This is a genomic window from Sphingobium sp. BS19, assembly GCF_027925545.1.
In the GTDB taxonomy this organism is placed as follows: Bacteria; Pseudomonadota; Alphaproteobacteria; order Sphingomonadales; family Sphingomonadaceae; genus Sphingobium.
In genome coordinates, this window is the sequence record NZ_BSEF01000011.1 from 1 (window position 1) to 57,319 (window position 57,319).

Annotated in this window: 54 protein-coding genes and 1 tRNA gene; 28 read left to right on the forward strand and 27 right to left on the reverse strand. The window is 59.8% G+C overall.

Going from position 1 to position 57,319, the window contains the following annotated elements:
* The first annotated feature begins 318 nt into the window (after window positions 1-318).
* A complete protein-coding gene (locus QMG56_RS13775; RefSeq protein WP_281822891.1) occupies window positions 319-1,647 on the forward strand; it encodes a hypothetical protein in 1,329 nt (442 codons plus the stop codon).
* A gap of 126 nt (window positions 1,648-1,773) precedes the next feature.
* Here QMG56_RS13775 and QMG56_RS13780 read toward each other — a convergent pair whose 3' ends face one another.
* From QMG56_RS13780 to QMG56_RS13815, 8 genes are all read right to left on the reverse strand, one after another.
* Window positions 1,774-2,079 (reverse strand): hypothetical protein, encoded by a 306-nt coding sequence (locus QMG56_RS13780; RefSeq protein ID WP_281822892.1) that lies wholly within the window; start codon window positions 2,077-2,079, stop codon window positions 1,774-1,776.
* Window positions 2,080-2,185: 106 nt separating this feature from the next.
* Window positions 2,186-3,346 (reverse strand): site-specific integrase, encoded by a 1,161-nt coding sequence (locus tag QMG56_RS13785; protein WP_281822893.1) that lies wholly within the window; start codon window positions 3,344-3,346, stop codon window positions 2,186-2,188.
* A gap of 271 nt (window positions 3,347-3,617) precedes the next feature.
* Complete coding sequence (locus QMG56_RS13790; RefSeq protein WP_281822894.1) at window positions 3,618-5,156, reverse strand: AAA family ATPase; 1,539 nt, start codon at window positions 5,154-5,156, stop codon at window positions 3,618-3,620.
* A gap of 165 nt (window positions 5,157-5,321) precedes the next feature.
* Window positions 5,322-5,663, reverse strand: a complete 342-nt coding sequence (locus QMG56_RS13795; protein WP_281822895.1) for a hypothetical protein — start codon at window positions 5,661-5,663, stop codon at window positions 5,322-5,324.
* A 481-nt stretch (window positions 5,664-6,144) separates the two neighbouring features.
* Window positions 6,145-6,531 carry a hypothetical protein gene (locus tag QMG56_RS13800; protein WP_281822896.1) on the reverse strand — a complete coding sequence of 129 codons (387 nt, stop codon included), beginning with the start codon at window positions 6,529-6,531 and terminating at the stop codon, window positions 6,145-6,147.
* 63 nt (window positions 6,532-6,594) lie between these two features.
* Complete coding sequence (locus QMG56_RS13805; protein ID WP_281822897.1) at window positions 6,595-6,951, reverse strand: hypothetical protein; 357 nt, start codon at window positions 6,949-6,951, stop codon at window positions 6,595-6,597.
* 241 nt (window positions 6,952-7,192) lie between these two features.
* A complete protein-coding gene (locus QMG56_RS13810; RefSeq protein ID WP_281822898.1) occupies window positions 7,193-7,420 on the reverse strand; it encodes a hypothetical protein in 228 nt (75 codons plus the stop codon).
* A 16-nt stretch (window positions 7,421-7,436) separates the two neighbouring features.
* On the reverse strand, window positions 7,437-7,796 hold the full coding sequence (locus QMG56_RS13815) for a hypothetical protein (RefSeq protein WP_281822899.1): 360 nt from the start codon (window positions 7,794-7,796) through the stop codon (window positions 7,437-7,439).
* A gap of 184 nt (window positions 7,797-7,980) precedes the next feature.
* Here QMG56_RS13815 and QMG56_RS13820 point away from each other — a divergent pair, with 184 nt between their 5' ends.
* From QMG56_RS13820 to QMG56_RS13835, 4 genes are all read left to right on the forward strand, one after another.
* The gene (locus tag QMG56_RS13820) at window positions 7,981-8,154 is read left to right on the forward strand and encodes a helix-turn-helix domain-containing protein (RefSeq protein ID WP_281822900.1); all 174 of its coding nucleotides are present in this window, start codon (window positions 7,981-7,983) and stop codon (window positions 8,152-8,154) included.
* A 302-nt stretch (window positions 8,155-8,456) separates the two neighbouring features.
* Complete coding sequence (locus QMG56_RS13825; protein WP_281822901.1) at window positions 8,457-9,092, forward strand: DUF5343 domain-containing protein; 636 nt, start codon at window positions 8,457-8,459, stop codon at window positions 9,090-9,092.
* Window positions 9,085-9,669, forward strand: coding sequence for a Swt1 family HEPN domain-containing protein (locus tag QMG56_RS13830; protein ID WP_281822902.1), 585 nt, complete (start codon window positions 9,085-9,087; stop codon window positions 9,667-9,669). Before QMG56_RS13825 ends, QMG56_RS13830 begins: the two co-directional genes overlap by 8 nt.
* A 297-nt stretch (window positions 9,670-9,966) precedes the next feature.
* Complete coding sequence (locus tag QMG56_RS13835; protein ID WP_281822903.1) at window positions 9,967-10,149, forward strand: hypothetical protein; 183 nt, start codon at window positions 9,967-9,969, stop codon at window positions 10,147-10,149.
* Here QMG56_RS13835 and QMG56_RS13840 read toward each other — a convergent pair.
* Window positions 10,133-10,208: transfer RNA gene (locus tag QMG56_RS13840), tRNA-Thr, on the reverse strand. The two genes, QMG56_RS13835 and QMG56_RS13840, sit on opposite strands and share 17 nt — an antisense overlap.
* 283 nt (window positions 10,209-10,491) lie before the next feature.
* On the opposite strand from QMG56_RS13840, the gene QMG56_RS13845 reads away from it, so the two are divergent.
* Window positions 10,492-11,820: a hypothetical protein gene (locus QMG56_RS13845; RefSeq protein ID WP_281822904.1), complete on the forward strand. Its 1,329-nt coding sequence runs from the start codon at window positions 10,492-10,494 to the stop codon at window positions 11,818-11,820.
* A 133-nt stretch (window positions 11,821-11,953) separates the two neighbouring features.
* Complete coding sequence (locus QMG56_RS13850; protein WP_281822905.1) at window positions 11,954-16,630, forward strand: NAD-glutamate dehydrogenase domain-containing protein; 4,677 nt, start codon at window positions 11,954-11,956, stop codon at window positions 16,628-16,630.
* Between the two features lie 136 nt (window positions 16,631-16,766).
* On the opposite strand, the gene QMG56_RS13855 is transcribed toward QMG56_RS13850, so the two are convergent.
* The 7 genes from QMG56_RS13855 to QMG56_RS13885 form a co-directional block, all read right to left on the reverse strand.
* Complete coding sequence (locus QMG56_RS13855; protein WP_281822906.1) at window positions 16,767-17,882, reverse strand: PepSY domain-containing protein; 1,116 nt, start codon at window positions 17,880-17,882, stop codon at window positions 16,767-16,769.
* Between the two features lie 53 nt (window positions 17,883-17,935).
* Complete coding sequence (locus QMG56_RS13860) at window positions 17,936-18,208, reverse strand: ribbon-helix-helix domain-containing protein (RefSeq protein ID WP_281823037.1); 273 nt, start codon at window positions 18,206-18,208, stop codon at window positions 17,936-17,938.
* 75 nt (window positions 18,209-18,283) lie between these two features.
* Window positions 18,284-19,006 (reverse strand): acetoacetyl-CoA reductase, encoded by a 723-nt coding sequence (gene phbB, locus QMG56_RS13865; RefSeq protein WP_281822907.1) that lies wholly within the window; start codon window positions 19,004-19,006, stop codon window positions 18,284-18,286.
* A 30-nt stretch (window positions 19,007-19,036) separates the two neighbouring features.
* The gene (gene hemH, locus QMG56_RS13870) at window positions 19,037-20,047 is read right to left on the reverse strand and encodes a ferrochelatase (protein ID WP_281823038.1); all 1,011 of its coding nucleotides are present in this window, start codon (window positions 20,045-20,047) and stop codon (window positions 19,037-19,039) included.
* 33 nt (window positions 20,048-20,080) lie between these two features.
* A complete protein-coding gene (locus tag QMG56_RS13875; protein WP_281822908.1) occupies window positions 20,081-22,354 on the reverse strand; it encodes a xanthine dehydrogenase family protein molybdopterin-binding subunit in 2,274 nt (757 codons plus the stop codon).
* A gap of 46 nt (window positions 22,355-22,400) precedes the next feature.
* Window positions 22,401-22,838 carry a CoA-binding protein gene (locus QMG56_RS13880; RefSeq protein ID WP_281822909.1) on the reverse strand — a complete coding sequence of 146 codons (438 nt, stop codon included), beginning with the start codon at window positions 22,836-22,838 and terminating at the stop codon, window positions 22,401-22,403.
* A 110-nt stretch (window positions 22,839-22,948) separates the two neighbouring features.
* Window positions 22,949-23,710, reverse strand: coding sequence for an Mrp/NBP35 family ATP-binding protein (locus tag QMG56_RS13885; RefSeq protein WP_281823039.1), 762 nt, complete (start codon window positions 23,708-23,710; stop codon window positions 22,949-22,951).
* 283 nt (window positions 23,711-23,993) lie between these two features.
* Here QMG56_RS13885 and hflK point away from each other — a divergent pair, with 283 nt between their 5' ends.
* From hflK to QMG56_RS13910, 5 genes are all read left to right on the forward strand, one after another.
* Window positions 23,994-25,142: a protease modulator HflK gene (hflK, locus tag QMG56_RS13890; protein WP_281822910.1), complete on the forward strand. Its 1,149-nt coding sequence runs from the start codon at window positions 23,994-23,996 to the stop codon at window positions 25,140-25,142.
* Window positions 25,142-25,987 carry a protease modulator HflC gene (gene hflC / locus QMG56_RS13895; RefSeq protein WP_230186284.1) on the forward strand — a complete coding sequence of 282 codons (846 nt, stop codon included), beginning with the start codon at window positions 25,142-25,144 and terminating at the stop codon, window positions 25,985-25,987. The genes hflK and hflC overlap by 1 nt, the downstream gene beginning before the upstream one ends.
* Before the next feature lie 129 nt (window positions 25,988-26,116).
* The gene (locus QMG56_RS13900) at window positions 26,117-27,622 is read left to right on the forward strand and encodes a Do family serine endopeptidase (protein WP_230186285.1); all 1,506 of its coding nucleotides are present in this window, start codon (window positions 26,117-26,119) and stop codon (window positions 27,620-27,622) included.
* A 95-nt stretch (window positions 27,623-27,717) separates the two neighbouring features.
* On the forward strand, window positions 27,718-29,346 hold the full coding sequence (locus QMG56_RS13905; protein ID WP_281822911.1) for a helicase HerA-like domain-containing protein: 1,629 nt from the start codon (window positions 27,718-27,720) through the stop codon (window positions 29,344-29,346).
* Between the two features lie 14 nt (window positions 29,347-29,360).
* Window positions 29,361-29,726 (forward strand): hypothetical protein, encoded by a 366-nt coding sequence (locus QMG56_RS13910; protein WP_281822912.1) that lies wholly within the window; start codon window positions 29,361-29,363, stop codon window positions 29,724-29,726.
* 8 nt (window positions 29,727-29,734) lie between these two features.
* Here the strand turns inward: QMG56_RS13910 and QMG56_RS13915 are convergent, their stop codons facing one another.
* On the reverse strand, window positions 29,735-32,473 hold the full coding sequence (locus tag QMG56_RS13915) for a TonB-dependent receptor (RefSeq protein ID WP_281822913.1): 2,739 nt from the start codon (window positions 32,471-32,473) through the stop codon (window positions 29,735-29,737).
* A gap of 239 nt (window positions 32,474-32,712) precedes the next feature.
* Here QMG56_RS13915 and QMG56_RS13920 point away from each other — a divergent pair, with 239 nt between their 5' ends.
* Window positions 32,713-33,765, forward strand: a complete 1,053-nt coding sequence (locus tag QMG56_RS13920; RefSeq protein ID WP_375713704.1) for a phytase — start codon at window positions 32,713-32,715, stop codon at window positions 33,763-33,765.
* Window positions 33,766-33,771: 6 nt separating this feature from the next.
* On the opposite strand, the gene QMG56_RS13925 is transcribed toward QMG56_RS13920, so the two are convergent.
* Complete coding sequence (locus QMG56_RS13925) at window positions 33,772-34,170, reverse strand: thioesterase family protein (RefSeq protein ID WP_230186290.1); 399 nt, start codon at window positions 34,168-34,170, stop codon at window positions 33,772-33,774.
* A gap of 55 nt (window positions 34,171-34,225) precedes the next feature.
* A complete protein-coding gene (gene queF, locus QMG56_RS13930; RefSeq protein WP_230186291.1) occupies window positions 34,226-34,672 on the reverse strand; it encodes a preQ(1) synthase in 447 nt (148 codons plus the stop codon).
* Window positions 34,673-34,773: 101 nt separating this feature from the next.
* Between queF and QMG56_RS13935 the strand changes: the two genes are divergently transcribed.
* From QMG56_RS13935 to QMG56_RS13960, 6 genes are all read left to right on the forward strand, one after another.
* Window positions 34,774-35,925, forward strand: a complete 1,152-nt coding sequence (locus tag QMG56_RS13935; protein WP_281822914.1) for a hypothetical protein — start codon at window positions 34,774-34,776, stop codon at window positions 35,923-35,925.
* A gap of 31 nt (window positions 35,926-35,956) precedes the next feature.
* A complete protein-coding gene (locus QMG56_RS13940; protein WP_281822915.1) occupies window positions 35,957-37,501 on the forward strand; it encodes a cryptochrome/photolyase family protein in 1,545 nt (514 codons plus the stop codon).
* A gap of 27 nt (window positions 37,502-37,528) precedes the next feature.
* Window positions 37,529-38,371, forward strand: a complete 843-nt coding sequence (gene sseA, locus QMG56_RS13945; protein WP_281822916.1) for a 3-mercaptopyruvate sulfurtransferase — start codon at window positions 37,529-37,531, stop codon at window positions 38,369-38,371.
* The gene (gene metC / locus QMG56_RS13950) at window positions 38,368-39,591 is read left to right on the forward strand and encodes a cystathionine beta-lyase (protein ID WP_281822917.1); all 1,224 of its coding nucleotides are present in this window, start codon (window positions 38,368-38,370) and stop codon (window positions 39,589-39,591) included. Before sseA ends, metC begins: the two co-directional genes overlap by 4 nt.
* 211 nt (window positions 39,592-39,802) lie before the next feature.
* Window positions 39,803-40,567, forward strand: a complete 765-nt coding sequence (locus QMG56_RS13955) for a TorF family putative porin (protein WP_281822918.1) — start codon at window positions 39,803-39,805, stop codon at window positions 40,565-40,567.
* A 115-nt stretch (window positions 40,568-40,682) separates the two neighbouring features.
* A complete protein-coding gene (locus QMG56_RS13960) occupies window positions 40,683-41,201 on the forward strand; it encodes a sterol desaturase family protein (RefSeq protein WP_281822919.1) in 519 nt (172 codons plus the stop codon).
* On the opposite strand, the gene QMG56_RS13965 is transcribed toward QMG56_RS13960, so the two are convergent.
* Window positions 41,198-41,650 (reverse strand): hypothetical protein, encoded by a 453-nt coding sequence (locus tag QMG56_RS13965; RefSeq protein ID WP_281822920.1) that lies wholly within the window; start codon window positions 41,648-41,650, stop codon window positions 41,198-41,200. The two genes, QMG56_RS13960 and QMG56_RS13965, sit on opposite strands and share 4 nt — an antisense overlap.
* A 165-nt stretch (window positions 41,651-41,815) precedes the next feature.
* Window positions 41,816-41,977, reverse strand: a complete 162-nt coding sequence (locus QMG56_RS13970; protein ID WP_281822921.1) for a DUF1674 domain-containing protein — start codon at window positions 41,975-41,977, stop codon at window positions 41,816-41,818.
* 115 nt (window positions 41,978-42,092) lie between these two features.
* Between QMG56_RS13970 and QMG56_RS13975 the strand changes: the two genes are divergently transcribed.
* The 8 genes from QMG56_RS13975 (at window position 42,093) to QMG56_RS14010 (ending at window position 51,880) form a co-directional block, all read left to right on the forward strand.
* Window positions 42,093-43,397 carry an RsmB/NOP family class I SAM-dependent RNA methyltransferase gene (locus QMG56_RS13975; RefSeq protein ID WP_281822922.1) on the forward strand — a complete coding sequence of 435 codons (1,305 nt, stop codon included), beginning with the start codon at window positions 42,093-42,095 and terminating at the stop codon, window positions 43,395-43,397.
* A gap of 53 nt (window positions 43,398-43,450) precedes the next feature.
* Entirely contained in the window at window positions 43,451-44,125 is a 675-nt protein-coding gene (gene rpe / locus QMG56_RS13980; RefSeq protein ID WP_281822923.1) for a ribulose-phosphate 3-epimerase, read from the forward strand.
* Window positions 44,126-44,139: 14 nt separating this feature from the next.
* A complete protein-coding gene (locus QMG56_RS13985) occupies window positions 44,140-45,894 on the forward strand; it encodes a heparinase II/III family protein (RefSeq protein ID WP_281823041.1) in 1,755 nt (584 codons plus the stop codon).
* A 73-nt stretch (window positions 45,895-45,967) separates the two neighbouring features.
* On the forward strand, window positions 45,968-47,557 hold the full coding sequence (gene purH / locus QMG56_RS13990) for a bifunctional phosphoribosylaminoimidazolecarboxamide formyltransferase/IMP cyclohydrolase (protein WP_230186302.1): 1,590 nt from the start codon (window positions 45,968-45,970) through the stop codon (window positions 47,555-47,557).
* 113 nt (window positions 47,558-47,670) lie between these two features.
* Window positions 47,671-48,009, forward strand: coding sequence for a UrcA family protein (locus QMG56_RS13995; RefSeq protein ID WP_281822924.1), 339 nt, complete (start codon window positions 47,671-47,673; stop codon window positions 48,007-48,009).
* A 123-nt stretch (window positions 48,010-48,132) separates the two neighbouring features.
* Window positions 48,133-49,665, forward strand: coding sequence for an NAD(P)/FAD-dependent oxidoreductase (locus QMG56_RS14000; protein ID WP_281822925.1), 1,533 nt, complete (start codon window positions 48,133-48,135; stop codon window positions 49,663-49,665).
* Window positions 49,662-50,069 (forward strand): GtrA family protein, encoded by a 408-nt coding sequence (locus tag QMG56_RS14005; protein WP_230186305.1) that lies wholly within the window; start codon window positions 49,662-49,664, stop codon window positions 50,067-50,069. The genes QMG56_RS14000 and QMG56_RS14005 overlap by 4 nt, the downstream gene beginning before the upstream one ends.
* The gene (locus tag QMG56_RS14010) at window positions 50,069-51,880 is read left to right on the forward strand and encodes a hypothetical protein (RefSeq protein ID WP_281822926.1); all 1,812 of its coding nucleotides are present in this window, start codon (window positions 50,069-50,071) and stop codon (window positions 51,878-51,880) included. Before QMG56_RS14005 ends, QMG56_RS14010 begins: the two co-directional genes overlap by 1 nt.
* On the opposite strand, the gene msrB is transcribed toward QMG56_RS14010, so the two are convergent.
* From msrB to QMG56_RS14025, 3 genes are read right to left on the reverse strand one after another with little or no spacing between them, the layout of a single operon-like run.
* Entirely contained in the window at window positions 51,877-52,380 is a 504-nt protein-coding gene (gene msrB, locus QMG56_RS14015; RefSeq protein ID WP_375713699.1) for a peptide-methionine (R)-S-oxide reductase MsrB, read from the reverse strand. The two genes, QMG56_RS14010 and msrB, sit on opposite strands and share 4 nt — an antisense overlap.
* Window positions 52,381-52,410: 30 nt before the next feature.
* Window positions 52,411-53,625 (reverse strand): ABC transporter permease, encoded by a 1,215-nt coding sequence (locus tag QMG56_RS14020; RefSeq protein WP_281822927.1) that lies wholly within the window; start codon window positions 53,623-53,625, stop codon window positions 52,411-52,413.
* The gene (locus QMG56_RS14025; protein ID WP_281823042.1) at window positions 53,622-54,578 is read right to left on the reverse strand and encodes an ABC transporter ATP-binding protein; all 957 of its coding nucleotides are present in this window, start codon (window positions 54,576-54,578) and stop codon (window positions 53,622-53,624) included. The genes QMG56_RS14020 and QMG56_RS14025 overlap by 4 nt, the downstream gene beginning before the upstream one ends.
* A 23-nt stretch (window positions 54,579-54,601) precedes the next feature.
* On the opposite strand from QMG56_RS14025, the gene queG reads away from it, so the two are divergent.
* Window positions 54,602-55,660, forward strand: coding sequence for a tRNA epoxyqueuosine(34) reductase QueG (gene queG, locus QMG56_RS14030; protein ID WP_281822928.1), 1,059 nt, complete (start codon window positions 54,602-54,604; stop codon window positions 55,658-55,660).
* 13 nt (window positions 55,661-55,673) lie between these two features.
* Here queG and QMG56_RS14035 read toward each other — a convergent pair whose 3' ends face one another.
* From QMG56_RS14035 to QMG56_RS14045, 3 genes are all read right to left on the reverse strand, one after another.
* Window positions 55,674-56,141: a hypothetical protein gene (locus tag QMG56_RS14035; protein ID WP_281822929.1), complete on the reverse strand. Its 468-nt coding sequence runs from the start codon at window positions 56,139-56,141 to the stop codon at window positions 55,674-55,676.
* Window positions 56,142-56,220: 79 nt separating this feature from the next.
* A complete protein-coding gene (locus QMG56_RS14040; protein ID WP_281822930.1) occupies window positions 56,221-56,592 on the reverse strand; it encodes a hypothetical protein in 372 nt (123 codons plus the stop codon).
* The gene (locus tag QMG56_RS14045; protein WP_281822931.1) at window positions 56,585-57,262 is read right to left on the reverse strand and encodes an EI24 domain-containing protein; all 678 of its coding nucleotides are present in this window, start codon (window positions 57,260-57,262) and stop codon (window positions 56,585-56,587) included. Before QMG56_RS14045 ends, QMG56_RS14040 begins: the two co-directional genes overlap by 8 nt.
* Window positions 57,263-57,319 lie beyond the last annotated feature (57 nt).

The following is a 57,319-nucleotide window of genomic DNA, read 5'->3' on the forward strand; positions in this document are numbered from 1 at the left end:
GGTGTGGCTTGTGGCATTTTTTGCCTCGTTGCAGGATTGGCTTCGACACCCATTTTCCTACTATAAAGCAACTGCTTAGGCCACTCCCGCCAACCCTTCTAACTAAGCACGGTGAATAAGACGGGCTAAATCGGCCGGTCTCGTTTAAATGTAAGACCATGACTCTCACTGGGACGGTGCAGCGCTCTCCCGCCACAAAGTCTGGATAGCGCTCACGAAAACCTAAAATCCGAAGAATGATCAGCGATAACAATATCTTCACTATCAAATTCAGACTTCCGGATGCAGTAATATCTATCGTTTGGGGGAGATATTGCCATGGTATCAACGAGCATCTGGACCACTTATAGCAAATTCATCAATTGGGATGAGGCACGCGCTCTCGCCCAGAAATGGGGCGGGGATTTAACGAGCAATCTGAATTATGATCACAGTTTTTATACAGACTATGATCGGTTCGACGGCATCGGATGGGTCGGCGTTAAAAAAACCAACGGCGATTTCTATTTCTTGGATGGTACTAAGGTTCGCGATAAATATCCGGAAGATTTTTACATTTCACCTCCCAGGTACGACAATGGATACAGCTTTAACCTGCAAATCGGTGAATTCGAAGGCGCCAAGCCAGAGCGATACGGCCAACTGGCAGAGAACCAACTCTACTTCGCTGAAGGTGCTGACACCAACGGTGTGATTTGGGACGTGGTAGGCACGTCCATCAAAGCAACCTCATTCAATGACGTCATTGAGCCAGCCGATGTGTCTGGACGCAAAATTGACATGGGTGCAGGTAACGATTTCATCCACGTCGAATACGACGCCAAAGCATCATCTCATTTGAAGTTGGGAACGGGCGATGACCGTTTGTACGTTGACGCTATTATCGATGGCGCCGAAAATATCGTCGTCGAGGATGGGGATGGTGAAGACTTTATCGACGCTCTGGGCGTAAAAATTGTGGCAGCGCTGGATGGCGATAACGATACCTATTTTTATGCTAGCAAGCTTGTTTACGAAGGCGCCAAGTCCGCCATTTATGTGGAAAACGGTTTCGCGCGCGGTATCGAAATTGGACTGGACCGCATCGAAGACATTACTGAAATCACGACCGGCAGTGGCAATGATGTCGTTTCAAGCTCTGCCCGCGTCGTATATACGAAGGGTGGCAATGACGTCATCTCGATTAGTGGGTTTGCTTACGGCGACGGAAGTTTCGTTTTGCCAGTAGCCGATGCTGGCGATGGTAACGACATGATAACAGTGTCTGGGGCGGGCGGCCGAGTGATTGCTGGGAAAGGTGATGACAAGATCACGCTCGTTAACTGGGATGGAACAGGCAAAGTCGAATTGACCGGGGGTGCTGGTTCGGATCGCTTTGAATTGGCCGCCAACGAAACAGCCTCTTCCCTTCGTCCGATCATCAATGATTTTGCTGCCAGCGGCAACGTGCAAGATATTCTAGATTTCACGTCTTACAACCTTGATGCGACAACTGTCGGTGACGCGATTGGCAAAGGATTGCTAACCATCTCCAGGACAGGCGGATACACTTACGTCGGCATCGAAGGCTCCGGTGAGTTTGCCGACTTAACCCTGATGCTCAAGGGTTCATTCGGATCGGAAATACAGGATAATATTTGGATATGAATCTGTCGACTGCGGAAGCGTTGAAATAGCAAATACGATTAGTCTTCTTTGTGATAGTTCAGGAATTCAGCGAGATGTAAGCGCCGCCATAGCCCCACCTGTTTGCTCAGGTGGGGCTAATCGTTGTTAGGCGTGTAGGCTGTATTGCCCTTCGTCGTCATGATGCCACATGTAGCCATCCGGATTGCGACCGGTGCCTGCCTTGAGCCTTATCGCAACGTGGGCAGGGTTCAGTCCCAGCTGTTTTGCGATGTCGATGATTTGGGATCGAGTGACATAGCTTTGGGCGATGCAGGCCTGAATGACGACGTCAGCCCGGTCGTGCTTGTTAACGTCAGGGCCAAACCCTTCAAGCATGCTGCGCATGCCGTCAATTGGGTTAGGTGCTGGCTGCTTCGTGAGCTTGATGTGTGCGGCAGAGCGCGTATTCATGATTATATTCCTTTGGTTGACCTTCTTGAAGGCAAAAAAATTGGGGACGGAAGGGCCATCCGCCCACGCACCAGCCGCGAGGCCAGCACATGGACGGATGCAGCTTTTAGTTTCGCAGAGTACCCATCTTCCTCGCCCCGGCCTCGACAGCCGCCAGCAGCGTGTCGTTGGCAAGGTGGCTGTAACGCATGGTCGATTTATGATCCGCGTGGCCCAGTACCCTTCCAACGGCGAACAGGTCGACGCCTGCATTTATCATGAAGCTCGCGGCGCTGTGCCGGAGGTCATGGATGCGAAGGTCAGGAAGCAAAGCTTCATCCCTTGCCGCCTGCCACCCGTGCTTCAGGGTGACGAACGGTTTGAGCGTATCCGGGTTCGGCAACAGGTAAGGGCAGCCGTTGAAGCGAGGAACATGTTCGATCACGTCGATCGCCGCTTGCGACAAAGGGACATGACGTGGCTTTCCCGTTTTCGACGTTGGAATGAGCCACACCCGCCGCTCAACGTCGATGTATTGCCATTGGGCGTGTAGCAGTTCCGATACTCGCGCGCCGGTTAAGAGCAACAGCCGGATAATTGCTCCGAGCTGCGTATTCCGGGACGCATCGACGGCTGCCAACAGCCGCTTTGCTTCCGCTGCGTTCAGATAGCGTTCTCGGGCGTTGTTGACCGGCTTGCGCGGTATGCCCTTCACCGGGTTTTTCGTAACGCCCGGCATGTTCCAGCGAATGGCCAGTTCGAAGCTACGGTTTAATATGACACGAATCTTCTCAACGGTCGCCGGTGCAAGACCCGACGCATTCCTTTCCGCCAGCCATTTTGCGATTGCCGGTTGCGTGATCTCATCAAGTCGAAGCCGCCCCCAGCGTGGAAGTAGATGGAGCCGGATGATGCGTTCGGTGTTCGCAGGCGACTTTTGATACGACCGCGCATAGTCGAGATGCTGCGCAGCAAGGACAGCGTACGTTGTGACTGCCCGTTTTTCTTCCCGGCTGGCGGCTGGATCGCCACCAAGTACGACCTGCGAACGAAGGCGCTGCGCTTCCTTCCGGGCCTTGTCGAAGGTGATGTCGCCGTAGGCTGCAATTTTGTGCTGTCGCTGGCGTCCATGGTCGTCTTGGTAACGAAGATAGTATGTCTTGCCGCCATTGGGCCGTGCCTCGAGCACGAAGCCGGTTGTCGAAGTGTCGTAATAGTCGGTCTTACGCTTACCGGGATCACACTGAGCGATCAGGCAGAACGCGGCATCCAGTTTAATTTTGGGCATGGAGTGGTTCCTTTAAAAGTATCGATTGTTCCAAGCCACCAGCCGCGCGCCGGGGCCGATGGGAGTTGGGTAGCGGGAAGGCCAGCTCGGCCCTCCTGCCTTCGGGGAATTGGCAAACATGGAGCACTCGGGACCTGACCCGGCGTTGAGTGCATGTCGCGGTCAGGGTGTGCGGCAGGCCACGCCAGATTCAGTTCCGCACCGTCCACGCACAGGGCGTGAGCCCGAAAGTCTGGAAACTGGAACCTGGCGCTCCCTTCGGCACTTTGCGTCAGCCGTCGCGAACGACCGCATAGACTTTCGCACCGCGCGCCTGGACGGTGTACGACCAGATGCCGTTACCGTCGTTGCCTTGATATCGCTCTATGACGCGCAAAGCCGAGCGCTTTGATATCTTGGCCGCTTCGGCCACTGCAGCGACCAATGGCATTTTCATGGTGATCCCTTGATCGATGCAGGCGATGACGGCATCTACGATCGTCTGATCATCGACTTCCTTGGCGTGGGACTCCAAGCGTTCGACATCGTCGGGATCGACCAGCCGAACCGAGGCGAGCAACTCGTCATAGCTGACGGCATCCGTGGCGTAAGCGTAAGTCTCTTCGACCCCACCGCCACGCTTTTTGAACGTCTCGAATTTAACGATTTTTTCGCCGGTCGCGGCAGAGTCATACGGGGCGTTAAGGATGAAAACGGCGTCGCTATCTTCTATCAGGTCCGTTGTCCCACCGTATACTGCCCTTCCGTTAGTGCCGGGATTTTTCCTTGTATGTGCCAGACCCAGAAAGGTGCCGCCCTTCTGCGTGAAGCGTCGAACTGAATGAGCGAACCGGGCGCTTTCGCGCTTATCCATCAGATCGGCGCATTTCTTGATCGTATCCAGGACGATTACCACACCCCGACACTGGTCGTTCGCCGCCATGGCATCAAGTTGATCGGCGAATGATGCAGGCTCGAACCCGCCCTCACCCGGGATCAGGGTATGCGCGCCTAGATCATCCAGAAGCCTGAGCTTTTCGGCTATACCCGCTTCATTGTCATCGGCATTGATGAAGTAACAATTTTCAGCGCGGACGTTACTCCCGGATATCGCCTGAAGTAGCAGCGCGAGCATGATCAAGGTTTTCCCGGAATTGGGCGGAGCATACCAGACAGTTGCCTGCCCCATCATCACGACATGGCCCAAAAGCGGCTTCGCCAACAGCGCCCGTTCCTCGAACACCGATGCCGAACCCCTTACGCTCATTGCGGCAAGAGGCGTGTCGACGATATCGTCCACAACCACAGAAGCCGGTTGATCGATGTCGACCTGACCTTCCGGGGTCGCCATATCGAGCGTCGAGACAATCGCAAGATCGTCGATGGTGGTCGCTGGAAAGGCATCACGGTTGAATGCGCTCCCTGTAGGCAGCAACAGTATGTCGTCACTGCCAATGATCTCTACGCCATCCGGAGCGAGAGCATGCCAATCTGTTACCGACTGTCCGGGAGCCATGCGATAGAATGAGCCCTTGCCACTGAGCCACATAAGCGGCGCAGCGTGAAGCGATTGAAGAAAGGCAGTCAGCACGCCCTCGAATTCCACGCGAATAGCGCGGAATCCAATTACGCCTGACGGAAGAAATGCACCGATCCGATCATGCGTATGCTTTTCAAAATGTGCGGCTACGGCATCGACGGAATAACGCCGACGCCATTCATCGAGTTCGACAGCCGGTGTTGTGGACACCGACCCGATGGGAATTAAGGTGAGGCCAAATTCGGCCCAGTAAACGGCATCAGCCGCCTTGGAGTGTAGAAGATTTTGCATGGGCTATACCCTAAAGCGACCCGTATCACGGTCGCGCTACATGGCCGACGCAAAGCATCTGGCCATCAAAGTCGTAGATATGATGTGAGTGGCAGCTGTCATCGGTTAAAGAGCCAGCGCAGCCTACATTCATTGTTCGGGGGGATGCCCCCCCCGAACAATGTCTTATTGTATGGGGAGTTCGATACACTGTAATCCGCCGCTTCCATCGTGGCGCCACAGCGGCTCTTCACATTGCCCTTCGCCGTAAAGATTTACTAGCAGAGATACTATTTCTGTATTCCCGAACCCTTCGTTTTCAAGTCGACGTCGCAGTTCATACTCATCTAAGTTCCATCGGCGTATCATTTGCCAAAGGTATGCAACAATTTGATATATCGAAGCATTGCGCCAATTTGGATATTTAAATACTTCCCCACCATCGGAATAGACAGCTTCAAAGCTATAAACATGATACCGTAATATTTTGTAGTCTAACTTCATAACAACACCGAAATTTTTGCTCATTCGCAAGCGCTAGAATGATGCTTACCCTTCCTCTGGTATTAAACACCACTACACATATCTAAAGATTTTCAGTATTTATCGGACATAATATTAATATAGGTCCTCAATACCTGGACGTTTAAGACATGGTAGACACTATATAAGCCAAGATTAAATACCTGTCAAAGTGCGTATATTGTCACATTATGATGTTTATGAATAATAGTACATTAGAAAGCTAATTTTATGGTTTAAGCTAACGAACGTAACTAGGCTTAAGTTTTCTCATCCTTGCTATGTATCTCTATCAAGGTAGCTGCTGGAGAGCCTGCTTGAGAAACAGGTAGGGGGGGTACCTGAATTCGACGGGCGTAGCGCCGGGATAAAATATTTTTTCACCGCCTGCTTTTTTGGTCGATGCATGTGATTTTCGGCAATCAAGACTGCGTTCGGCGAGTTTGGCGCTCCCGCGCGACGCCAGCGACGCCAGTATGGCAGGTTTTCAGTCAGTTGCAGCCCGGCACATGGCCTGAAGCTCTGGAAATCTGCCGCCGACGGTATCCTCGATAAGTAGCACCACGGCCCATCCCCCATTGCCGATGCAGAACGTGACCTCGAACCATCCGCCATGATTGTGCAAGACGTCCCAGTGCGGCGAGAAGTTGGGCTGGCCGAAGCGAATGCCGTCGGACACCACAGGCGAGAAGGCGACTTCCTCCTCGATCATGGCTTCTGTGTCATCGGCGGCAACGACGAGAAGATGCGTGAAGTCCCCAAGTCCGTCCGCCATAATTTGCGCAACGCGTTTCCGCAGCAACGTCTCAAGATTGGGACACAACGAAATAGATAGCGCCGCTTCCAGTTCGGCGGCTTTGTAAAATGCTAGCATGCATATTCTCCGGATATAAAAAAAGCGCCCCGAAGGACGCTGCGATGGATGTTGATGATGCGGTCAGGCGTGTTCGCGGCAGAGTGCCAAAAGCGTTGGGTCGACGCCTTCCGTGTCCTGGATGATCAGCACATGACCAAAGCCATCGTCGGACAGGATGATTGGCGCTTCGAAGAATGCACCATGTCGCTCTACCCATTCCCAGGTAGGTGCCCCGTCCATGTTGAGCGGGAAGTGCAATGCTGTTTCGATCGCTTCCAGCGTGTCGCCCGGCTGAACAACATTGAACGTGCCTAGTTCGGTAAGGTCGCCATAGTCGGCCAATTGGTCGCGCCGCGTTTCAAGCAAGCATTTGAGGTCAGGATGAATTGGCTCTCGCAGATAGCGGGCCAATTCGGCCCAAGTGGTGATTGTGTGCATGTGTTGACTCCAATAAAAAACCCCCAAGGATTGCTCCGCAGGGGTTGGCATTTAAAGATAATAAAAAGTATTTCTTCTAAAAGAAAATGAACATCAGTATGTCATAACCAAAATACATAAATAAAAGAAAGGCTATAACATAGGCCGCCGCGATAGAGCAAAAATATAATATGAGATAAAGCACATATGCCAGTCTTGACCACATTACTTATTCCATAAGCTTCTTGGACTCGACGAATAGTTATTCGATTCTCTTATCATTTATTTCCCGTTGTTCCTGGCTACATCCTGCAATGCTTTGCTCGAGAAGACGGTCTATTTCGCCTAAGATTTCCCCGTGTTGCTTTGCAAATTGTTCTGCCTCCCGGGTGGCCGACAATGCGTCCGCAAAGATTTTGAATGTTCCGAAGGGAACAAGACCGCTCGTTAAAGAAGCAAAGAAGCCTTGTTTGGCGGGCCTTTTCGTCATGAGTTGCTTCCTCCCATTATTTCCATGTGGCTTCGACAAACGCCCGGCATGAGGTTCGTCCGCTCAGGCCGTTGCGGCCCGTTGAAACGCGCAGCGTCTGTTCATTGATCGGCTGGATTTCCTTGCCCCGGCTTTTAGCTTCTTCGTAGGCGCGGGTGGTGGCAATGGAGCGACACGCGACCAACAATGCGTCCGCTTCGGGCACGAACTGGTAACGGGAATAGCTCAGATCGACGGTAAAGCCGTTGGCCGTATCCTTGATGTCGAACTTGGCATTCTTGTCGCCGCCAGCCGCCAAAGGCGTGGAGACATCGGCAGCCGTGGTGCAGGCCGATAGCAGCGTCAGAGCTGCAAGCATTGATGTAATTTTCTTCATTGGTAATCCCCTTTCGTGGGATGGACCGTCGGGTTGACGGCGCGTTGAGGCATCCACGTCCCGATCTGATTTATCGGAACATGCTGCCAAGGCTAGTAAAAATGAGATTCATAGTCCGTGGTTCTATCAGCCACATTCCAGTTCAAACTGGACGATGGATGTCAGGCAACGATTGGCTGTGAATATGAAGCGGCTGCGCAAGGAACGCGGCTGGTCGCAGGAGGCGCTTGCTGACGAAGCTGGATTGGACCGGACTTACATCAGCGGCATTGAGCGCGTTGTGAAGAACCCAACTGTATCAGTAGTCGAACGGGTGGCGGTGGCTTTGGGTTGTACGTCGGGAGAGTTGTTGGACTGAGGCAAATCTGCACAGTCCCCATATAAGATACCTGCTTTTTCGTATCCGCTTTGCGCCAATCCAAGTCGATTAGAGCAATATTACCGCGTCCAAGCGGACATCTAGATGGCGACTGTTGGTGGGACTTACCCCATATTTTAGCCCAACGAGTATAGCGTCCGGTTCTACGGCAATATCCGACGCACCGCAGTCGCATCGTTTAGGCTCGAGCCGTAGGAATTGGGTCATTCTGCATCGTGATATTTAGGTGACGTGCGGCAACCGCTTGGTTTAGGATGGGGCAACAAGGGGGATCATCCGCTATGGCATTGCCACCGTTCATCAATTCCACAGGCCTGATCGGCAAGATTTTCGAGAAGATTCAGCAAGCCAAGATGCCCGATCGCTACACGCAAGATTTTCAAGAGACTGTCCTTGGATATGGCTCAGGTAGCGCCCGCGCTTTCATCCCCTTCCTGAAACGGATCGGTTTTCTTGAGAACGACGGCAAGCCAACGGACCTGTATCGCCGCTTTCGCAACGCTGACAGCAGCGGAGCCGCTATGGCGGAAGCGATGCGGATTGGATGGGCGGACCTGTTCAAGCGCAATGAGTTTGCGAATGATCTATCTGATGACAAGCTGAAGAATCTCGTGGTCGAAGTAACAGGGAGGGACAGGTCTGATAGCACGGTCACCGCTATTGCCGGGAGTTTCAAAGCCTGTAAGCAACTTGCTGACTTTGATGCTGATCAGACGGACCAGCCAAACGATCAAAAGCTTCCACCTCTTGATATCTCCCGATCTATGGTGAGGCGCGACCCAAGCGTCGACAATCACAAGAAGGCCGACCTCCGGCTAGCTTACACCATCAACGTAAATTTGCCGGAAACAACTAACGTCGAAGTATACAACGCAATCTTCAGTTCGATTAAAGCAAATCTTCTTTCTGATGACTAAATCCATTGATCGCATCAGGCTGTTCGCGCTTAACAACCTCGCAATTGAAGCGGCGGTGCAGCTTGTCGAGCGCGAGAGAGATATCGATTTGGGTCACCGACCGACAGAAGCGGGCGGCATGGATGAAACTTATTATCCGCAATTCGAAGAGAAGATCAGGCGGGAGGCCAGCGATATGGCCGTCCATTATCGAGTCTTCTACTGTCTCGAAAACTCGATGCGATCTTTGATCACGAGCATAATGCTGGAGTGTCACGGCGCTGAATGGTGGAGCAAAGCTCCGCAAAGCGTGCGGGAGAACGTCGAGCGAATCAGACTTAAAGAGATTGAGCACGGTGTCGCCACGCGCTCCGATGAGCCGCTCGATTACACGTCCTTCGGTGAGCTTGGTGAGATCATCAAGCAAAATTGGAACGATTTCGCGGACGTTTTCCAAAATCGCAAAGCTCTAGAGCGAGTTATCGCGACATTGAACGTGCTGCGTGGACCCATCGCTCATTGCAAGCCGCTCGCGGAAGACGAGGTTGTCCGTCTGCATCTATCCGTTCGGGACTGGTTCCGCTCGATGGGCAGTTGATCCGGATTCTGATTCAAATAGGCAAGAAAAAGATTGGTGACGGTCTAGACCATGTGCGCATCTGGCGTGGATGATCTGCCCTTTCTTCGGATCTACGGCTGAGCATGTGCGTCTGAGCGAAAGGTGTCTAAATTCGGCGGTCTTCTCCAAACCAGCCATGCCGGTTTCCGTCAGGTTCGGAGCATGCTGCTGCCGCTGTCGTGCGGTTAGCCGTCATGAGGCGGACGGTCATCCATTAGGGAGCGCCGCCGGGCCAGGAACTGGCGACGATGAACACGCAAAGCTAACGCTCCGTGAATGTCAGCTATTCCCGCGACACGGCTTCAAACCTGCCGTTCCGCAATTCGCCAAACACTGAAGTTAGTCGTCATGCTCAAGGCCAGCGCGCTCCCACAAGAAACCCACGTGGAACCCAAGGTTCACGCGCTTTTGGAAGGCAAAAAAGGCTATCAAAGCTATGGACTGGTGCCGCTTACGTGACTCGAACACGTGACCTCCGCATTACGAATGCGATGCTCTACCAACTGAGCTAAAGCGGCTTAACCTTCATCCCTTCACACCTTACTTATGGAAGTACCTTCCATAAAGACCCTAGTTCTGCTGGCGACCCCATCATTACGAATGATGTGCTCTACCAACTGAGCTAAAGCGGCGTCGAGGCTTGCTCGAAGCGGGCGCTTATCAGCACGGAGGCGATGTTGCAAGCGCGCCGGTGTTGTATGCGCTAACCAGCCTTATCCACATGGTTTACCTCCTGTTTACCATCCCTGTGTCAGAACAGGCGTACACGCCATCAACAGGCTTTATTGGGACAGGTCGGACATGGATACGATGCGGGGGCATGAAGCTGCCAACGACCACGAGGACAGCGCTTACGCTGTCGATGACCATGCCATCGATTCGCCTTCGGCGATCAGCGCCAATGAGCGGCGTATGCATGTGCGCGCCTACAATTACTGGGCATCGCTGCTGGGCGACCGCATGCTGCCGTCCATCGAGGATCTCAATCCGGACCAGATCGAAGATTTCGGGCCGCATAGCGTCCTGCTGGACTTCACGGCTGGCATCGAAAATCCGGCGGTGGTTTATCTCGGCACCGAATTGCGCCGCGAATGTGAGATCGTGGGACAGATCGATACGATCGGCGATGTTCCCAACCGGTCGTTGCTATCGCGTCTGACGGACCATTATCTGCAGATCATCGCCAATGCCGCGCCAATTGGCTTCGAGGCGGAATTCGTCAATCAACGTGGTGCGGAGATTATGTACCGCGGCATCTTGATGCCATTTTCATCCGATGACGACACTATCGACTTTGTCTATGGCGTCATCAACTGGAAGGAAATGGCGAACCGCGATTTGACCGATGCGTTGGCCGAAGAAGTCGACCAGGCCTTGCGCAGTGCGCCGACCAGCGTCTCTGCCGCGCCGATCTGGGCCGATGGGCCATCGCGCGAAGATCACAATAAGTCGATACGCGAAAATCAAAATGAAAGCGTGGACGCTGACGATTTCCTGCCCGAGCTGGAACTGACCGAGGTTTTGGAACTGGGTGCGGAAGCCTCTTTGAACGACTGGTTGGGGATAGCACGCGATTGCGCCGCGGAAGCCGGGCAGAATGACGCGCGCAGCAGGGCCGCATTGTATCGCGCCATTGGGCTGGCTTATGATTTCGCGCTGGCGTCGCAGAATGCACCCCAGGATTATGCCGAAATGCTCAACGTCGCTGGCATCAAGGTGCAGGCGCGCAGTCCGATGACAGCCGTTATCAAGCTGATTTTCGGCATGGAATACGACAAGACGCGCATTACTGAATATGCGACGGCTCTGGATCATGCTTGGGCCAATGGGCTTGAAGCGGGCACGCTGACCGCACATCTGGAACGCTATCCGGGCGGCCTGAAAGGGCTGGTACGTGATGAACGCGCTGCGCGCCGGGCCGAGCGCCCTGCCCCAGTCGACCGGAAAGCCGTTGCCAGAAACCAGTTTAAATCGGCAGGGGCATTGGCAACCGAAACGGTCTTTACCGATGAAGACGGTCTGGCCGTTCTGGTCGCCCGCCGGGAACCCGATGGCACATTATCGATCGTCGGTGCACTTTCGAGTGACAGCAAGTTGGCCAGTCAGGTATTCATCGACGCGGCGCGTTGAACATGCCGCCGTCTTTTGTTATTTCCTTTCAGTTAATCGAAACAATCTTTCGAGAAATCGGTTGAGCCTCGTTGTCGACGACGGCATATAGGTCGCTATAACGGACCATATGGTCCACATGTGAGGTGAGGGAATGACGCAATCCGCGCAGCCGAAATCAGCCGCTGTAGAAGAAGCACTACGCACTGCACTCGCGCAGGGTGCATTGCCTGGAGAACGTGAAGGATTCGACGACCGCGCGATTGCCGGCGCTGCGGCCTTTCTGTCGGCAACGGCGGCGACCCGAATGCCCGGCACCCCTGCCATTGCAATCGACACGACAGGCGGCGAGTCCGGGCCGGACAACAGCGATACCGTCCCCGCCCCCCGCACCATGCGGATTGCCATCGCCAACGACGATATGCCGTTCCTGGTCGATTCGATTGCAAACAGTCTGGCGCAGGCCAATCTCGTTATTCATCGGTTACTGCATCCCGTTCTGTCCGTTTCGCGCGATGCCGATGGTACATTGAAAGCGATCCTGCCCCCAGATGCGCCAGGCGCGCGTCGCGAATCGATGATCTATATCGAGGCGGACCGGGCCGATGCGAAAGTACGCCGCGCACTGGAACAGGAATTGGGGCGTGTACTGGCGCATGTCCGCGCAGCCGTCGCGGACTGGCCAGCGATGCAGCAGGCGCTGCGGCATGACGCGGATACGATTCAGGAAGAGGAAGGCGCGGCTCTATTGCGCTGGTTCCTTTCGCGCAATCTGACCCAGACAGGATATGAACGTCGCACGCGCAGCGGCAAGGCCAGTGGGCAATTGGGCATATGCGCTCTGTCAGGGGAGCAATTGCTTGCGCCCGCCACCATAGAAGCTGCTTTTGCATGGTTCGAGGAAGGCGGTCGCACGCCGCTGATTATCAAATCGAACCGATCTTCCCGCGTTCATCGCAATGTGCTGATCGACGTGATCATCGTGCCAGTGCGCGAAGGTCGTGAAATCGTCGCTCTTTCCATACATGCCGGAATGTGGACCAGTGCGGGCCTGTCCGCCACGCCTGAAAAGGTGCCGATGCTGCGGTCCGCGCTGACGGCGTTGATGGAGAAGTTCGGGTTCGATCCCGGTGGCCATGCGGGCAAGGCGCTATCGCATGCACTGACGACGTTGCCGCACGACATATTGATCGGTTTCGATCGTGAGACGTTGGAACGGCTGGCGCTGACATTCATGTCGCTGTCGGATCGGCCGCGTCCCAAGCTGGCATTGGCGACCAGTGCACTGGCGCGCCATCTTTATGCCTTTGTGTGGTTGCCACGCGACGACTTGTCGACTGCACGACGTATTGCCGTGCAGGACATGCTCGCAAATGCGTCCAACGCTGCGGTGCTAAGCTGGTCGATTGCACTGGAAGAAGGCGGTCTTGCCCTATTGCGGATAACGCTGGATCTGCGCGATGGCGGCATGGCCCCAGACGCCGATGCGCTGGATCGCGAATTGCAGCGGATGGTGCGCGGTTGGTTGCCTGCCGTCGAAGCTTCGCTTGCCGAAACGGGCGAAGCAAGCCGCGCCGCAGCATTGGCACAGCGCTATGCCAATGCCTTTCCCATGAATTATCGCAATGGCGCCGGTCCGATAGAAGCCGCGATCGATATTGGTCAATTGCATCGCTTATCCGATGAAACGGCGCGCAGCGTGCGCCTGTATCGCAACGAGGATGACGCCACGGCAAGGCTGCGGCTGAAATTGTACAGCAACGAGCCCATTGCCTTATCGGAAGCAGTCCCTGCGTTCGAGAACTTCGGATTCCGGGCAATCGAGGAAATGAGCACGCCGGTCGATCGCGGCGCGCTGGGCTATATTCAGCGCTTCGTTCTGGAACTGCCGGGCAGTGACGCCAATAGCGTGCTGGGCCGTGCCGATGTGGTGCAAACGGCCATTGCCACGGTGTTGCAAGGCACTGCGGAGAACGACCGGTTCAATGAACTGGTCGTCACTGCCGGACTCGATCCGCAAGCCGTCATACTGTTCCGGGCGCTTTACCGTTATCTGCGGCAGACGGGCATGGCCTATGGCATGGCGACGGTTGCCGAAACGCTGCGCCGCGAAGCCGACATCGCGCGTGCGCTCGTTCGCCTGTTCTTCGCGTTGCACGATCCCGCGCAACGTTCCGATGGCGAAGCACTGGCAGCGGCGGCACAGGCCGACATTGACGCCGCGCTCGAGAAGGTTTCCGCAATCGACGAAGATCGCATCCTGCGCTTGTTCCGCGCAGTGATCGTCGCGACGCTTCGCACCAATTTCTTTGCGCCCGCCGCCAAGGAAGCGCTGGCGTTCAAACTGGACAGCGCAAAAGTCCCCGGATTGCCTGCGCCGCTCCCCTGGCGCGAAGTGTGGGTGTATTCACCAAGGGTCGAGGGCATCCACCTGCGCGCCGGTCCGGTCGCACGCGGCGGCCTACGCTGGTCGGACCGTCGAGACGACTTCCGCACAGAGATTCTGGGTCTGATGAAGGCACAGCGCGTCAAGAATGCGGTGATCGTGCCGACAGGCGCCAAGGGCGGCTTCTATCCCAAGCATTTGCCTAACCCGGCAACGGATCGCGATGCGTGGCTGTCCGAAGGTACGGAAAGCTATCGCATCTTCATCCGGACCTTGCTGTCGATTACCGACAATCTGGTGAGCGGGAAGGTCAAGCATCCTTCCGGTGTCGTTATCCGGGATGGGGACGATCCCTATTTCGTGGTTGCCGCCGACAAGGGTACGGCAACGTTCTCCGACGTGGCGAACAGTATCGCGCAGGATCGCAAGTTCTGGCTGGGCGATGCCTTCGCCAGCGGCGGATCGAACGGATACGACCACAAAGCAATGGGCATCACCGCGCGCGGTGCATGGCTTTCGGTGCAACGGCACTTTGCCGAAATGGGCACCGATGTCCAAAGCGAATCGGTGCATGTTATCGGCTGTGGCGATATGTCCGGAGACGTATTTGGCAACGGCATGTTGCTGAGCAAGGCGATCAAGCTGGTTGCGGCGTTCGACCATCGCCATATCTTCCTCGATCCGAATCCCGATGCTGCCAAGAGCTGGGACGAGCGCGCACGCCTGTTTGCATTGCCGCGGTCGAGTTGGGACGATTACGACAAGGCGTTGATTTCAGCAGGTGGCGGCGTTTTCCCGCGGTCGATGAAGAGCATCCCCCTTACCCCCGAAGTGCAGGCAGTGCTGGGCGTGACGGACAGCGAGATGGAACCGACGGCGCTCATCTCGGCTATATTGCGCAGCCCTGCCGATCTTCTGTGGTTCGGCGGCATAGGCACCTATGTGAAGGCCGCGGCCCAAAGCCACGGCGACGTCGGCGATCCGGCCAACGACCGTTTGCGGGTCAATGCCGAGGAACTGAAGGTCAAGGCCATCGGCGAAGGAGCCAACCTCGGCATAACGCAGGCAGGGCGCATTGCGTTCGCGCTGGCGGGCGGGCGCATCAACACCGACTTTATCGACAATTCGGCAGGCGTCGATTGCTCCGATAACGAAGTGAACATCAAGATCGCGTTGAACAAGGAAATGATCGAAGGGCGCCTGACGCTTGACGATCGCAATGCCCTTCTCGTTCGCATGACCGACGATGTGGCCGCACTGGTGCTGGAGGATAACCGACTGCAGGCGCTGGGGCTTTCCATTGCCGAACGTGGCGGTGCAACCAATCTGGCGAGCTATGTACGGCTCATCGAAACCTTCGAAGGCAGTAAGCAACTTGATCGCGCAGTCGAGGGACTGGCGAGCAACGAGCAACTGCTGCGCCGCGCGCAGGACGGCAAGGGGCTGACCCGGCCGGAGCTGGCGGTATTGCTGTCGACGGCAAAGCTCGCCTTGCAAGATGCGATAGAGCATGGGTCTTTGGGTGACGATCCCGGCATGGGCGGTGAACTTGCGGCGGCATTCCCCAAGGAAATGCAGGCCGCAGAAGCCGATGCCATTGCGGACCATCAACTGCGCCGTGAAATCGTGGCGACGAAGCTGGCGAACCGCATCGTCAATCGACTGGGGCTGATCCATCCGTTCGAGCTGGCAGAGGAGGAAGGCTGTTCGCTTGCCGATCTCACCAGTGCGTTCGTGATTGCGGAGCGTCTGTTCGGCGTAAGGCAGCTTTGGGACGATATAGACGCCGCGACGATGGCGGAAGATGCGCGACTTGCTTTGTTCGGGCATATCGCGTCGGGCATGCGCGCGCAGATTTCAGATATCCTGCGCAGCCTGCCCACCGGAACATTGCCGCAGGCCGGCGTGGATGCCCTGGCCCCCGGCGTCACTGTGCTGGCGGCGCAGGTCGATTCCCTGCTTACGCATGAAGCGATCCGGCGCAGCGGACTGGTGGCCGATACGCTCACGACGCTGGGCGCGCCGGAAGCCCTGGTTGCTCGCGCGGCTATGCTGTTCAAACTGGACGGTGCCGTCGGACTTGCGCAACTCGCCGCGAGACTGAAGGTGGGCGAGGTCGCCATTACACAGGCGTTCACGCATCTGGGTGAAGCCGTTGGCATCGATTGGGTGCAGTCGGCGGCGGCACGCATGGAACCGAGCGATCCGTGGGAACGCCTGCTCATTTCGGGGGTAGCGCGTGACATGCAGCAGGTGCGGCTCGACTTCCTTGCCCAATCGGGTGGCAAGGATGTTGTCGCGTTCGTCGATAGCTGGCTGGAACGGCAAGCGCCGCGCATCGCGCAATTCAAGGCGCTGGTAAAGCGGGCGAAGTCGGTGGCTGTGCCCAATGTCGCTATGCTGGCAGAGATTGCCGGTCAGGCGCGCGGGCTTTTGGGACGATAGGAACGATAACGGGGTACTGCTGGGGCAGACGCCCTTCCCGGCACAGGATGTACGTACAAATCTGTACGTACATCCACCCGTTTTTATGTGTCGGCTTATTGCCTTTCGCGATCCCTTCGGGTCGAAAGCGGCTGCGTTACGCAGCAGCCGCTTTGCGTCTTTGACGCTTGGCCAGATCGCCACGCCATTTGCGGGCGCGCCACCACATGATGAGCCCGGTGATCGCGAGGATGGCGGGCAATATACCGCCGATGAAGATGACCACTTGCCAGACCACACCCATATCCGTGCCATCATGGATGCGGCGCATCAGGCGAGCGGTCGTCTCGGGACGTTCCCCCCGCGCCTTGTCGAGCTTGGCCGCGCCGGATGCGTCATCCACTGAAACCGTCTTGCCATTCTTCGAAACGCTCCATTCGGGCTTGAGGTCGGTCGGCCAGTTGACCGAGGTGACGGGCTCCGGCGCTAGAGCATTGCTGGACGCAATTGCCTGATCCAGCGAAGTGACGGGATTGGGCAGCGGCTTGGCGCGCATCATCGCCATACGGTCGGGCTGACCCGGCCTCGTCTGCTGCACGTCGCCGGACAGTTTGCCGAAGAACGCCGGGAAGCTGATCCAGGCGCCCGTCAGCGACAGGACGAACAAGGGCAAGGCGATCCAGAAGCCCATCTGATGATGAAGATTGGTGTCGAAATTGCGATGCCGTTTCCAGCGCAATCCCTTGAGCCAACTGCCCACCGTCGGCCACCAGAGCCAGATGCCGGAGATAGTGGAGATCGTCATCGCAACGCCGATCCAGCCGACGATCTGTCGACCTACGCCGGGAACCAGCAAGCTGCCGTGCAATCCGTGCATGAAGCGCACGAGGCCGGCATTGCCATCGGCCTTGTCGAGAACTTTGGCCGTGCCCGGATCCATGTACACGACGGTGCGACCGGGACGACCCCGCGCTCCATCCTTGCGAGGCTGTGCGGCGGCGATCATGACCGGCTCACCTTCGGCAAAGCGTAGCGATACGATCCGCTCGCCGGGCGCCAGCACGCGCTGGGCCGCAGCAGCATAAGCCGACGGGTCCAATTTGGCTTCCGTCTGGGTGAAGGCGAAACGCTGGGGATTAAGTGCCTTGTCCAGTGCATCGTGCCACACAAGCGCCGCGCCGGTCACGCTGATCGGAATGATCGCAATAGCGAGCAACAGGCCGATCCATTTGTGAAATTGAAACCAGAAGTTGCGCAGCGCTACTTTACTCATTCGTCAGTCCCCCGGCAACGATACTGGCCTAACCAGGCATTGCTCCAAATCAGTTATTGCGAATAATTATCACAGTCAACGATATTGGAACAGTCGCCATCGAGGGTATCGCGTGCATGCGCGAACAACCAGAGACGAATTGCGCTGGCCAGATTGGGGGGATCAGCCGACGCGATGCGTAGGACATCGATTTGCGCGATAAGGGCATTGAGGGGAAGCGCCGCCTTCGCTGCAGCGACGCGCAGGGCATCCCAGAACAAGGGTTCAAGCGTGATCGACGTTTGGTGTCCGGCAATGGTGACGCTGCGCTTGACCGGACCGGCCATGATGTCGCGGTTCATATTAGTCCCGCCGCCTTACAGTCGGCCCCGCGTTCTTTGGAGACCGCGGGGCGCAACGCATCAATACATATGCTGGCCGCCATTAAGCGACAATGTGGACCCTGTAACGAAACCGGCGTCGTCACTGCACAAGAATGCCACACCGCGCGCGATCTCATGCGCCTGACCCAGACGACCGACCGGAATTTTCGCCACGATCTTTTCGAGCACAGCAGGCGGAACGGCAGCGACCATGTCGGTGTCGATATAACCGGGCGCGATTGCGTTGACGGTGACGCCATATTTCGCCCCTTCCTGCGCCAGTGCCTTGGTAAAGCCATGGATGCCCGATTTGGCAGCGGCATAGTTTACCTGGCCATATTGACCGGCCTGACCGTTGATCGAGCCGATGTTGACGATCCGGCCCCAGCCCCGTTCGCGCATACCGCCGAACGTCGCTTTGGCCATGTTGAAGCAGCCGCCCAAATTGACGCGCATCACGTCGTTCCAGTCGTCGAAACTCATCCGCTGCAGCACGCCGTCACGGGTAATTCCGGCGTTGTTGACGACGATGTCCACCGGGCCAAGATCCTCGGCAACTTTCTGGCATCCTGCCAAAGTGGCCTCATGATCGCCGACATCCCATTTATAAGTGGCGATGCCGGTGCGCTCTGTAAACGCCTTCGCCTTTTCATCATTGCCGGCATAGTTTGCCGCAACGGTAATACCCATTTCCTGCAGCGCCAGGCTGATCGCTTCGCCAATACCCCGGCTCCCGCCGGTTACGATTGCAACTTTGCCCATATGCCTCTCCTAGCCATATCCTGAAAACATTCAGCCCGTGATATTACACCATCCGGCCAACTCACGGCTGAACAGCCGTGTGTAGAGAGTGATAGCCTCCGCATCTGCATTTAGACAGGGTAAATAGGCAAAATTTTTGCCACCCGAAGACAGAAATGTCTCCTTGCCCTCCATTGCGATCTCTTCGAGGGTTTCGAGGCAATCCGCTGAAAAGCCCGGGGTAATGATGGCAACGGAGTGCACACCCTTTTCCGGCAAGCCTTCCAGCGTCGTGTCGGTGGCAGGCTCGAGCCACTTTGCACGACCGAAGCGCGATTGGAAGGTAACGGCAATCTCTCGCCCCATGGCTTCGGACAGCAAGCGCGCCGTTTTGCGGCATTGGCAATGATAAGGATCGCCCATGTGCAGGGTACGTTCCGGCATGCCGTGAAAGCTGGCGACGATCAGGTCGGGCGCGAAATCCAGCGGCGCGAGATGCCGCTCGATCGACGCTTTTAGCGCATCGATATAGGCCGGATCGTCATGATAGGGCGGTAAGGTGCGGATCGCGGGCTGCCACCGCATCTGCGCGAGTGCGGCAAAAGCAGCATCGTTGGCAGTGGCCGTCGTTGCGCCGCTATATTGCGGATACAAAGGTGCCAGCAAAATACGTTCGCACCCCGCGTCCTTCATCTCCTGCAAACGACTGGCGATAGAAGGGTTGCCGTACCGCATGGCCCAATCGACCCTGACCCCATTGCCGACATGCGCCTGCAATGCTTCGGCTGTCCGCCGAGTGAATACGGCGAGGGGCGACCCTTCGGGCATCCATACCTTGGCATAAGCGGCGGCGGACCGTTTGGGGCGCGTGTTAAGGATGACACCGCGCAACAGAGGTTGCCAAACGATCGGCGGAATTTCGACGACGCGACCGTCGGATAGAAATTCGAGCAAATAGCGCTTTACCGACGCGACATCGGGAGCGTCGGGCGTGCCAAGATTGATGAGCAGCACCCCGACGCGCGGCGGCACGATGGGCGGATGATCGACGGGAACAGCCATCGCAGCGAGGTTCAATGGGTCCAGCGGCATTTCTTATTCCCGGGCGAGTAACGGCAGGCTGCGAAAACGCTGGCCGGTAACGGTGAACAGCGCGTTGGCAATGGCAGGCGCGACAGGCGGTACAGCCACTTCGCCGATACCGCCAGTGCTTGCGGTGCTGCGGATCAGTTCGACCGTTATTTCTCCGATATCAGCGAGGCGGGGCAGGCCCATACGGCCCAATATCGCGCGCGTCGGCAAACCGCGCCGATAGCTGCCCGCAGCGCCCATGGCGGACGCGACCCCGAATATGACGCCGCCTTCGATCTGTTGGCGGGCGATGTCCGGATTGACCTGCTCCCCGCAATCGACCGCAGCGACGATCCGGCTGATCGACAGCCTGCCACCCGACAGACCCGCTTCGACCATGACGGCGGCATAGGAACCGCTCATCGCGTGGCAGGCCAGCCCCTGCCCGCTGCCGTCGATCCCGCCCTGCCAACCGCCAAGCGCCGTGGCGCTGGCGAGGCAATGGGCAAGGCGTGGCTGATCGGTGAGCATCTGTATGCGGAAGGACAAAGCCTCGATCCCGGCGATGTGCGCCAGTTCGTCGATGAAGCATTCGGTGAAGAACGCCGAGTAGTGATCGGCATTCGAACGCCAGCGGCCTGTCGGCAAGCCGATGTCGGCGGGGTAGTGGTCGACTGCGAACGGTCCCATCGCATATGGCGGCACCATGCCGGATATGGCACGCCGGTCGGCGGATTTGGCCGCATTGCGCGCGACATCGGCGGGCAGGGCGTTGCCGGTTATGCGTTCCCATGTCTCGGTCAGGGCGGCAGGGGCAGCAACCTTTGCAAGCCAGCCTTCGATACGGCCACCGCGTCCAAGCCGTGCGGCCATCCGGGCGTGCGCAGGCGCGCGAGGGCGGTCCTGAATGATGTCCTCCAGCCGGGACCACATCAATTGTACGGGACGGCCGATGTCGCGGGCGATCAGGGCGGCCTGTACCCCGACGTCATGCTCCATGCGGCTCCCGAACGATCCGCCTGCCTGCATGGGATACAGGGTGACGGCTGCGTCGGGCAGACCAAGCGCGTCGGCGATTGCGGCGCGCGCGAGGGTCGGTGCTTGCGTTGCCATCCATATTTCGGCTTTGTCGTCTGTGATGCGGGCGGCGGCGGCAGGTGTCTCTGCGGTCAGGTGCAGGCCGGGTGCGACCTGATACTCGCTGGCGACGATGGATGCGCCTTCGAAAACGGGGAGCAGATCACCTGTTTCGTAAAGCCGACGACCGGCGCTGTTCGCAAAGGCCGCTTCGAGCGCGTTTTCGATACTGTCGGTGTCGAGCGGGGTGCCGACGACGGTGAAGACCGGATCGGCGAGATCGAGCGCCTTGTTCGCGGCCCACCAGTTGGTGGCGACGACCGCTACCCAGCGTTCCGTGCGGATCAGCTTGAGAAAGCCGGTGACTTTGGACGCTGCGGCTTCGTTCACGCTTTTGAGCGTGGCTTCGCCGATCGGTCCGTGCCGGATCGACGCGAACACCATGTCGGGCAGGCGGATGTCGGCGGCAAAGTTGGCGGAACCGTCGACTTTCGAGGGGAGGTCGAGGCGCGGGAGATCCTGTCCAGCCAAGCGTCCGTCTATGCCCTGTCGCATGGGAAGGATGTCGGGCAGCGTGAAGGCCGTGGCTTCGCTGGCCAGTTCGCCAATCTTGAGCGTGCGCTGGCCATCGGTAATCAGGCCGTTCTGAATGTCGCAGGCTTCCCATGCGATGTCCCAGCGCGCAGCCGCCGCCTTACACAGCAGCACGCGCGCGGCGGCACCGGCATCGCGATAGGCGCTTTCGAACATACGTACAGAGGTCGATCCGCCGGTCAGCATCAGGGCAGAACGCACCGCATATTGCTGTTGCGCCCAGCGACCCGCCGATCCCAGCAGCGTCAGCCAGTCGGAGGTTAGCTCTTCCTCGGCGAGCAGGGTGTTGGCGTAGAGCGGGCTGATGGGAGCGGGCTGCACCGCGACGGTGCGCCAGTCCGCGCCAAGTTCGTCGGCCAATATTTGGGGCAGCAGGGTCGTGACCCCCTGCCCCATTTCAAGCTGCGGCACGACGACGATGATCTGGCCTGCGCGGTCGATCTTCAGAAAGGCGTTGAAGAGCGTTTCATTGGCCGCGACGTTCAGGTTCGGTTGGTAGCTGCGCGGCCATGCGCCCCAGGCGATAAGCAATCCAGCAGCCGCTCCACCGCCGATTAGCAGCGTGCGGCGATCTATGCCTGCGCGCGCCGTCTTCCGGCCTGCCGTGTCAAAGGGTTTGCGCACCATGCCGCCTGATAGAAGGGGCGAAGACGCGAGGGAAGCGGGTAATGGCTTATTCCGCTGGCGTTATGGGGGACAAAGCGAGACGGCGGATCTCTATGGCGGGGCAATGGTCCATGACGACCTTCAGCCCGGCAGCTTCGGCGCGGGCGGCGGCGTCTTCATTGACGACGCCAAGCTGCATCCAGATTGCCTTGGCGCCTGCCGCAATGGCATCGTCGACGACTTCGCCTGCCGCTGCGCTGTTGCGGAAGATGTCGACCATGTCGATGGGGACGCCGATGTCGGCAAGGCCGTTCCACACGAACTCGCCGTGGATATGTTCGCCCGCGATCTGCGGATTGACGGGGAGGACGCGGTAGCCGTGATCCTGTAGCACTTTCATCACACCATAGCTTGGGCGGTCGGGACGGTCGGATGCGCCGACCAGAGCGATGGTGCGCGTCTCGTTGAGCAGCGTGGCGATGTCGGCGTCGGACGTGAGCGGCATAAGAAGTCTCCTTGTACGCATAGGACGCAGCAGCGGCCGGGACGTTCCGGGGGAAGCGTAACTTCTCTAAGGTCGCGCATATGCGCTACCCTGGCTGCCCTGTTGGATTTTTAGCGGGCGAGCCATTCGGCCAGTTTCTGGGCGACGGCGAGGAAGGGTGCGGCTTCGCTATCTTCGCCCGCAGCGGGGGGCAGGCCCGCGTCGGATGCGCTGCGGATGGCGATGGTAAGGGGGATGCGACCAAGGAACGGCATACCCATGTGCGCAGCGGCGGCTTCCGCGCCGCCCTGTCCGAAGGGATCGGAGGATTCGCCGCAATGGGGGCAGATATAACCCGCCATATTTTCCACCAGACCGATAAGGGGCACATTGGCCTGTTCGAACAGGCTGACGGCGCGAGTCGCGTCGATCAGGGCCAGATCCTGCGGCGTGGAGACGATGATCGCACCTGCAGGCTTGTGCTTGGAGATCATCGAAAGCTGCACATCGCCGGTGCCGGGGGGCAGATCGACGATCAGCGTATCGATCCCGTCCCACTTGGCGTCGAGCAACTGGCCGAGCGCATTACCCGCCATCGGGCCGCGCCATGCGATCGCCTGCCCCGGATCGACCAGATGCCCCATCGAGAGCATCGGTACGCCCCAGCGGCTCATGATCGGGATGAGATGCTTTTCTTCAGCCGTCGGCTTTTGCCCTTCGCTGCCCATCAGTCGCGGTTGCGACGGGCCGTAGATGTCAGCATCGACCAGCCCGACCTTATGCCCCAGCCGATGCAGCGCGACGGCGAGATTGGCTGAGAGCGTCGATTTGCCGACGCCGCCCTTGCCCGATCCGACGGCGATGATCCGCAGCGTCTTCTTTTCGGCGGTCATGGCGACGCGCACCTGCGTAATATCGGGCACGTCGCGCATTTCCGCGCGGACAGCGGCTTCCATCACCGTGCGCTGGTCGCCCGACAATCCGGTCACGTCCAGAACGAGGGTCAGCACACCCTCTTTCAGACGTGGTGCGCTGGCGCGACCCTTGGTCACGAGGGCAAGGCGGTCGGCAATGGCCGTCATATCGGGGGTTGCATCGGTCATAAGCGAGGGCGCATAATCGAATATAGGCGCAAAGGCACTGTTTTTCCCGTCATTGGCTACCTATACAGGTTGCATGAGTAGAAAATTCGGGTGGATGCCGCGATCGATCGCCGCAATGGTTCAAGGTCCATGGGGCAATAAGGATGGCGGCAGTGGTGGGGGCGGAAGCTCAGGCGGCGGCGAAGGCGGCGGCAATGACGGCCCGCGCAATCCGTGGACCCAGCCGACCGGCGGCAACCGCCCGCAGCAGGGACGTGGTCCCTCCGCGATAGAAGAACTGTTCCGCAAGGGCCGCGAAAGTTTCGGCGGCGGCGGTGGTGGCGGCTTTGGCGGGATGCCGCAGCGCCCAGACGGCAAGCCTTTGTGGCCCATCGGCATCGGCCTGATCGTGCTAATATGGCTGGCGCTGACCTGCATCCATCGTGTCGGACCGCAGGAACGCGGCGTCGCGATGATGCTGGGCAAATATAGCCGCACATTGTCGCCGGGCATCAGCATCACTTTGCCCGCGCCGCTGGAAACCGTGCAGACGGTCGATGTCGAGGAAATCCGCACCATCGATATCGGATCGACCAGCGCGGAAGCCGAAAACCTGATGCTGACGGGCGATCAGAACATCATCGACCTCGCTTATTCGGTACGCTGGAACATCAGCAAGCCGGAACTTTACATGTTCCAATTGTCCGACCCGGACAGCGCAATCCGCGAAGTCGCTGAAAGCGCCATGCGCTCGGTCGTCGCCAGCGTCAGCCTGGACGAAGCACTGGGCGCAGGCCGTACCGGCATCGAGCAGCAGGTCGAGCAGCGGATGCAGGAAATCCTCGACACCTATCGTTCCGGCGTGCGGGTGCAGGGTGTCGCCATCAAGCAGGCCGATCCGCCATCGGCAGTCAACGATGCGTTCAAGGGCGTGTCGGCGGCGCAGCAGGCAGCCCAGACCGATCTCAATCAGGCCCGCGCCTATGCGCAGCAGCAGACCGCCCGTGCGCAGGGTGAAGCCGCGCAGTTCGACAAGACCTATGAGCAATATAAGCTGTCGCCCGAAGTGACTCGCCGCCGCATGTATTATGAAACGATGGAGCAGGTGCTGGGTAATCTGGACAAGACGATTGTCGAGACCGGCAATGTAACGCCCTATCTGCCGCTTCCCGAAATCAAGCGCCGCGCGGTGACCCCGCCCGCAACCGCAGGCGCTGTGCCTGCTCAGCAGGGAACGCGATAATGCCCTCCATCATGAAAAACCCCATCGCCTTCGCGCTAGTCGCCATTGCGCTCCTGCTGCTGCTGGGCAGTACGATTTCCATCGTGCCGGAAACCCGGCAGGCTGTGATCGTGCGCTTTGGCGAGCCGGTGCGGATCGTCAATCGCTATCGCCCCAATGAGCAGTTCGGTTACACGGGCGCTGGCATCATCGCGCGCCTGCCCTTTGCCGAGCAGATCGTGTGGATCGACAAGCGCGTGCTGTCGGTTGAAATGGAGCGCCAGCAGGTGCTGTCCACCGATCAGTTGCGTCTGCAGGTCGATGCCTTTGCCCGCTATCGCATCGTCGATCCGCTGCGCATGTATATTTCGGCCGGCAGCGAAGATCGCGTGTCCGAAGCATTGCGCCCGATTCTAGGATCGGCGCTGCGCAACGAACTGGGCAAGCGGCCTTTCGCGGCGTTGCTCAGCCCCGAGCGGGGCCAGGTGATGCAGAACATCGAAGCGGGCCTCAATCGCGTGGCACGCCAATATGGCGCTGAGATCGTGGATGTGCGGATCAAGCGCGCGGACCTGCCCGATGGCGCGCCACTGGAAAGCGCGTTTCAGCGGATGCGGACCGCGCGCGAGCAGGAAGCGCTGACGATCCGTGCGCAAGGGGCCAAGCAGGCGCAGATCATTCGCGCCGAAGCTGATGCGAGCGCCGCGCGCGTCTATGCCGAGAGCTTTGGGAAGGACCCGAATTTCTACGATTTCTACCGCGCCATGCAAAGCTATCGCTACACGTTCGATCCGTCGCGTAGCGGCCAGACATCGGTCATATTGTCGCCCGACAACGACTTCCTGCGGGAGTTCCGCGGTAAATAGCGATTATCCTGCGTTTCCAGCCCCCGCCGGGAACGTAGGTCATTCAATGTGGGTTAAGGAAAGACGAGGCATCGCAGGCATTCCTTCGGTCCCCACTTTTTCCATGAAGTCATGAGAGGACATTCATTCGTGCGTTACGCTTATGCCATTACCGGAGCCTTGTTGCTGGGCGGCACTGCCATTGCCGTTACGTCCAACCAGCCCCTCGGCGCACAAACCGCCCAGAATGAAGGCATGCAAGCCGCTGCGCCGCGCGGTGCGCCGGTCAGCTTCGCCGACATGGTGGAGAAATTGCAGCCTGCGGTTGTCAATATATCGACCAAACAGCGCGTGAAGGTGCAGAATCCGTTCGCCGGAACGCCCTTTGGCGAGATGTTCGGTGCACCGGGGGGGGCGCCGCAGACACGGCAGGCGCAATCGCTGGGATCGGGCTTCATCATTTCGGCGGACGGCTATGTCGTCACCAACAATCACGTGGTGGCACCGGGCGCAGAAGGCGCCACCATCGACAGCATCACTGTGACGCTGACCAATCGTGAGGAATATACTGCCAAGCTGGTGGGCCGCGATGTGGCGAGCGATCTGGCGGTGTTGAAGATCGAACCCAAAAAGCCGCTGCCGTTCGTGAAGTTCGGTGACAGCACCAAGGCGCGCGTAGGCGACTGGGTGATTGCCATCGGCAATCCCTTCGGTCTGGGCGGTACAGTGACAGCAGGCATTATTTCTGCCGTGCATCGCAACACCGGCGGCGGCAGCGACCGCTTCCTGCAGACGGACGCTTCGATCAATCAGGGCAACTCCGGCGGCCCGATGTTCGACATGAACGGCAACGTCATCGGCATCAACAGCCAGATTCTGTCGCCTTCGGGTGGCAATGTCGGCATCGGCTTTTCGATTCCCTCGGAACAGGCCGTTCCGGTCATCGAAACGCTGCGCAAGGGGCAGAGCGTCAAGCGCGGCTATCTGGGCGTGCAGATCACGCCGCTGTCCGAAGACATTGCCGATTCGCTGGGCCTCGCCAAGAATCGCGGTGAGTTCATACAGGGTGTCGAGCCGGGTCAGGGCGCGGACAAGGCCGGGATCAAGGCTGGCGATGTCATCGTGAAGGTCAACAATCGCGAAGTGACGCCGGATGAGACATTGTCCTTCATCGTCGCCAACCTGCCCATCGGATCGCGCGTGCCCATCGAGCTGATCCGTAACGGTCAACGCCAGACAGTGACGGCAGTGGTTGCAGAGCGTCCGCCCGAAGACCAGTTGAATGCCTTTGCGCAGCAGGGCGATGACGACTTCAACAATCCGCAGGATCAGCCCGATACAGGCGCAGCGGCGCAGCAGAGCCTGGGCGTCGCCGTCACGCCACTGACCGCCGCCATCGCGCGCCAACTGGGCGTTGCGGCGGATACGCGCGGTGTCGTCATCACGACCGTTGATCCATCGACCGATGCGGGATCGAAGGGTCTGCGCCGGGGCGACATCATCCTGTCGGCCAATAATCGCCCGACGCTGAGCGAAGCCGATCTGAAGGCCGCCATCGCACAGGTGACCGCAGCAGGGCGCAACGCCGTGCTGTTGCAGGTGCTGCGCCGCGGCCAGCCCGCTACGTTCATCGGAATCCGCTTGCGCGACAAGTAGTCGCGTAATCACACGGTTTCCGGCTCCCCGTCCGGCCTTCCCATGATCGCCTCTCACGGCTAATCTGCGGGAATGCGCTGGATGGGGAGTTTTTCATGAGTGACGGTATTTTTCTGGGGCTGGCCCCCAATGCGTCCGGCGGCATCCCGCAATCGCTCAACCTGAAACGCGCCAACCGACATGGGCTGATCGCGGGTGCAACCGGCACGGGCAAGACCGTGACCTTGCAGGGGATTGCCGAAGGATTTTCCGCAGCGGGCGTGCCGGTGTTCGTTTCTGACGTGAAAGGCGATTTGTCGGGCATATCGATGGCCGGATCGCCGACGTTCAAAAATGCCGATAAGCTGGTGGCGCGGGCGCAGGAAATCGGGCTGGAAAACTACGCCTATTCCGACAACCCGGCGATCTTCTGGGATCTGTATGGCGAACAGGGGCATCCGATCCGCACGACGATCAGCGAGATGGGGCCGCTGCTGCTCGCCCGGTTGATGAACCTCAACGAGACGCAGGAAGGCGTACTCTCCATTGCTTTTCGCTATGCCGATGAGGAAGGGTTGTTGCTGCTCGATCTGGGCGATTTGCAGGCGATGCTCGCGTATTGCGCGGAGAATGCCGATATGCTGTCGGCCAAATATGGCAATGTGACCAAGGCCAGTGTGGGGACGATCCAGCGGCAATTGCTGCAACTCGACAGCCAAGGGGGCGCGCATTTCTTCGGTGAGCCTGCGCTCGACATCCACGATTTCCTGAAAACCGACGAGCAGGGGCGCGGCTACATCAACGTGCTGGCCGCCGACAAGCTGATGCAAAGCCCGAAGCTCTATTCGACGTTCCTGCTGTGGTTGCTGTCCGAACTGTTCGAGACGCTGCCCGAAGTCGGCGATCCGGAAAAGCCGGTGCTCGTGTTCTTCTTCGACGAAGCGCATCTATTGTTCGATGACGCGCCCAAGGCGCTGACCGACAAGATTGAGCAGGTCGTGCGGCTGATCCGGTCGAAGGGCGTGGGCGTCTATTTCATCACGCAGAACCCGATCGATATTCCCGAAGAGGTGGCGGGCCAGTTGGGCAACAGGGTGCAACATGCGCTGCGCGCCTTCACCCCGCGCGACCAGAAAGCGATCAAGGCCGCGGCGGAGACGTTCCGGATCAATCCCGACCTCGACATTGCGACGGCCATCACGGAGTTGAAGACGGGCGAGGCGTTGGTGTCGGTGTTGCAGGAGGATGGATCGCCGTCCATCGTGCAGCGAACGTTGATCGCGCCGCCGCGCTCACGGCTGGGCCCGGTGACGCCGAAGGAACGCGCGATCATCCAGTCGATCTCGCCAGTGTCGGGCAAATATGACGATGCGGTGGACCGAGAATCCGCCGAGGAGATATTGGCGGCGCGCGGTAATGCGGCTGCTGCTGCGGCCACTGCTGCCAAGGCGCAGGCGGAGTCGGACAAGGCGGCCGCAGCGCAAGCCAAAGTCGAAGCGAAGCAGCGAGAGCAGCAGCTTAAGGAACAGGCCCGCGCCGATGCCGCCGCTGCGCGTGAAGCGGCCAAGCCCTCGGTTCTGGGCAAGGCCGTCCAGTCCGCCACCCGTTCCGCCGCGTCAACTGTGGGGCGTCAGGTCGCCAATGAACTGAGCAAGGCGGTGTTCGGCGGATCGAGCCGCAAGTCCACGTCGGGAGGGATCGCCGGGCGACTGGTTCGCGGAATATTGGGCGGGCTGTTTAAGTGATCGCGCGGATCTGCATGATGCTTTCTGCCTTTGCCCTGGTTGCCGCCCGCGATGAGTCGAAGACTACAAACGCACCGCAGCGGATTGCAGCGGCGCAAAAATGGGTTGGTTTGTACGACGGCGGGCAGATGGAGCTGGCCGCACAATTGGAATTGCGTGCCGATGGGCATTTTAGTTTTGCGCTGAGCTATGGCGCGCTGGATGAGGCAGCCGAAGGGCGGTGGCAGATCAGTGGCGATGGCATACAACTGATGCCCGAACGCTATATCTCCAACGATCCGAACAATCGCGATCAGCAATTCGGCTATTCGACACTGACGATAGCGGGAGAGAGCCTTACTCTCTCACGCTATGGCCTTTCACTGCAGTTTACGCGGTAATTGCGCGATCAGAAGTTGAACCGGACGCCGCCGGTGTAGCGCCGACCGAAGCGTTCCCATTCAATGGTATATTTCGACGACTGAACATAACGGCGACCCGGCTGATTGAGCAGGTTCGAAGCGTCAGCGTAGATTTCAAAATTCGGTGTGATGGCGTAACGGATCGAGAAATCCATTTCGTCGTCGGCCGCCCAATATTGTGCCCCGCCGTCGGCGGCTGCCCCCAGCGAATCGAGCCATGCCGTGCGCTTTTGATAGTTAAGGCGCATCGAGAGGCCATATTTCTCATAATAGCCGCCGATATTGTAAACGACGTCCGATGTGCCGGGTAGCGAAAATTTGCTGCCATTCGGCGCGGTTGCACTGCTCTTGTTGAAGGTCACATTGGCCGAGATACCGAAGCCGCCCATCCAGTCTGGCAGGCCGAGGCTCTGAGTATAGGGTTCAAGTTGCTGTTGTACCGCAGCTTCCGCGCCGTAGATGTAGCCATCGCCACCGTTGACGATGGTGCTGAAAAGATATTGTGAGCGATCGACGGTACCGCTGTTCAACACATCGGAGTTAAAGGTGCGGCTGTCGTCGAACAGGACGTCTTTGACCTTCTTGTAGAAAGCACCGACCATCACATAGCCTTGCGGCTGGACATACCATTCGAAATAGCCATCGACACCGAAGGCCCGCTCCGGCTTAGCATCAGGGTTACCACCCGAAACGGTAAGGTTGGAATCGTTGAACGTGAAGTTCGGCCGCAATTGATCGTAATCGGGACGCGCCGCGCCGGAATTGAACGACAGCCGCAGCTTCTTGTCGGTGGCCACATCGAAATTGAAGTGCAGGCTGGGATAAACCAGCGTCAAATCGTTTTCGACTTGGATGGGTGTGGCAGCGCTGCCGTTGACGAAGGCTTGTCCACGGTTCTTGATATGCTCGATACGTGCGCCGCCCAGGATGCTGCCCCAGTCATACGCAACCCGGCCCATAACGTAAGCCGAATAGACCTGCTCACGGACGTTGTAGAAATTGCCGTACAGCGTGTTGTATGTCGCGACGGTCTTTGCCTTTTCGACATTGGCCCGCATTTTGGCCATATCGAAATAGCGGAAGGTGTAGCCCAGCGGGATTTTACCTTTGAACGGGGTGTCGAGCGAGTCCGGCAGGAAGGTGCTGCTAATCCCCAGCGCGGCAGCCTGCGTCGCGTTGATCGACAACTGCGCTTCGTTCGCTTCCTTTGTGCGCTGGTCGAAGCGACCGCCGATGGTGATCGTTCCTTCGCCACCCAACATCGCCATGTCGCGGCTAAGATCGAATTTAGCGGTATAGGCTTTGGTAATATCGACAAAATCGCTGGATGTCAGCGACGTCAAGGGACGCGCGAAATCGTCTATGTTGGTCACCGGCGCGCCCGCGCTGAAACGGCCGCCGCCGCTGAGGGTACGGAACAACTGCACCTTGGCAAGCTGCGGGTCGGACAGATCGTAGGCGACCGTGGGACGTGCCGTGCGCGTCGAGGGACTCTCATAGCGGGCTTCGCCTACGACAGAGCGATCATCCTTGGCGCGGGTGTAATTCAGGCGCCAGCCCAGTTTCCATCCTTCGCCAAATTCATGGTCGCCGCCCAACGTATTGGTGAAGATCGACTGTTCGAACGCACGTAGCGTTGCGCGCTGGTTGATGTCGATTCCGTACACCGTTCCCTTGAGCGGGGTATTGCCGATGCAGAGATCGGCATAACCGCTGGTCGTTGCGCTGGTCGACGGGGTGATGGTGCAACCGGCAGTCGTTTTGTTGTCGCTCTGCTTGTCGTCAAGATCGAAGATATAGTTGTCGCGCGCTTCGTCGTCGGTGAACGTCGTGAAGATCGATTCCACGAAGATGCGATGATCTGCACTCGGTTTCCAATCCAGGCGACCGGAATAGGAATAGTTTTTGCGCGTCAGGCGATACAGCTTGTTTTCAGTTTCCTTCGCCCAGATGCGATCGGCAGCGCCTGGCTGAACGTCTTGCGATACCTGTTCCCAATCTGTCTCGAAATTATCGGTGATCATGTCGCGCTGATAGTAGCTGCCAGAGGCCAGCAGACCGATCTCGCCGATGCCGGTATCCCAGCGGTTCGAAACGACCAATTGCCCTTCATATTCCTGCCGCTTGCCGAGTTCGACATAGCCGCCGCCCAGCTTGCCCGCGATATGGAAGCCCGTGTAGTCGAAGGCCGAACGCGTCTTTACGTCGACGTTACCTGCCACCGTTTCGCCGGTCATGTCAGGCGTCACCGCCTTGCGCACGATGATCTGCGACGCAATGGCCGATGGAATACTGTCATAGCGCGTGTCGCGCCCTTCGGGGCTGACGATGGCGATGCCGTCGATCGACAATGTCGTCCAGTTGATCGGCGCGCCGCGCAAGCTGATATAGCGTGCCTGACCCTGATCCCGCTGCACCGCGACACCGGGAAGACGACCGGCGGCCTGTGCAATGTTCTGGTCAGGCAGGCGACCCACCGAGTCGGATGCCGCCACGGCAACAAGCGAGTCCGAGTTACGCTGCACTACCAATGCGGCAGATTCGGACTCCGCAATCGGGCGCGTACCGTTGACGACAATAACATCGCCTTCGCCGCTTTCATCCGCGGCGGTTGGTGCGACATCCTGTGCCTGAAGCGGCGTGGCAATAAGTGCAAGACCGACGGCCACAATGGCGCGCGTAGCTACGGATGCGCGCAGATGCGCGCTTCCCGTTGTCTTTGTCATCAGATTTCCCCCATTCGAAACTACTACGTTCGTGAGCGGGGCCATATGCAATGCGATTTACAGCACAGCGTCGTCATGATGACAGATCGATGACGTTTCATTTCCAATTGATGACATATTTCATGGGCATCGACGCAAAGTCGTCATCATTGTGAAACAACCCGGCGTCACGAACCGCTTCGACGATATTTGGGGGCATGGTTATGACGGCAGCGACACTGCGGCGGTTGCGCGGATCGATGATAGCAATGGCGGTGGCGAGTGTGGCGCTATCCGCCTGCGCGCCGACCGAGATCCCGGTCGAAGTCCGCATCGCCAATGCCGCGCCCGCCGTTTCGGTACAGGCACGGGGGGAGACGGTGCCGGTGGGCACGACCAATGCCGATGCGGCTGACGATCCGGCGATCTGGCGCAATGCCGCCAATCCTGCAGAGAGCCTGATCGTAGGCACGGACAAGAAAGCGGGCGTCTATGTCTATGGGCTGGATGGCAAGGTCCGCGACTTCTCCAATGCCGGCGCTGTCAATAACATCGACCTGCGCGATACTGTGACGATCAATGGCGCGCCGGGCATATTGGTGGCGGCGAGTGACCGCAACGATCTGACCAATGCCAAGCTGGCGCTGTTCCGGCTCGACCCGGCGACCGCGAAGCTGGCGCCGCTGGGTAAAGTCGATGCAGGGGCCGGGGAAGCCTATGGCGTGTGCTTCTATCAAGCGGCCGACGCGCTCTATGCGTTCATGGTGGCGAAGGATGGGACGATCAATCAGGTCGCCATCGATGCGTCCGGCGCGACGCCGACGGGGCGGATCGTGCGGACGCTGAAACTCGGCACACAGTCCGAAGGCTGCGCCGTCGATGAGCGGACCGGGCGGCTTTATGTGGCGGAGGAAGATGTCGGGCTGTGGCGCTTCGATGCCACTGCGAACGGATCGACGACGCCGGTGAGGATCGCGGCGGCCGACAATCGCAATATCGTGGCCGATGCCGAAGGCGTAGCGATTGCACCTGTGGGCGAACGGGACGGCTATGTGATCGTGTCGAGTCAGGGGGACAATGCCTATGCGGTCTATCGGCTGGCCGACGACAGCTATGTCGGGCGGTTCCGTATCGTCGACGGCGCGATTGGCGGATCGGAGGAGACCGACGGCATCGACCTGATGCTCGGTGACTTCGGGCCGAATTATCCCGGCGGATTGTTCATTGCGCAGGATGGCCACAACGCCGCCGCCGCGCAGAATTTCAAGCTGGTGGCGTGGGACGATATCGTAAAGGCGCTGGGCCTGAAATAACGCGCCTTAGCCCTTCGGCAGAAACCGTTCCGCGATATCCTGTGCAATGCGCGCGGGGCGCAAGGTGACCGAATCGAGGCAGCACCAGCTCGATTTGACTTCGGCCAGCACCTCTTCGCCACGCTTGATAAGCGTTTCGTAGAAGGCCCGCGCGCCCTGCACCTTTTCCACGATCACCGTTGCGATGATGGGATCGTCCAGAAAGGCAGGTTTGCGATAGGTTATCTCATGCTTGAGCGCGACCCACAGATGCTCTGCGACGGCAGCGGGGGGCGCAATTTTTTCCCAATGGGCGACCACCGCTTCCTGTACCCACTTCAAATAATGGGCATTATTGACGTGGCCCATGAAATCGATGTCTTCGGGCAGCACGGCAATGTTGTGGTGGTGAACGGCTGAGGTCATGTGCTGACATTAGTGTAAGTCGCGCGAAAATGCCAGCGGCGTCTTTACCCCTACGTCACCCTCTGCCGCGATAGCCCGGCACATCCTGAGACGGGAGCCAAAGCCCCTTGGGCGGCTCACCCGATTGCCAGAATACGTCGATGGGTATGCCGCCGCGCGGATACCAGTAGCCGCCGATGCGCAGCCAGAGCGGCTTCATCTCGTCGAACAGGCGCTGGCCGATGCCGACGGTGCAATCCTCATGGAACGCGGCATGATTGCGGAAACTGCCAAGGAAGAGCTTCAAGGATTTCGATTCGACGATGGTTTCGCCGGGAGCATAATCGATCACCAGATGCGCGAAATCCGGCTGACCCGTGACCGGGCAGAGCGAGGTGAATTCCGGTACGGCGAAGCGCACGAGATAGGTGGAGCCCGCACGCGGATTGGGGACGTAATCGAGGACCGCTTCTTCCGGCGTCGCGGGAAGGGCGCTGGTCTGGCCCAGATGGATCGGTTGCATGGCTGTCCATCTACGCCATCGCACGGCTGATGTCATTCCCTTGCCGACACCCTATATGGTTCATCGGGCATTCACGCGCGACGCAGCTTTGACAGGAAGACATGGGGACAATCAGGCATATCGTGCTGGCAGCACTGGTCGCGACGACACCGGTTATGGTGTTGGCGCAGGATAATAGCGCGCCGCCGCCGTTGCAGGATTTCCGACTGGACCCGTCGCGCGACCCCAATCGGCCCAAAGCACCTGAGCGTGCTGGGCCGGAGATTGGTCCGCAGACGACCACGACGCCTGCGCAGGAAACGCCGCCGCCGGTGACGGCCACAGTTGCGCCGCCAGTTGTCGCACCTACAGTCACCACGCCGCGCGCTATGGCACCGGCAGCGCGACAAGCTAAGGAACCCACGCCTCAGGAGACGGTGCCAGCCCCGACGCAGGAAGCGGCGACGCCCGTGGAGACTACACCGGTCGAAACAGCGCCGACCAATACAGCGGTAACGCCCGCAGTCACGGACAGGCCGGAGGTGGCGACCGAGACGTCGAGTGTCCTGCCGTGGGTTGCGGGCGGCATCGTCCTTGTTCTGCTGGCTGGGTTTTTCATCTGGCGCAGGAGCAATCGGAAAGTCGAGGAGCCAGACGTTGCGCCCGTGGTGGCACCCCCACCGCCGCGCGTTCCGCCAGTGCAGCGCGCCAAGTCCGTGCCGCCGCCACCTCCCGTACGCACCCCGCCGCCGCCACCGCCCGCAGTTGTGCACGCCGTTTCGGCTACGTCGCCCATTGCACTGGAGTTTGCGCCGGTTCAGGTGCGCACGTCGATGGTCGGTGCGCAGGTGGGATATCGACTGACGCTGCGGAACGGCAGCGGCGCGGCGCTGGATGGGCTGGCGGTTGCGGCGTTCATGACCAATGCCGATGCGCAGCATGCGCAATCGCTGGCGGCGTTCTTCGACGATGCCTTTGCGCCCGAGGCGCATCGGATCGCGCATTTGGTGTCGGGCACGGAGATCGCCGTCGATGGCGAATTGCGGCTCGACAGGATCGTGCCCATTCAAGTCGAAGGGCGTGCGCTGCTGATCCCCGTCGTCGCGTTCAAGGTGATTTCGCTCGACGGCGACGAGCTGGGGCGCGGCGCATTCATCGTCGGGCAGGAAAGCACGCCCCCGCGCGCGAAGATGGGACCGTTCCGCCTGGATCAGGGACCGCGCCAGTTCCGCACCGTGGGCAGTCGTCCGGCACAGGTGACGATCCCCGCTTGACGCAACCCGTGCTTAACCCGACGCGTCAACTATGAGCGCGACGGCTAAGACATTGATTCCCTTGCTGGGCGACCAGTTGAGTTTCGACATCGCATCGCTCGATGGGATGGACCCGGCGCGGTCCGTCATCCTGATGATGGAGGTGGCGGACGAGACAGCCTATGTCGCCCATCACCGGGCGAAGATCGCGTTCATCCTGTCGGCCATGCGGCATCATGTGCAGACGCTGCGCGACGCGGGATGGACGGTCGATTATGTGACGCTGGACGATCCGGCAAACAGCGGCAGCTTTACCGGCGAAGTAGCGGGTGCCATCGAACGCCATAAGCCGGACGCCATTGTTGTCACCGAAGCGGGAGAATGGCGGGTGCAGGCTATGCTGGAGGCGTGGGCGACACGCTTTGCCCTTCCGGTCGATATCCGGCTCGATACGCGCTTTCTGGCGACCCATGCGGAGTTCGACACCTGGGCCGCGGGCAAGAAGCAGTTGCGGATGGAATTTTTCTATCGCGAGATGCGGCGCAAGACTGGCCTGCTGATGGATGGCGACAAGCCTGAAGGCGGCAAATGGAATTACGATGCGGAGAATCGCAAGCCTGCCGCCCGGTCTCTGTTCGCGCCGCAGCCTCCGCGCTTTGCGCCCGATGCAGTTACGCGCGCGGTATTGGACATGGTGACGGCACGCTTTCCCAATAATATCGGGAGCCTTGAGACATTCGCCTTTGCGACGACGCGGGAGGATGCGCTGACGGCACAGACTGCGTTCCTGGACCATGCCCTGCCGCAATTCGGCGATTATCAGGATGCGATGCTGACAGGGGAGCCGTATCTGTGGCACTCGATCCTGTCGCCCTATATCAATGTCGGACTGCTCGATCCGTTGCACCTGTGTCGCGAAGTCGAAGCGCGGTACCGCGAGGGGAAGGTGCCGCTCAATAGCGCCGAGGGGTTCATCCGCCAAATCATCGGCTGGCGTGAATATGTACGCGGCATATACTGGCGCGAGGGGCCGGATTACGTCACGCGCAACCATTTGGACGCGCATCGCCCGCTGCCGGATTTCTACTGGACGGGCAAGACGGCGATGCATTGCCTCTCACAGGCCATCGGCCAGACCATCGACCATGCTTACGCCCATCACATCCAGAGGTTGATGATAACCGGCAATTTCGCGCTGCTGATCGGCGCCGACCCGGCGGCGGTGCATCGCTGGTATCTGGAAGTCTATGCCGATGCCTATGAATGGGTGGAACTGCCGAATACGCTGGGCATGAGCCAGTTTGCCGATGGCGGCATATTGGCGTCCAAGCCCTATTGTTCGGGCGGGGCCTATATCGACCGCATGTCCGATTATTGCGGGTCGTGCCGTTATTCGGTGAAGCAGCGCACAGGGCCGGACGCCTGCCCGTTCAATGCGCTTTATTGGCATTTCCTTGACCGCAACGTGGGCAAGCTGCGCAACAATCAGCGGCTCGCCATGCCGTATCGTACGTGGGAAAAGATGGCCGAGGCGGACAAACAGGCCTTGCGCGATAGCGCGTCGGCCTTTCTCGACAGTCTGGCTCCTTCCCCCTAAAGAACCAGTCGATGGAGGGTTTGACATATGGAATTGCTGGTTTCGACCGATTGGCTTGCGAACGAAATGGGCGCGTCGGATTTGCGCATCGTCGACGCGACGCTGTTCCTGCCCGGTAGCGACCGCGATCCGCAGGCGGAATATGATGCCGGACACATTCCCGGCGCGTTCTTCCTGAACCTGCCCGAACTGTCCGACCCCAATGATCCGCGCCCCGGCATGTTGCCGCCGCCCGAAAAATTCGCCAGCCGCATGGCGGCGCTGGGTCTGGGCGACGGCAGCCGCATCGTCATCTACGACAACAGCCCGCTCCGCACATCGGCGCGGGCGTGGTGGATGTTCCATGTCTTCGGTGCGCACAAGGTGGCGATTCTGGACGGCGGCATCCAGAAATGGATCGCGGAGAAGCGGGACCTGGAAAGCGGCAAGCCCAAGACGCGCCATCGTCACTTCACCGTGTGGAAAGACAACACGACCGTTGTGACCAAGGCGGACGTGCTGGCGAACATCGCCGGCAAAAAGGCGCAGGTCGTCGATGCACGGTCGATGAGCCGCTTCACCGGCGAAGACCCGGAGCCGCGTGCCGGCATGGCGTCAGGCCACATACCCGGATCGGTGTGCCTGCCCTACAGCCGGTTGTTCAATGCCGATGGTAGCTGGAAACGCGGGCATGAATTGCGCGGGCTCTTCCACGAAGCGGGCGTTAACCTGGATAAGCCGCTGATCGTCAGTTGCGGCAGCGGCGTTACGGCAGCGGACGTGCTCTTCGCCGCGCATCTGCTGGGGAAGACCGACATCTCACTATATGACGGAAGCTGGAGCGAGTGGGGTGCCGACCCCACCATGCCCAAGGCGACAGGCCCGGCGTGAGCGACGACAACGAAGATACCCGGCGTCCTTCGACCAAGGTCGTTCAGGCAGGGCGCAAGGCGGAATGGACCGGGATGCCCGGCCAACCCGGCGGGATCGTCAATCCGCCGGTGTGGCGGGCGTCGACCATATTATATGATGACGTTGCGCATCTGCGCGCGGCATTGAGCAATACGCATGAACGGCTGTTCTACGGCCGCAAGGGTACGCCGACCGCCTGGTCGCTGGCCGATGCGCTGACGTCGCTGGAACCGGGCGCCCATGCCACGGCGCTGTTTCCCTCAGGTGTCGCGGCGATTGCCTGCGCGCTGATGGGTGTGTTGCGGCCGGGCGATGAACTGCTGATGGTCGACAGTGCCTATGATCCCACGCGCGCCTTTTGCGAAAAGGTGCTCAAGCCCTTCGGCGTCGAGACAATCTATTACGATCCGACCATCGGCGGGGGCATAGCCGAACTGTGCACGGAGCGGACGCGCGCGATCTTTCTGGAAAGCCCCGGCAGCCTGACGTTCGAAGTGCAGGATGTGCCCGCCATCGTCGCAGTGGCAAAGGCGCGCGACATCGTGACGATGATGGACAACACCTGGGCAACGTCGCTCTATTTCCAGCCGTTGCAGCATGGCGTCGATATGGCGATTCTAGCCTGCACCAAATATATCGTGGGCCATAGCGACGTGATGATCGGCTCGGTCACCGCCAATGCCGCGACATGGGAAATGGTGCGGAGCAGCGCGCAATTGTTCGGGCAGATGACCAGCCCTGACGATGCGTGGCTCGCATCGCGCGGGCTGCGCACATTGGGCGTAAGGCTGGCCCAGCATCAGGCGAATGCGCTGGCCGTGGCGCAGTGGTTGTCCGAACAACCCGACGTAGCGCAAGTGTTGCATCCCGCACTCCCCGGCTGCCCGGGCCATGATCTTTGGAAGCGTGATTTCACCGGATCGAGCGGTCTGTTCACCTTCGTTTTGGCGGGCGGCACCGACGCCAAAGCAGACAAGGCGCGCGCGGCATTGATTGATGGCCTTGTGCATTTCGGTATCGGCTATAGCTGGGGCGGGTTCGAAAGCCTCGCTTTGCCCGTCGATCCCCACCGCTATCGCAGTGCAACACAGTGGAAGGCCGATGGCCTCGCCATTCGCCTGAATATCGGACTGGAAGATCCTGCCGATTTGATTGCCGATCTTCAAGCAGGGCTGATGCGCTGGCGCTCCACGATGTGACGCAAAGGCGTTGCGCCACTTGTTGCATGACAGCAACATTCTAGTAACAAACAGACATATCCAGACATAATCTTCTTGTGCAGTGCCACATAGATCGGCATCTGAAAAGCGTTACGGCTACCTTATCCCATCCGGTGCCATCCGCCCGGATAGAGAGATAAGGGCCATAGCGCAGGTGGGACGACCGCAAAGATCCATAAGGGGATAGAATATGCGCAAGTCCATTGTCGGCCTGACGGCCGTCCTTTTGTCATCCATTGCCGCTCCGGCCCTTGCTCAGGATGAGCCTGCGCCTGCCGTCACCGTGACCGGCGGTGCGACGGTCGTCAGCGATTATCGCTTCCGCGGCATTTCGCAGACCGACAAGCGCTTTGCCGTGCAGGGTACTTTCACGATTGCCCATGAATCGGGCTTCTACGCGACGGTTTGGGGTTCCTCGATCGACGATTATGTTGCTGCGGGCAGCGACCAGGAAATCGATCTGATCGCCGGCTGGGCCAAGGATTTCAACGGCACCAAGCTCGACCTCGGCGTGCTGTATTATTACTATCCCGGTTCGGGCGGCATGAATTCCGACTTCGTTGAACCCTATGTTGCCGTATCGCACACCTTCGGTCCGCTCAGCGCCAAGGTTTCGGCAGCTTATGCACCCAAGCAAAACGCCATCGGCCTCACCTTCCCCGTCGGTACCGGCAGCGTCTTCAAGAAGGAAGACAATCTGTACACGGCGCTCGACCTGGGAGCAGGCATTCCCAACACACCGGTCAGCCTGTCGGCGCATCTGGGTCACAGCTTTGGGCCGAGCTATCTGACGATCGGTAAGGAATATACCGACTGGAGCGTTGGCGCGAGCTACACTTGGAACCATCTGACGTTCGGTGTCAGCTATGTCGACACCGACGACGATTTCATCACGCCAACGGGCCGCAACGCCAGCAAGGCGGGTGTTGTCGGTTCGATCGGCGTCGCGTTCTGATAGACGCTTCTTCGATATAAAGAGAGGGTCGCAATCCGGGGGGATCGCGACCCTTTTTTATGGCCTGTGCATGTTACTTATTCAGATATCCGCAACGGATCGCTATATGGGCTGCATGTTTAGCGCGCCCCTTGCTTTGATCCTGCTGTTTCTGGCGACTGTCGCGGGGATGGAAGTCTTTGCCTATGTCATGCACCGCTGGGTCATGCATGGCGTGGGCTGGTTCCTGCACAAGAGCCATCATCGCCCCCGCTTGGGGAATTGGGAACTGAACGACGCCTATTTCGTGATCTTTGCGGGGCCTGCAATCGTACTGTTGCTGGGGGGCGTGCAATTCGGCTGGGGGAATTGGGCAACGGCGGTAGGCGCGGGAATTACGGCCTATGGCATGATCTATCTGGGCTTTCATGATATTATCGTGCATCGCCGAGTGGCGCATCGTTATGTCCCGCGCTCCAAATATATGAAGCGGATCGTGCAGGCGCACCGGTTGCACCACGCGGTGGAGACCAAAGAAGGTACGGTGAGCTTCGGCTTTCTGGTGGCGCCCAAACCCGAAGATCTGAAGGCGGAACTGACGCGACGCGGGCGCGCAGGCGTGCGCGCGCCGGTGGGAACAGCCGCCGCCGACTAAAGTGTCAGCAGCCGTTCCCCGATGCGACCCAGTTGCGCGATTTCGGCGCCAAGCTGGTCGAACGAGACATGAACATGCGCATTCCGATGGTCGCGGCAGGCAAAACCCTGCGGCTCCGGCCCCTGAAACCCCGACACGATCAGGCTCCGAAATCGATCGATCCGTTGAATATCGCGTTCCAGCGCAGCGATTTCCCCTAGAACGGTAGCATTGCGGCGGTCCCGCATCGACACCATCGCGCGTAATTCCGCCAGCAGCTTGGCCATGCCGGGGCGAGTCCGCGATCCTATGGTCCGTACATCGCCCGCCGCTTCGCGCAATATGCCGATTTTCTGTTCCAGCCGCTGTTCCAGCAGACCCCAAGCGCAGACAAGCTGTCCGACCCCGCACAGCAAGTCGTCATCAAGCGTACCCTGATCCTGGAACGCCGTTTTTTCGTTTATTATCATTCAATTGCTCCCGACCCCTACCGCTCTGTGATCTGCGTGGCGGCATCGGTTCAGCCTAACGCGGCGCCATCATGACGCCACCGCGCTCCTCGCGCGGATGGCACGGTGCAGCGAAAACTGTGCGAAATTGTGGATGAATGGAAACGCAAATACAGAGCGAAACCGTCAGAAATCGACGGCAATGCCCTTATGCTCCCAGTCGCCATAGCGTGTCGGGCTAAGCGCTTCGTCGTTCGACTGCGGCTTTTCGATGGGATCAGGCGTCGGCACGGGTTCGCTCTTCGTCCAGTGCGCAGGCGGCTTCACATGATCGGGGCGTTTTCCCATGGGTAGCCTTTCCTTGCGTGCTTTTCGTACTGACTGCAGATGGGCATTTGGAGGACGATTGGCAAGGTGATGCCGCAAAGGTGACGCGCCGTGCGAATCCGGCTAGGGGGCTGTGATGGCTTCCGTTCCTCCCGTCTCCCGCTATCCTGCTCGCGCGCCCGAAGCGCCCGGCCTCCCCGCGCGTCGCGCAGCCTTGCGCTTGCTCGACGCTGTGTTGCGGCGCGGCGATCCGCTGGAAATTGCGTTGCATGGGGCCAGCCAGGGCATCGTCGACCGCGCCGACCGTGCGTTGGTGCACGCCATTGCGGCGGAGACCTTGCGGCATTTGCCCGATCTCGACGCGCTGATCGACAGCGCCACGCGCAATCGCCTGCCCGACGATGCCAAAGCGCGCATGGTGCTCCGCCTTGCGCTGGTGCAGACGCTGGTGCTGGGCACGCCGCCGCATGCCGCCATCGCGACTGCACTGCCGCTGGTCGATGGCGGACCGCGCAAGCTGGTCCATGGCGTGTTCGGCACGCTGATGCGCGGCACGGCTACGCTGCCCGAAACACCGACATTACTGCCCGAAGTCGCAGCACGTTGGGCAGAGCAATGGGGCGATGCAATGCCAGACGAAGCCGCCAAGGCGTTTGTGGTGCGTCCGCCCGTTGACCTCAGCCTACGCAATGTCAGCGAAACGGCGATGTGGGCGGAAAAGCTGGGCGGCGTATCGCTGGCACCGGGCCATGTCCGCTTGCCCGATCACGATGCGATCACCGCGCTTCCCGGTTTCGACGATGGCGCATGGTGGGTGCAGGATCTGGCCGCGTCTATCCCTGCGCGTCTGCTGGGCAATGGTGCGGGACGCTCTGTGCTGGATCTGTGCGCCGCACCTGGGGGCAAGACGATGCAACTGGCTGCGGCCGGATGGGCGGTGACGGCGCTGGACCAGTCGGCCAAGCGGCTGACGCGCCTGTCCGATAACCTCTCGCGTGTCGATCTGTCGGCCAAGGTTGTGACGGCGGACCTGCGCAACTGGACGCCCGAAGCGCCTGCCGACGCCGTATTGCTGGATGCCCCGTGCAGCGCGACGGGCATTTATCGTCGCCATCCCGATGTGTTGCATCGCATCGGGCCACGCCAGATCGCCGAGCTGGCGGAATTGCAGACGGCATTGCTCAATCGCGCAGCCGATTGGGTGAAACCGGGCGGCATGCTGGTGTACGCCACATGTTCGCTGGAGCAAGCCGAAGGCGAGGAACAAATCACGCGCTTCCTACGGAAAACTCCTTACTTTACAATCGTTCCTCCGGAGGCCGACCAATTGCCCAGTGGCATAGTGGCGACTCCCGAAGGCTGGGTTCGCACGCTCCCCGCCACGCTCGCCGAGACCGGCGGCACCGATGGTTTCTTCATCGTGCGCATGGTTCGTGCCTGAACTGCGCAAGAGCGGTTGCACCCACTGATTCGCGCGGCTAAGGCAATCGGTTAATGACTGCTTTCGAACCCCGCCCCATCCGCATCGCTCCCTCCATTCTTTCCGCTGATTTCGCGCGGCTGGGCGAGGAAGTGCGCGCCATCGACGCAGCGGGATGCGACTGGGTGCATGTCGATGTGATGGACGGGCATTTCGTGCCGAACATCACCATCGGCCCGATGGTCGTAAAGGCGCTGCGTCCGCACACGACCAAGCCGCTCGACGTGCATCTGATGATTTCGCCGATCGACAGCTTCCTCGACGCCTTTGCCGAGGCTGGCGCGGATATATTGACGGTTCATCCCGAAGCGGGGCCGCATATCCACCGCACCGTTCAGCATATCAAATCGCTGGGCAAGATGGCGGGCGTGGTGCTCAATCCAGGCACCCCGGCCAAGATGCTGGATTATCTGATCGACGACGTCGACCTGATTTTGGTGATGAGCGTGAATCCGGGTTTCGGTGGGCAGAGCTTCATCGAGAACCAGCTTCGCAAGATCGAAGCAATCCGCAAGATGATCGACAAGAGCGGGCGGGACATCCGGCTGCAAGTCGATGGGGGCATCGACTTCACCACCGCGCCGCGCGCCATCGCCGCCGGTGCGGACGTACTGGTGGCAGGCACGGCGACGTTCCGCGGCGGGCCGGACGCCTATGCTGACAACATAAAGAGGTTACGCGGCGGGTGAACGACCAAACGCGAATCCGGGCCAAACCCGCAGCCGAGCGCGCGCTCCCCGATCTGCCCGAAGCGGTTGAGATCGAGGAAGGCAAGCGCCTCATCCGCGTGTCGGGTGACAGGGGGCTGTCTCTTACGGACCGGATCGCACACAGTTTCTATCGACTGACATGGCGTACGCCGCTGCATGCCGTGCGATTGAAGGGCAAGTTCCCGCTCAAACTGCTGGCAGTGCCCGATGACAGCATTCCCGGCGACGTGCGCGCAGGGCAGGCATTGCGCGCAGGCTATTTCCTGTTCCGCGGTCTGAAGCAGCCGATCGACACCATCGATTTCGCTGCGCTGGACCTGCCACCCGCGTTTCAGGACTATATCCACAGCTTCCGCTGGCTGCGTGACCTGTCAACCGTCACCACGCGCGAACAGGGCGCGCCAATTGCCGAAGCGATCCTGCGCCGATGGCTCGAAGCCCATGCCGAAAAGCCAAGCGAACCGGCGTGGCGCGCGGATAATGCGGCCTGGCGGTTGCTGTTCTGGACCAGTCAGGCGCCGTTGATTCTGTCGTCGAGCGATCTGGTTTATCGGTCGCTGGTTCTCAACTGCATCGCACGCACGGCACGACATCTGGATCAGGGCGCCGAAAAGGCGCCTGTGGGTCTGCATCGGCTGGTGGCCTGGGGCGGCGTCGTGGCGGCTTCGATGCTGTTGCCCGGTGGCGGTCCGCGCAAGCTGTTCGGCGAGGCGGGCCTGCGCCGTGCCATCGACACGGCATTCTATCCGGACGGCGGAACGATTTCGCGATCCCCGCTGGCGCAACTCGATGGCGTAATGCTGCTCGCGATGGTGCGCGCGGTCTATGATGTCCGCCGCGAAGAAATGCCGCGTTTCATGACCGAAGGCCTGAACCGTGCGGTGCCGGCGCTGCTGGGGATCACGCATGGCGATGGCGGCCTTGGAAGCTGGCAGGGGTCCGGAGCGACCGATCAGGCGCAGGTCGTCGCGGTCGTTGCAGCCACGGGCGTTCGTACGCGCCCGCTGCGGCAGGCGCGCGATTGGGGCTATCAGCGCCTCGTCGCAGGAAATACAGTGCTGCTCGTCGATGCGGCACCCCCGCCGATATCGCGGCTGGCTGACGCAGGATGCGCGTCGACGGGTGCCATCGAATTGAGCGATGGGCCACATCGGCTTATCGTCAACTGCGGTGGCGCGGCGCTTAACGGCGCAGCGATCACCGACGATCTGGCGCAAGGGCTGCGCACCACCGCGGCGCACAGCACCTTGGTACTGGCGGACAGCAACTCTACCGCCATACTTGCGGACGGAACACTGGGCAAAGGCGTCACCGAAGTCGAGCTGAACCGGCAGGAACTGGAAGCCGGCAGTCGGCTGGAGCTGAGCCATGACGGTTATGTCCGCCGCATCGGCTATGTGCATCGCCGGTTGCTGATGTTGAGTGCGGACGGGCGCGAAATCCGGGGCGAAGACATGCTGCTGCCTGCCGAGCGTCGCCGCAAACCCGTCGCCACACCCTTTGTCCTGCGCTTTCATCTGGCCCCCGGCGTCGAACCCACCGTCACGGTGGATGCGCAAGGTGCGCTGTTGCGCATCGACCTTGGCGCCTTATGGCAGTTCCGCACGGGCAGCGGTACGCTGTCGGTCGAGGACAGCCTGTGGATCGATGGCGACGGGCGCCCCCATGCCTGCCAACAGCTTGTCGTGACGGGCGAAGCGCAGCCGGGCGGCACCAGTACCGGATGGTTGCTGAAGCGCGTCGGCTAAGGGCTGTAATTTTCCGACAAACGAAACTATGGGGGCTGCGACACGCACCGGCCCATAGGAATCAGACCAGCACATGACCGACATCACCATCAAGCGCGCTCTCCTGTCCGTATCCGACAAGACGGGCCTCGCGGAACTTGGCGCGGCGCTTGCTGCGCATGGCGTGGAACTGGTGTCGACGGGTGGCACGGCCAAAGCGCTGCGCGACGCGGGTCTGACCGTGATGGACATCAGCGACCTGACGGGCTTTCCCGAAATGATGGATGGCCGGGTGAAAACGCTGCATCCCATCGTGCATGGCGGCCTGCTGGCGGTGCGCGACAATCCAGAGCATGTCGCCGCGATGGACGCGCATGGCATCGGCGCCATCGATCTGGTGGTTGTGAACCTCTACCCCTTCGCCGCGACAGTCGCCAAGGGCGCATCGCGTGAGGACATTATCGAGAATATCGACATCGGTGGTCCGTCGATGGTGCGATCCGCCGCGAAGAACCACGAAAGCGTCGCCATCGTTACCGATCCCACTGACTATGCGCGGCTGATCGCCGAAATGTCGGAAAAGAGCGGCGCGACCAGCTATGATTTCCGTCGTCTGCTGGCCGCCAAGGCGTATGCCGCAACCGCCGCTTATGACAGCATGATCGCAAGCTGGTTTGCCTTTGCCGATCAGGGGACGATGTTCCCGCAGAGCCTTTCGGTCGCCAGCACCCTGTCGACTACACTGCGCTATGGCGAGAACCCGCATCAGTCTGCGGCGCTGTATTTGCCCACCGGTCCTGGCGCGAAGGGAATCGCGCAGGCCGTGCAAGTGCAGGGCAAGGAACTGTCGTACAATAATTACAACGATGCCGACGCCGCGCTGGAGCTGGTGAGCGAGTTCCGCGACGGGCCGCCGACCGTGGTGATCGTGAAACACGCCAATCCCTGTGGCGTGGCGAGCGGCGAGACGCTGATCGAAGCCTATGAAGCGGCCTTGGCCTGCGACAGCGTGTCGGCTTTTGGCGGCATCATCGCGCTCAACCGTCCGCTGGATGGCGCGACCGCCGAGGCGATCAGCGGCATCTTCACCGAAGTGGTGGTGGCTCCGTCTGCCGACGATGCAGCCAAGGAAATTTTTGCGCGCAAGAAGAACCTGCGCCTGCTGTTGACCGGCGATCTGCCCGATCCCGCGCGCACTGGGCTGGCGATGAAGAGCATCGCGGGCGGCATATTGTTCCAGAGCCGCGACAATGGGCGGGTGACGCGCGAAATGCTGAAAGTCGTGACCGAGCGCCAGCCGACCGAGCAGGAACTAACCGACTGCCTGTTCGCCTGGACGGTTGCAAAGCATGTAAAATCCAACGCTATCGTCTATGCCAAGGGTGGCAGCACCGCTGGCATCGGCGCGGGACAGATGAACCGGCTGGAATCCGCACGGATCGCTGCGTGGAAGGCCAAGGATGCAGCGGAAAAGGCGGGCTGGAATACGCCGCGCACCATCGGATCGGCGGTCGCATCTGACGCATTCTTCCCGTTTGCCGATGGGCTGCTGGCGGCGGTCGAAGCGGGCGCAACGGCGGTGATCCAGCCGGGCGGCTCAATCCGCGACGACGACGTCATTGCCGCAGCGAACGAAGCCGGTTTGGCGATGGTCTTTACCGGGATGCGCCATTTCCGCCACTGACACGCTGCACCGCAGCGACGAATTGCCCTTTAATCCTTGGCTTTAGAGGCCTATTTTATGTGCCGACGCCTGCAACGACGGACGTTTGAACGCATAATTATAAGGATGAGGATATGCTGGAGAGAACATGGAAAGCCGTGGCTGCGGCTGCGCTTGTGATACCCGCCGGAATAGCGACGGCGAATGTGACAGATCGCGGCGTGGTGGTGTCAGGTACTTATGGCGACACAATGCAGACCGTCACCATTTCGATGGCCGATCTCGATCTGCGTCTGGATCCCAATGTCGGTCGCGCACAGACGCGGATTCGCCACGCCGCCGAACAGGTATGCGACAAGGCCAGCGCCCGGAAACTGTATGAAAAGCGCGATTTCCTTCGCTGTTACGAACCGGCGATCAGCGGCGCTCATGCCGAACTGGACGCACTCGTCACGGCCGTTCGCGCAAGCTGACGCATGGACCCCGGCCCGGTGCATTGCTGTACCGGGCGGGCGTCTTTCGAAACATCCTGTTAACCATTCCTTAGAGCATTTCGTTCACTCCAGACGCCAGACCAATTCTGGGGATGAACCTGTATGTTGCGCGCAGACAAAAGCGTGGATGTCGCGATTATCGGCGCGGGCCCCGCCGGCCTGACGGCGGCGTACCTTCTCACCCAGAAGGGATACAGCGTTACCGTCATCGAAAAAGACCCGCATTATGTCGGCGGCATCAGTCGGACTGTCGAGCATGAAGGATTCCGCTTCGACATTGGCGGCCATCGGTTCTTTTCCAAGTCCAAGGAAGTCGTCGACCTGTGGAACGAGATTCTGCCGGACGATTTCATCCAGCGGCCGCGCATGAGCCGCATCTACTACGAAGGCAAGTTCTACAGCTATCCGCTCCGCGCATTCGAAGCGTTGTGGAATCTTGGGCTTATCCGTTCCACGCTGTGCATGGCGAGTTTCGTCAAGGCGCAGCTTTTCCCGAATCGCAATGTCCGCTCCTTTCAGGACTGGACCGTCAATCAGTTCGGTCACAAGCTTTTCTCGATCTTCTTCAAAACCTACACGGAGAAAGTGTGGGGCATGCCGTGCGATGAAATGTCGGCGGACTGGGCGGCGCAGCGTATCAAGGGTCTAAGCCTGGGTGCCGCCGTGCTGGACGGGCTCAAACGCAGCCTGGGGCTGAACAAGCGTCCCAATGACGGGATGGCAACCAAGACTTTGCTGGAAACCTTCCGCTATCCGCGCCTTGGCCCCGGCATGATGTGGGAAGCTGCACGCGACAAGGTGGTGAGCGGTGGCAATCAGGTTTTGATGGGCCATGCGCTCAAGCAACTGGCGCAGGATCAGGTGACGGGCGATTGGCGCGTTGCGGCGACGACGGCGGAAGGCGGCAATGTGACGATCGATGCCGCGCATGTGATCAGCTCCGCGCCAATGCGCGAACTGGCCAGCCGTATCCATCCGATCCCGGCCACGATAAGCGAAGCGGTCGATCTCAAATATCGCGACTTCCTCACCGTTGCGCTGATGATTCAATCGGAAGACCTGTTCCCCGACAACTGGATCTACATCCACGACAGCAAGGTGAAGGTCGGGCGCGTCCAGAATTTTCGTAGCTGGTCGCCCGAAATGGTGCCGGATGAGAGCATCGCCTGTGTCGGCCTGGAGTATTTCTGTTTCGAAGGTGACGGGCTTTGGTCGTCCACCGATGGCGATCTCATCGCGCTCGCCAAAAATGAAATGGCGATACTGGGCCTTTGTAAAGCCGAGGATGTTGTGGGCGGCGCTGTGGTACGGCAGGAAAAGGCCTATCCGGTCTATGACGACGCCTATGCCGACAATGTATTGGCGATGCGTACCGAACTGGAGGCGAAATATCCAACGCTCCACATGGTCGGGCGTAACGGCATGCACCGCTATAATAATCAGGATCACGCGATGATGACCGCGATGCTGACGGTCCGCAATATCGAAGCGGGCGCTCGCGTTTACGACATCTGGGGCGTGAACGAAGACGCAGAATATCATGAATCGGGCGATGAAGGCGAACGCGCGGCACTCGCCAGCGAACGCCTCGTCCCCAGCCGCATCGACGATGCGAAGTCCAACCGGGCGGCATGACCCCGATGCTTGGCCGCTGGCTCGCCATGTGTGTGCAACTGACCTACACACGCTATATCGTCGCAAGCGTAGCGGCACTGGCGACCGATGTTGCGATTTTCATGGGCCTGCTGTCGGGCGGCATGGAGCCTGCGGCAGCATCGGCCATCGGCTATGTCTGCGGCATTGCGGTACACTGGATATTATCGAGCCGCGCAGTGTTCACCACGGTTGGCTATGCGACGACTCGGCATCGGCAACGCGCGCTGTTCGTCGGGTCCGCACTGGTGGGGCTTGGGCTCACGACTGCAATTGTGGGCGTGGGCCATGCAATGGGGCTGGATCCGCGCCTCGCCAAGATTGCGGCCATAGCCGTCAGCTTCCACGTCACGTACCTTCTACGCAAGACGATAGTATTCGCCTGATGACCCGTGCGGACGTTCGCTTGCCGCCAGCTTCCCATTGGCGGCTGTTGCCGGCGGTTGCTATCGTCACGCTGCTGCTTTGCAGCCTGATGGTCGGTTTTGGCTGGCACGCAATCGCCACATTCGGCTTTCGCGATCCCGACGATGCATTGCGCTATGTCGAAGTACGCGACTTCCTGAACGGACAGAACTGGTTCGATGTCAGCCAGCACCGGATCAATCCGCCCATAGGCGGGCCGATGCATTGGTCGCGGCTGGTGGACTTGCCGATTGCGGCCCTTATTCTCCTGTTCCGACCGCTTTTCGGTGCAGTGATGGCGGATCGACTGGCTATGGCCATCGTTCCGTTGCTGCTGACCGGCGCGCTATGCCTCACGGTCGGGCTGGCGGTGCGCCGTCTGAGCGATACGGTGACGGCCATTGCGGCGTCGGCGCTGATCGCTCTATCCATACCGATCGTGATCCAGTTCCTGCCAATGCGCATCGATCATCATAGCTGGCAGATTCTGATGGCCGCCGTGGCATTATGGGCAACATTCGACACCCAACTTCGCCGGAGCGGGATCGTCGCGGGTCTCGCCGCCGCGTTCTGGATGCATGTTTCCAGCGAGGGACTACCTTACGCAGTAGTGTTCGGCGGGGTATTTGCCTTGGCCTTTTTGCGCGATGCAGCAACATGGGACAGGCTGTGGACCTACGCTGTCACGCTTGCGGCGGCATCGGCCGTCTTCCTGGTGGGAACGCGCGGGTGGCCCGAAGCGACCAGATTGTACTGCGATGCGATTTCGCCGGTGTACCTGCTGCCGATGATCGCCGCCGCCATCGCCCTGCCCCTCCTGCACCGGATAATTGGCACGCAAAATTTGAGCCGCCGCGCGCTCATATCTGCGATCGCTGCTGGCGTTGGCGCGGCGGTCTATTTGAGTGTCGGGGACGTATGTCGCGGAGGACCGTTCGAGGCGCTGGACCCTATCGTCTATAAATACTGGTATCTCAACGTTGCGGAAGGACGCCCTGTCTGGGAACAGACGCCGCTGATGATAGGGATCGTCATCCTGCCACCCTTGGTAGGCATGATCGGCATGCTCATTTCGATTAGGCGAACGCAGGGCGATCAACGCTTTGCATGGCTGACGATGCTGCTGCTTTCCGGTGGAGCCTATGCCGTATCGCTGATGGTGATGCGGGCGCTTTCGGTGTCCTATCTGATGGCGCTGCCCGGCATTGCGACGTTGATCGTACTGTTGCTCCCCAAGGCACAGAGCCTGCGCACGGCCCCAGGACGAATAATGGCGACTGTCGCCCTGTGTGGGATAACGCCACTGGGGTTGGCGGCTATTCTTGCTCTAGTGGTCAGCGATAAGGATGTGACCACACAGAATGCGGAATCTTCAACTTCTTCAAGCAAAGCTGCACTCGGTTGCACGAGTAAGGCGCATCTTGTCGGTCTCGCCGCTTTGCCGCGCGGTACGATAATGGCGCCTCTAGATGTCGGGCCGAACCTGCTGGCCTTCACGCCGCATAGCGTGGTGGCGACGAGCCATCATCGCAACAATGTGGGTATTCGCGACGTCCTGCTCACATTCATGGGCAGGCCTTCGCTCGCGGAGCGTATCGTGATCCAGCACAAGGTCCGTTACCTCGTCTATTGTGAGGTCGGGGACGAGATCGATAATTATGTCGAGCGCGCGCCGCATGGCTTCATGGCCGATCTGAAAGCCGGGCGGATACCCGATTGGCTGCAGCGCGTGCCGATGCGACCGAGCGAAACGATCCTTGTCTATCGCGTGGTTAGGCCCGCCGCGCGTTAAGCGGCAACAAACTTCATCGCCGCGCCATTCATGCAATAGCGTAGGCCGGTCGGCTTCGGTCCATCGTCGAACACATGACCCAGATGCCCGCCGCACCGAGCACAATGCACTTCGGTACGCGAATAGCCGAGCATCGTGTCGGTGCTGGTCCCTATCGCCTTTGGCAGCGGTTGCCAAAAGCTGGGCCAGCCCGTGCCGCTATCGAATTTGGTCTTCGACGAGAACAGCTTCTGATCGCATCCGGCGCAGATAAATGTTCCGGTGCGATGCTCCTTGTTGAGCGGACTGGTGAAAGGCCGCTCGGTCGATGCTTCGCGCAGGATAGCATATTGCTGGGGCGACAGCTTCTTTTTCCACTGCGCGGGAGTCATGCTCACGGGATATTTGGCCGCCTGCGCGCCGTCCTCTGCCCCGGGCATCATGGTCGCGGCAATCGCCACCACGGCGACGCCTGCGCCTCCGAGCAAAGCACGGCGCGATAGAAGAGCGGTATCGTACATCGGGTTACTCCCAGAACAACATTACAGCAGCTACGTACGAGAACGCCTGAAGGATACATTCAGACGCGAAAAAAGTCCGCGGCGTTTTTCTCCTGCGCCGGATTTCAGTACATTGCGCCGGAACAGCCGCACGCCGATGCGGATGATGAGCGCAACCCAAAGAAGCTGCCATATGATTGCCGCCAGATGCGGGAGCAACGCATCGGACTGCGCCGCACGCGCAATCATCGCGAAGGGTGAGCTGAAAGGGAACGCTGCAGCGATCAGCTCCGGCGCTTCTCCCATGCGATTCACGGTGTAGCTGGCGAAGAAGAAGACCAGCACCTGGCTCATGGTGATCGGCATGGAAATGGTCTGCACCTCGCGCACTGTGGAGGCTTGCGCGCCGATGCCGATGAAGAGCGACCCGAGCAAGGTATAAGCCGTCGCGAAATAGACGACACCCAGGGTCAGGAACATCGGCCAGCCCACCGCGGGCGATGGCATCGGAAAAGCGCCACCCCGCAGCAAGGCATAGCCCACGACCGCGCCGGTCGACCAGACGGCGATCCCGACGAACGACATCGCCAGCATCGCCAGCAGCTTTCCCAGGAAAATCGCATCCACAGGGATCGCCGCGGCCAGTATTTCGATGATCTTGTTGGTCTTTTCCTCGACCATGTTGGACAGGACCATCCCGGCCAGAAACATGGTAAGCATGAACAGCAGTACTTGCGCGGCCTGTCCGGTAAGCAGGCGTCCCTGCTGCTGCGATCCGCTGCTGTCGGCAACGATCTGGGTCGCGATGCGGGTGTCGGGCAATGCGGTTCCTGCCCGTGTTATCCCGATGAGCAGCGACAGGTCGCCCTTAAGGCTGCGCACATCGCCGCGCTTGCCCGTTAGCACGGGCCGTTCCAGCGATCCGGACAACACGGCGATGATTTTCTGATCCTTGTTCGCCAGCAAGGCGCGCGGGTCGCTGCCCGCCGGATAAGGCATAAGCTGCGCAATCGCGCGGTCGCCCAGTTGTTTGGCGAGCGATTTATGCGCGCGCTGCAGCGCCTGCGTCTCTGCCGCTGCCAGCACGACGCCGACGGTGGGGCGCAGGCTATCCTCGGCAATGCGCTGGCCCATACCACCGGCCATCACCCCCACCACGACCGGGAACAATGGCCCGATCAGGAAAAAGATGAAGGCCTTGGAAAAGATCAGCGCGGTAAAGTCGCGCCGCGCGACTACGAAGGCGGCGCGCAGGACTTCCTTCATGCGTCTTCCCCAATTGTGTGCGGGCCCATGTCCTTGGCAGCATCCGCTCCGGCAATCGCGACGAAGGCATCGTGCAGGCCGGGGCGCTCTATCGAAAGGCTTTCGATCCCTGCGTCGCCGTCCATCAGCGCCTTCAGCAAAGGCTCTACTCCGCTATCCGGCAAATCGAAGGTCCAAATGTTGTTCTGCCTCAGCGCGTCGGCAGGGAATGCCGTTCGCCATGCACCGTCGCTGCGCCGGGTTTCCAGTCTTACCTGCGGACGCAGCCGACCGCGGGCATCGCTGACCGATCCTTCGAACCGGATGCGCCCACCCGCGACGATGGCGATGCGTTCGCACAGCCTTTCGGCATGAGCGATGACATGCGTGGAAAACAGGATCGTCACGCCATCGTCGGCCTGTGCGCGGATCAGCGCCTCCAGCTTTTCCTGATTGATCGCGTCTAGGCCTGAGAACGGCTCATCCAGCACGATCAGGCGCGGGCGGTGAACGATGGTGCCCAGCAATTGCACCGTCTGCGCCATCCCCTTGGACAAGGCGCGCACCGGTTTGTCGGCGGCGTCGCCAAGGCCGTGGCCCTCCATCAACTCCCGCCCACGCAGTCGCCCCTCACGCAAGGACAAGCCGCGGAGCGCGCCCATGAAGGCGATGGCATCGACTGCCTTCATCGACGGATACAGCCCCCGCTCCTCCGGCAAATAGCCGATGGAACGCGCCTGCTTGAGCGGCTCGCTCGCGCCCAGCAGGCTGCGGCGGCCCGCATCGGGATCGATAATGCCCAGCAACATGCGCAGCAATGTCGTCTTGCCCGCGCCATTGGGGCCGAGCACGCCATAGATGGTCCCGGCGGGCACCGCGATGTCGATACCGTCCACGGCGCAGAAATCACCGAAACGCTTGACAAGTCCATGCCCCTCGACGGCATAGGGGACAGGATCGGAAAGAGCATTCATCCGATCGACGATAGCCACGCTCCATGACAACACAACCACTTCCTCTCGAACAGCGGGTGAAAGACGCCGCGACCGCTTTAGGCTTTGCCGCCTGCGCCATTGCGCGCGCCGATGCTGCGCCGATGGCCGCCGAGCGACTCAATCAGTGGATTGCAGACGGATGCCATGGCGACATGCTGTGGATGGAGGAACGCGCTGCGCAACGCGGCTCCCCCAAAGGGCTATGGCCGGATGTGCAGTCGGTCATCATGCTAGGCATGAGTTACGCCCCGGCGCGCGATCCGCTGGCGCTGGAAGGGGTCGGCGACAGGGGCCGTATCTCGGTATATGCGCAGGGCCAGGATTATCACGATGTCGTGAAGAAGGCACTGAAGGCCCTTGCGCGATGGCTGGTAGATATCGCGGATTGCCAGTTGAAGGTCTTCGTGGACACTGCACCGGTCATGGAAAAGGCACTGGCCGAAGCGGCGGGATTGGGCTGGCAGGGGAAACACAGCAATCTCGTCAGCCAGTCGCATGGATCATGGCTGTTCCTGGGCGCGATCTATACCACGCTGGACCTCGCCCCCGACGCTTCGGGGCGGGACCATTGCGGTTCCTGCACCGCCTGCCAGACGGCATGCCCTACGGATGCGTTTCCTGCACCCTATCGTGTGGATGCGCGGCGCTGCATTTCTTATCTCACGATCGAGCACAAAGGGCCGATTCCGGAGGAATTCCGGCGCGCGATGGGCAACCGCATCTATGGTTGCGACGATTGCCTTGCCGTGTGTCCGTGGAACAAGTTCGCGCAGACGGCGGCGACGCATCGCGCTTTTGTGGGTCGGGCAGAATTGGCGGCACCAGAGTTGCGGGAATTGCTGGCGCTCGACGATGCGGGGTTTCGGGAAGTGTTCTCCGGATCCCCGATCAAGCGCATCGGGCGAAACCGGATGGTCCGCAATGCGGCGATTGCGGCGGGAAACAGCGGGGATATGACGTTGCTGCCGCTATTGGCGGAATTGCGAAACGATGCCGATCCCGTCGTGGTGGATGCCGTCGATTGGGCGATCCAGCAGCTACAGCGGGAGAGCGGTCACTGACACCGCCCTGCCGTCAGACATATTCGTGCGTGACGTCCCGTTTAAAGCCGCGCAGGCGTATAGGCATACGATCGACGCAAAGCGGGGCTGCGGCGAGCCTGATCCAGCGAAGGCCGCCATTAGCGGGCGAAATCTCTACGTCCAGGGTAAAGCCCCGGCGATGCTTCAACGCATAGGCCCGGAGCCGCTCCATCGCGGCACGGGAAGGTTCACGATACAAAGCCTTCGCTGTGGGCCGGTCGACGGAGGAGCCTCTGGGCAAACCGAAGAGATCATAGACACCCGCCGACCAGCTCAAACTGTCATCGCGAAGGTCGCAATCCCATACGCCCAGCCCATGTTCGGCCAGCCGGTCCTTGCTCAGGGAAAAATCGATAGCTGTGCCCTGGTCCCAGTCAAAATGGCAGCCAAGTTCGAACCGCTGATTCCGTTCAAACAGTGGCCAACTGTGGATTAGTGGTGAGGGGGATATGGTTTCCATGTGCATGCTTAGCCCTTACAAGGCCTACAAACATACTGTTTTTCCATTAAAAATATATCAACCGGTCGGGGAAGTCCGACTATTTTGCACCCAGCATCCCGGCACAGGCGGTCGGATCGATGTCGTTGCCATTGGGCAGGCGGCTATCGGCATAGGTCACCACGGGCTCTTTGCCCTTGGCGCTTGCATATAGATAGGCATCGAGAACGCAGCGACCGTTTGCGAATTGCAATTTCCGCACATTCGGATCGCGAATATCGAGGCGCGGTTGGCCGAACATCTGGATCAGCCGTTTGGCATCCATCCCCATGAGCGCGCGCGCCTTGCCATAGGCGCTCGCCATTTGACCGGCATTGTTTGCCATGGGCGGTGGCGGTGTGGAGGCAGGCACTGCGCCGCACGCAGACAACGCCAGCACCATGAGACCGGTCACGATAATGCGTTCAGCCATCGGCTTTTCCTTTGCGGCCATGCAGGACGTGGACGGCCATAGCCGCGCTCCAGATCGGCGCAAGCAGGTTCGCGACGGGCACCAGGAACAGAAGCGCCGAAACGAAGCCCATCGCGATCCGCGTGGGCTTGGGAATGGGTTCAAGATCGGGATGACGCGCTTCCACCATATCGGCAAGGTCACGCCCGAGGAGATAGGCGTTGACCGCAAGCAGGAGCAGAACCGTACCCACGCCCGTCACAAGAAGCGCAATATAAAAAGGCAGCGCGACAAGGTTCCATCCTATCGTCCGCGCCACGGACCGTAGTGCCAGCCGTACCCCGCGTGCCGTCGACACCGGCTTTGCCCGTGCCGCAGCCAGGGGATAGCTTTCACCTTCCACCGCCTCGACGACGGCGTCGCCAAAGAGGCCAAGCACGGCAATCGCCACGGCGCGGAACAGCAGCCACGCGGCGGCCAAAGCGATCAGCGTAGCGGCGGCAGCCTCGACCACTCCGCCGCCTGCGCCGCCCCATCCCATCCATGCGAAGAATGCATGCAACGCCCACCAAAGGCCGACGCCGAAAACAGCGAACAACAGCAGCGTCAGCCCCAGCGACTTTAACAGCACGATGCGCGCGGCCGGATGGAAGATTTGCGGCAAGGCGCGCAGGGCAGCGGATACGATCATTGCCCGGTTATCGGCGTGGCGCATCGCAGCGTCAATCCGTCCGCACGTTGCGCTTGT

Coding starts and splice junctions, on each gene's coding strand:
- QMG56_RS13775 (WP_281822891.1), top strand. CDS start 319: ATGGTATCAACGAGCATCTGGACCACTTATAGCAAATTCATCAATTGG.
- QMG56_RS13780 (WP_281822892.1), bottom strand. CDS start 2,079: ATGAATACGCGCTCTGCCGCACACATCAAGCTCACGAAGCAGCCAGCA.
- QMG56_RS13785 (WP_281822893.1), bottom strand. CDS start 3,346: ATGCCCAAAATTAAACTGGATGCCGCGTTCTGCCTGATCGCTCAGTGT.
- QMG56_RS13790 (WP_281822894.1), bottom strand. CDS start 5,156: ATGCAAAATCTTCTACACTCCAAGGCGGCTGATGCCGTTTACTGGGCC.
- QMG56_RS13795 (WP_281822895.1), bottom strand. CDS start 5,663: ATGAGCAAAAATTTCGGTGTTGTTATGAAGTTAGACTACAAAATATTA.
- QMG56_RS13800 (WP_281822896.1), bottom strand. CDS start 6,531: ATGCTAGCATTTTACAAAGCCGCCGAACTGGAAGCGGCGCTATCTATT.
- QMG56_RS13805 (WP_281822897.1), bottom strand. CDS start 6,951: ATGCACACAATCACCACTTGGGCCGAATTGGCCCGCTATCTGCGAGAG.
- QMG56_RS13810 (WP_281822898.1), bottom strand. CDS start 7,420: ATGACGAAAAGGCCCGCCAAACAAGGCTTCTTTGCTTCTTTAACGAGC.
- QMG56_RS13815 (WP_281822899.1), bottom strand. CDS start 7,796: ATGAAGAAAATTACATCAATGCTTGCAGCTCTGACGCTGCTATCGGCC.
- QMG56_RS13820 (WP_281822900.1), top strand. CDS start 7,981: ATGAAGCGGCTGCGCAAGGAACGCGGCTGGTCGCAGGAGGCGCTTGCT.
- QMG56_RS13825 (WP_281822901.1), top strand. CDS start 8,457: ATGGCATTGCCACCGTTCATCAATTCCACAGGCCTGATCGGCAAGATT.
- QMG56_RS13830 (WP_281822902.1), top strand. CDS start 9,085: ATGACTAAATCCATTGATCGCATCAGGCTGTTCGCGCTTAACAACCTC.
- QMG56_RS13835 (WP_281822903.1), top strand. CDS start 9,967: ATGTCAGCTATTCCCGCGACACGGCTTCAAACCTGCCGTTCCGCAATT.
- QMG56_RS13845 (WP_281822904.1), top strand. CDS start 10,492: ATGGATACGATGCGGGGGCATGAAGCTGCCAACGACCACGAGGACAGC.
- QMG56_RS13850 (WP_281822905.1), top strand. CDS start 11,954: ATGACGCAATCCGCGCAGCCGAAATCAGCCGCTGTAGAAGAAGCACTA.
- QMG56_RS13855 (WP_281822906.1), bottom strand. CDS start 17,882: ATGAGTAAAGTAGCGCTGCGCAACTTCTGGTTTCAATTTCACAAATGG.
- QMG56_RS13860 (WP_281823037.1), bottom strand. CDS start 18,208: ATGGCCGGTCCGGTCAAGCGCAGCGTCACCATTGCCGGACACCAAACG.
- phbB (WP_281822907.1), bottom strand. CDS start 19,006: ATGGGCAAAGTTGCAATCGTAACCGGCGGGAGCCGGGGTATTGGCGAA.
- hemH (WP_281823038.1), bottom strand. CDS start 20,047: ATGGCTGTTCCCGTCGATCATCCGCCCATCGTGCCGCCGCGCGTCGGG.
- QMG56_RS13875 (WP_281822908.1), bottom strand. CDS start 22,354: ATGGTGCGCAAACCCTTTGACACGGCAGGCCGGAAGACGGCGCGCGCA.
- QMG56_RS13880 (WP_281822909.1), bottom strand. CDS start 22,838: ATGCCGCTCACGTCCGACGCCGACATCGCCACGCTGCTCAACGAGACG.
- QMG56_RS13885 (WP_281823039.1), bottom strand. CDS start 23,710: ATGACCGCCGAAAAGAAGACGCTGCGGATCATCGCCGTCGGATCGGGC.
- hflK (WP_281822910.1), top strand. CDS start 23,994: ATGAGTAGAAAATTCGGGTGGATGCCGCGATCGATCGCCGCAATGGTT.
- hflC (WP_230186284.1), top strand. CDS start 25,142: ATGCCCTCCATCATGAAAAACCCCATCGCCTTCGCGCTAGTCGCCATT.
- QMG56_RS13905 (WP_281822911.1), top strand. CDS start 27,718: ATGAGTGACGGTATTTTTCTGGGGCTGGCCCCCAATGCGTCCGGCGGC.
- QMG56_RS13910 (WP_281822912.1), top strand. CDS start 29,361: ATGATGCTTTCTGCCTTTGCCCTGGTTGCCGCCCGCGATGAGTCGAAG.
- QMG56_RS13915 (WP_281822913.1), bottom strand. CDS start 32,473: ATGACAAAGACAACGGGAAGCGCGCATCTGCGCGCATCCGTAGCTACG.
- QMG56_RS13920 (WP_375713704.1), top strand. CDS start 32,713: ATGATAGCAATGGCGGTGGCGAGTGTGGCGCTATCCGCCTGCGCGCCG.
- QMG56_RS13925 (WP_230186290.1), bottom strand. CDS start 34,170: ATGACCTCAGCCGTTCACCACCACAACATTGCCGTGCTGCCCGAAGAC.
- queF (WP_230186291.1), bottom strand. CDS start 34,672: ATGCAACCGATCCATCTGGGCCAGACCAGCGCCCTTCCCGCGACGCCG.
- QMG56_RS13935 (WP_281822914.1), top strand. CDS start 34,774: ATGGGGACAATCAGGCATATCGTGCTGGCAGCACTGGTCGCGACGACA.
- QMG56_RS13940 (WP_281822915.1), top strand. CDS start 35,957: ATGAGCGCGACGGCTAAGACATTGATTCCCTTGCTGGGCGACCAGTTG.
- sseA (WP_281822916.1), top strand. CDS start 37,529: ATGGAATTGCTGGTTTCGACCGATTGGCTTGCGAACGAAATGGGCGCG.
- QMG56_RS13955 (WP_281822918.1), top strand. CDS start 39,803: ATGCGCAAGTCCATTGTCGGCCTGACGGCCGTCCTTTTGTCATCCATT.
- QMG56_RS13960 (WP_281822919.1), top strand. CDS start 40,683: ATGTTTAGCGCGCCCCTTGCTTTGATCCTGCTGTTTCTGGCGACTGTC.
- QMG56_RS13965 (WP_281822920.1), bottom strand. CDS start 41,650: ATGATAATAAACGAAAAAACGGCGTTCCAGGATCAGGGTACGCTTGAT.
- QMG56_RS13970 (WP_281822921.1), bottom strand. CDS start 41,977: ATGGGAAAACGCCCCGATCATGTGAAGCCGCCTGCGCACTGGACGAAG.
- QMG56_RS13975 (WP_281822922.1), top strand. CDS start 42,093: ATGGCTTCCGTTCCTCCCGTCTCCCGCTATCCTGCTCGCGCGCCCGAA.
- rpe (WP_281822923.1), top strand. CDS start 43,451: ATGACTGCTTTCGAACCCCGCCCCATCCGCATCGCTCCCTCCATTCTT.
- purH (WP_230186302.1), top strand. CDS start 45,968: ATGACCGACATCACCATCAAGCGCGCTCTCCTGTCCGTATCCGACAAG.
- QMG56_RS13995 (WP_281822924.1), top strand. CDS start 47,671: ATGCTGGAGAGAACATGGAAAGCCGTGGCTGCGGCTGCGCTTGTGATA.
- QMG56_RS14000 (WP_281822925.1), top strand. CDS start 48,133: ATGTTGCGCGCAGACAAAAGCGTGGATGTCGCGATTATCGGCGCGGGC.
- QMG56_RS14005 (WP_230186305.1), top strand. CDS start 49,662: ATGACCCCGATGCTTGGCCGCTGGCTCGCCATGTGTGTGCAACTGACC.
- QMG56_RS14010 (WP_281822926.1), top strand. CDS start 50,069: ATGACCCGTGCGGACGTTCGCTTGCCGCCAGCTTCCCATTGGCGGCTG.
- msrB (WP_375713699.1), bottom strand. CDS start 52,380: ATGTACGATACCGCTCTTCTATCGCGCCGTGCTTTGCTCGGAGGCGCA.
- QMG56_RS14020 (WP_281822927.1), bottom strand. CDS start 53,625: ATGAAGGAAGTCCTGCGCGCCGCCTTCGTAGTCGCGCGGCGCGACTTT.
- QMG56_RS14025 (WP_281823042.1), bottom strand. CDS start 54,578: ATGAATGCTCTTTCCGATCCTGTCCCCTATGCCGTCGAGGGGCATGGA.
- queG (WP_281822928.1), top strand. CDS start 54,602: ATGACAACACAACCACTTCCTCTCGAACAGCGGGTGAAAGACGCCGCG.
- QMG56_RS14035 (WP_281822929.1), bottom strand. CDS start 56,141: ATGGAAACCATATCCCCCTCACCACTAATCCACAGTTGGCCACTGTTT.
- QMG56_RS14040 (WP_281822930.1), bottom strand. CDS start 56,592: ATGGCTGAACGCATTATCGTGACCGGTCTCATGGTGCTGGCGTTGTCT.
- QMG56_RS14045 (WP_281822931.1), bottom strand. CDS start 57,262: ATGATCGTATCCGCTGCCCTGCGCGCCTTGCCGCAAATCTTCCATCCG.